At 70.5% G+C, this 55,366-nt stretch carries 54 protein-coding genes (1 of these 54 cut by a window edge); 22 read left to right on the forward strand and 32 right to left on the reverse strand.

Annotation, left to right across the window (positions count from 1 at the left end):
* From ACWDYJ_RS22530 to ACWDYJ_RS22570, 9 genes are all read right to left on the reverse strand, one after another.
* The coding region (locus ACWDYJ_RS22530) for an amino acid ABC transporter ATP-binding protein (RefSeq protein WP_451567377.1) at positions 1-527 on the reverse strand (527 nt) is incomplete at its 3' end.
* A gap of 124 nt (positions 528-651) precedes the next feature.
* Positions 652-1,092, reverse strand: coding sequence for a DUF6278 family protein (locus tag ACWDYJ_RS22535; protein ID WP_451567378.1), 441 nt, complete (start codon positions 1,090-1,092; stop codon positions 652-654).
* Between the two features lie 82 nt (positions 1,093-1,174).
* The gene (locus ACWDYJ_RS22540) at positions 1,175-1,954 is read right to left on the reverse strand and encodes an exodeoxyribonuclease III (protein ID WP_451567379.1); all 780 of its coding nucleotides are present in this window, start codon (positions 1,952-1,954) and stop codon (positions 1,175-1,177) included.
* Between the two features lie 30 nt (positions 1,955-1,984).
* Positions 1,985-2,617, reverse strand: coding sequence for an MBL fold metallo-hydrolase (locus tag ACWDYJ_RS22545; RefSeq protein WP_451567380.1), 633 nt, complete (start codon positions 2,615-2,617; stop codon positions 1,985-1,987).
* 23 nt (positions 2,618-2,640) lie between these two features.
* Complete coding sequence (locus ACWDYJ_RS22550; protein WP_451567381.1) at positions 2,641-3,228, reverse strand: hypothetical protein; 588 nt, start codon at positions 3,226-3,228, stop codon at positions 2,641-2,643.
* A complete protein-coding gene (locus ACWDYJ_RS22555) occupies positions 3,225-4,394 on the reverse strand; it encodes an ROK family glucokinase (RefSeq protein ID WP_451567382.1) in 1,170 nt (389 codons plus the stop codon). The genes ACWDYJ_RS22550 and ACWDYJ_RS22555 overlap by 4 nt, the downstream gene beginning before the upstream one ends.
* Before the next feature lie 16 nt (positions 4,395-4,410).
* On the reverse strand, positions 4,411-5,301 hold the full coding sequence (locus tag ACWDYJ_RS22560; RefSeq protein WP_451567383.1) for an ATP-binding cassette domain-containing protein: 891 nt from the start codon (positions 5,299-5,301) through the stop codon (positions 4,411-4,413).
* Positions 5,271-6,302: an ABC transporter permease gene (locus ACWDYJ_RS22565; protein ID WP_451567384.1), complete on the reverse strand. Its 1,032-nt coding sequence runs from the start codon at positions 6,300-6,302 to the stop codon at positions 5,271-5,273. Before ACWDYJ_RS22565 ends, ACWDYJ_RS22560 begins: the two co-directional genes overlap by 31 nt.
* Positions 6,299-7,318: a sugar ABC transporter substrate-binding protein gene (locus ACWDYJ_RS22570; RefSeq protein ID WP_451567385.1), complete on the reverse strand. Its 1,020-nt coding sequence runs from the start codon at positions 7,316-7,318 to the stop codon at positions 6,299-6,301. Before ACWDYJ_RS22570 ends, ACWDYJ_RS22565 begins: the two co-directional genes overlap by 4 nt.
* A 144-nt stretch (positions 7,319-7,462) precedes the next feature.
* Here ACWDYJ_RS22570 and ACWDYJ_RS22575 point away from each other — a divergent pair, with 144 nt between their 5' ends.
* Positions 7,463-8,467 carry a Gfo/Idh/MocA family protein gene (locus ACWDYJ_RS22575; RefSeq protein ID WP_451567386.1) on the forward strand — a complete coding sequence of 335 codons (1,005 nt, stop codon included), beginning with the start codon at positions 7,463-7,465 and terminating at the stop codon, positions 8,465-8,467.
* A 195-nt stretch (positions 8,468-8,662) separates the two neighbouring features.
* Here ACWDYJ_RS22575 and ACWDYJ_RS22580 read toward each other — a convergent pair whose 3' ends face one another.
* The gene (locus ACWDYJ_RS22580) at positions 8,663-9,580 is read right to left on the reverse strand and encodes a DMT family transporter (protein ID WP_451567387.1); all 918 of its coding nucleotides are present in this window, start codon (positions 9,578-9,580) and stop codon (positions 8,663-8,665) included.
* A gap of 151 nt (positions 9,581-9,731) precedes the next feature.
* Complete coding sequence (locus tag ACWDYJ_RS22585) at positions 9,732-10,349, reverse strand: dihydrofolate reductase family protein (RefSeq protein ID WP_451567388.1); 618 nt, start codon at positions 10,347-10,349, stop codon at positions 9,732-9,734.
* A gap of 172 nt (positions 10,350-10,521) precedes the next feature.
* Here ACWDYJ_RS22585 and ACWDYJ_RS22590 point away from each other — a divergent pair, with 172 nt between their 5' ends.
* Positions 10,522-11,259: an SDR family oxidoreductase gene (locus ACWDYJ_RS22590; RefSeq protein ID WP_451567389.1), complete on the forward strand. Its 738-nt coding sequence runs from the start codon at positions 10,522-10,524 to the stop codon at positions 11,257-11,259.
* A 152-nt stretch (positions 11,260-11,411) separates the two neighbouring features.
* Here ACWDYJ_RS22590 and alc read toward each other — a convergent pair whose 3' ends face one another.
* Complete coding sequence (gene alc / locus ACWDYJ_RS22595) at positions 11,412-12,524, reverse strand: allantoicase (protein WP_451567390.1); 1,113 nt, start codon at positions 12,522-12,524, stop codon at positions 11,412-11,414.
* A gap of 2 nt (positions 12,525-12,526) precedes the next feature.
* Positions 12,527-13,861, reverse strand: coding sequence for an allantoinase AllB (allB, locus tag ACWDYJ_RS22600; protein WP_451567428.1), 1,335 nt, complete (start codon positions 13,859-13,861; stop codon positions 12,527-12,529).
* A 336-nt stretch (positions 13,862-14,197) separates the two neighbouring features.
* Here allB and ACWDYJ_RS22605 point away from each other — a divergent pair, with 336 nt between their 5' ends.
* A complete protein-coding gene (locus tag ACWDYJ_RS22605; RefSeq protein ID WP_451567391.1) occupies positions 14,198-15,001 on the forward strand; it encodes an IclR family transcriptional regulator in 804 nt (267 codons plus the stop codon).
* A gap of 83 nt (positions 15,002-15,084) precedes the next feature.
* Here ACWDYJ_RS22605 and ACWDYJ_RS22610 read toward each other — a convergent pair whose 3' ends face one another.
* Both ACWDYJ_RS22610 and ACWDYJ_RS22615 read right to left on the reverse strand, forming a co-directional pair.
* Entirely contained in the window at positions 15,085-15,777 is a 693-nt protein-coding gene (locus ACWDYJ_RS22610) for an ABC transporter ATP-binding protein (protein ID WP_451567392.1), read from the reverse strand.
* A complete protein-coding gene (locus tag ACWDYJ_RS22615; RefSeq protein WP_451567393.1) occupies positions 15,774-16,862 on the reverse strand; it encodes an ABC transporter permease in 1,089 nt (362 codons plus the stop codon). Before ACWDYJ_RS22615 ends, ACWDYJ_RS22610 begins: the two co-directional genes overlap by 4 nt.
* Positions 16,863-16,995: 133 nt before the next feature.
* Here ACWDYJ_RS22615 and ACWDYJ_RS22620 point away from each other — a divergent pair, with 133 nt between their 5' ends.
* Entirely contained in the window at positions 16,996-18,177 is a 1,182-nt protein-coding gene (locus tag ACWDYJ_RS22620; protein WP_451567394.1) for a sensor histidine kinase, read from the forward strand.
* 2 nt (positions 18,178-18,179) lie between these two features.
* On the forward strand, positions 18,180-18,815 hold the full coding sequence (locus ACWDYJ_RS22625) for a response regulator (protein ID WP_451567395.1): 636 nt from the start codon (positions 18,180-18,182) through the stop codon (positions 18,813-18,815).
* Positions 18,816-18,834: 19 nt separating this feature from the next.
* Here the strand turns inward: ACWDYJ_RS22625 and yczR are convergent, their stop codons facing one another.
* Positions 18,835-20,319, reverse strand: coding sequence for a MocR-like transcription factor YczR (gene yczR, locus ACWDYJ_RS22630; protein WP_451567396.1), 1,485 nt, complete (start codon positions 20,317-20,319; stop codon positions 18,835-18,837).
* A gap of 238 nt (positions 20,320-20,557) precedes the next feature.
* Between yczR and ACWDYJ_RS22635 the strand changes: the two genes are divergently transcribed.
* The 3 genes from ACWDYJ_RS22635 (at position 20,558) to ACWDYJ_RS22645 (ending at position 24,561) form a co-directional block, all read left to right on the forward strand.
* On the forward strand, positions 20,558-21,178 hold the full coding sequence (locus tag ACWDYJ_RS22635; protein ID WP_451567397.1) for a nucleotidyltransferase family protein: 621 nt from the start codon (positions 20,558-20,560) through the stop codon (positions 21,176-21,178).
* A gap of 277 nt (positions 21,179-21,455) precedes the next feature.
* Entirely contained in the window at positions 21,456-23,075 is a 1,620-nt protein-coding gene (gene aceB / locus ACWDYJ_RS22640; RefSeq protein ID WP_451567398.1) for a malate synthase A, read from the forward strand.
* A gap of 295 nt (positions 23,076-23,370) precedes the next feature.
* A complete protein-coding gene (locus ACWDYJ_RS22645) occupies positions 23,371-24,561 on the forward strand; it encodes a GDSL-type esterase/lipase family protein (protein ID WP_451567399.1) in 1,191 nt (396 codons plus the stop codon).
* 41 nt (positions 24,562-24,602) lie between these two features.
* Here the strand turns inward: ACWDYJ_RS22645 and ACWDYJ_RS22650 are convergent, their stop codons facing one another.
* From ACWDYJ_RS22650 to ACWDYJ_RS22685, 8 genes are all read right to left on the reverse strand, one after another.
* On the reverse strand, positions 24,603-25,691 hold the full coding sequence (locus ACWDYJ_RS22650; protein WP_451567400.1) for a saccharopine dehydrogenase: 1,089 nt from the start codon (positions 25,689-25,691) through the stop codon (positions 24,603-24,605).
* Positions 25,692-25,989: 298 nt separating this feature from the next.
* On the reverse strand, positions 25,990-27,381 hold the full coding sequence (locus ACWDYJ_RS22655; RefSeq protein ID WP_451567401.1) for a nucleobase:cation symporter-2 family protein: 1,392 nt from the start codon (positions 27,379-27,381) through the stop codon (positions 25,990-25,992).
* Between the two features lie 332 nt (positions 27,382-27,713).
* Positions 27,714-29,117 (reverse strand): 8-oxoguanine deaminase, encoded by a 1,404-nt coding sequence (locus tag ACWDYJ_RS22660; protein ID WP_451567402.1) that lies wholly within the window; start codon positions 29,115-29,117, stop codon positions 27,714-27,716.
* A gap of 191 nt (positions 29,118-29,308) precedes the next feature.
* A complete protein-coding gene (gene pucL, locus ACWDYJ_RS22665; protein ID WP_451567403.1) occupies positions 29,309-30,232 on the reverse strand; it encodes a factor-independent urate hydroxylase in 924 nt (307 codons plus the stop codon).
* Position 30,233: 1 nt separating this feature from the next.
* Positions 30,234-30,623 carry a hydroxyisourate hydrolase gene (gene uraH / locus ACWDYJ_RS22670; protein ID WP_451567404.1) on the reverse strand — a complete coding sequence of 130 codons (390 nt, stop codon included), beginning with the start codon at positions 30,621-30,623 and terminating at the stop codon, positions 30,234-30,236.
* 9 nt (positions 30,624-30,632) lie between these two features.
* The gene (uraD, locus tag ACWDYJ_RS22675) at positions 30,633-31,139 is read right to left on the reverse strand and encodes a 2-oxo-4-hydroxy-4-carboxy-5-ureidoimidazoline decarboxylase (RefSeq protein WP_451567405.1); all 507 of its coding nucleotides are present in this window, start codon (positions 31,137-31,139) and stop codon (positions 30,633-30,635) included.
* Positions 31,140-31,293: 154 nt separating this feature from the next.
* Positions 31,294-31,692, reverse strand: a complete 399-nt coding sequence (locus tag ACWDYJ_RS22680) for a helix-turn-helix domain-containing protein (protein WP_451567406.1) — start codon at positions 31,690-31,692, stop codon at positions 31,294-31,296.
* On the reverse strand, positions 31,689-31,940 hold the full coding sequence (locus tag ACWDYJ_RS22685; RefSeq protein WP_280916739.1) for a thiamine-binding protein: 252 nt from the start codon (positions 31,938-31,940) through the stop codon (positions 31,689-31,691). Before ACWDYJ_RS22685 ends, ACWDYJ_RS22680 begins: the two co-directional genes overlap by 4 nt.
* A gap of 125 nt (positions 31,941-32,065) precedes the next feature.
* On the opposite strand from ACWDYJ_RS22685, the gene ACWDYJ_RS22690 reads away from it, so the two are divergent.
* The 4 genes from ACWDYJ_RS22690 (at position 32,066) to ACWDYJ_RS22705 (ending at position 36,719) form a co-directional block, all read left to right on the forward strand.
* Entirely contained in the window at positions 32,066-32,899 is an 834-nt protein-coding gene (locus ACWDYJ_RS22690) for a TIM barrel protein (RefSeq protein ID WP_451567407.1), read from the forward strand.
* A 75-nt stretch (positions 32,900-32,974) separates the two neighbouring features.
* Positions 32,975-33,874, forward strand: a complete 900-nt coding sequence (locus ACWDYJ_RS22695; protein ID WP_451567408.1) for a 2-hydroxy-3-oxopropionate reductase — start codon at positions 32,975-32,977, stop codon at positions 33,872-33,874.
* A gap of 207 nt (positions 33,875-34,081) precedes the next feature.
* A complete protein-coding gene (locus tag ACWDYJ_RS22700) occupies positions 34,082-35,539 on the forward strand; it encodes a catalase (RefSeq protein ID WP_451567429.1) in 1,458 nt (485 codons plus the stop codon).
* 598 nt (positions 35,540-36,137) lie between these two features.
* On the forward strand, positions 36,138-36,719 hold the full coding sequence (locus ACWDYJ_RS22705; protein ID WP_451567409.1) for a TetR/AcrR family transcriptional regulator: 582 nt from the start codon (positions 36,138-36,140) through the stop codon (positions 36,717-36,719).
* Between the two features lie 205 nt (positions 36,720-36,924).
* Here the strand turns inward: ACWDYJ_RS22705 and gcl are convergent, their stop codons facing one another.
* On the reverse strand, positions 36,925-38,712 hold the full coding sequence (gene gcl, locus ACWDYJ_RS22710; protein WP_451567410.1) for a glyoxylate carboligase: 1,788 nt from the start codon (positions 38,710-38,712) through the stop codon (positions 36,925-36,927).
* A gap of 235 nt (positions 38,713-38,947) precedes the next feature.
* Between gcl and ACWDYJ_RS22715 the strand changes: the two genes are divergently transcribed.
* Positions 38,948-39,775: a hypothetical protein gene (locus tag ACWDYJ_RS22715; protein WP_451567411.1), complete on the forward strand. Its 828-nt coding sequence runs from the start codon at positions 38,948-38,950 to the stop codon at positions 39,773-39,775.
* 41 nt (positions 39,776-39,816) lie between these two features.
* The gene (locus ACWDYJ_RS22720) at positions 39,817-40,305 is read left to right on the forward strand and encodes a glutathione peroxidase (RefSeq protein WP_451567412.1); all 489 of its coding nucleotides are present in this window, start codon (positions 39,817-39,819) and stop codon (positions 40,303-40,305) included.
* A gap of 39 nt (positions 40,306-40,344) precedes the next feature.
* Here ACWDYJ_RS22720 and ACWDYJ_RS22725 read toward each other — a convergent pair whose 3' ends face one another.
* Both ACWDYJ_RS22725 and ACWDYJ_RS22730 read right to left on the reverse strand, forming a co-directional pair.
* Positions 40,345-42,093: an AMP-binding protein gene (locus ACWDYJ_RS22725; RefSeq protein ID WP_451567413.1), complete on the reverse strand. Its 1,749-nt coding sequence runs from the start codon at positions 42,091-42,093 to the stop codon at positions 40,345-40,347.
* Between the two features lie 45 nt (positions 42,094-42,138).
* A complete protein-coding gene (locus ACWDYJ_RS22730; protein WP_451567414.1) occupies positions 42,139-43,284 on the reverse strand; it encodes a winged helix DNA-binding domain-containing protein in 1,146 nt (381 codons plus the stop codon).
* A 141-nt stretch (positions 43,285-43,425) separates the two neighbouring features.
* On the opposite strand from ACWDYJ_RS22730, the gene ACWDYJ_RS22735 reads away from it, so the two are divergent.
* The 3 genes from ACWDYJ_RS22735 to ACWDYJ_RS22745 all read left to right on the forward strand — a co-directional run bounded on the left by ACWDYJ_RS22735 (position 43,426) and on the right by ACWDYJ_RS22745 (position 46,032).
* The gene (locus ACWDYJ_RS22735; RefSeq protein WP_451567415.1) at positions 43,426-44,529 is read left to right on the forward strand and encodes a magnesium and cobalt transport protein CorA; all 1,104 of its coding nucleotides are present in this window, start codon (positions 43,426-43,428) and stop codon (positions 44,527-44,529) included.
* 286 nt (positions 44,530-44,815) lie between these two features.
* Positions 44,816-45,346 (forward strand): SMI1/KNR4 family protein, encoded by a 531-nt coding sequence (locus ACWDYJ_RS22740; protein ID WP_451567416.1) that lies wholly within the window; start codon positions 44,816-44,818, stop codon positions 45,344-45,346.
* Between the two features lie 101 nt (positions 45,347-45,447).
* On the forward strand, positions 45,448-46,032 hold the full coding sequence (locus ACWDYJ_RS22745; RefSeq protein WP_362731359.1) for a hypothetical protein: 585 nt from the start codon (positions 45,448-45,450) through the stop codon (positions 46,030-46,032).
* On the opposite strand, the gene ACWDYJ_RS22750 is transcribed toward ACWDYJ_RS22745, so the two are convergent.
* From ACWDYJ_RS22750 to ACWDYJ_RS22760, 3 genes are read right to left on the reverse strand one after another with little or no spacing between them, the layout of a single operon-like run.
* Positions 46,017-47,276 (reverse strand): tyrosine-type recombinase/integrase, encoded by a 1,260-nt coding sequence (locus tag ACWDYJ_RS22750; RefSeq protein WP_451567417.1) that lies wholly within the window; start codon positions 47,274-47,276, stop codon positions 46,017-46,019. The genes ACWDYJ_RS22745 and ACWDYJ_RS22750 overlap by 16 nt on opposite strands.
* Positions 47,277-47,333: 57 nt before the next feature.
* Entirely contained in the window at positions 47,334-47,915 is a 582-nt protein-coding gene (locus tag ACWDYJ_RS22755; protein WP_451567418.1) for a helix-turn-helix transcriptional regulator, read from the reverse strand.
* Positions 47,848-48,099 carry a helix-turn-helix domain-containing protein gene (locus ACWDYJ_RS22760; protein ID WP_267040274.1) on the reverse strand — a complete coding sequence of 84 codons (252 nt, stop codon included), beginning with the start codon at positions 48,097-48,099 and terminating at the stop codon, positions 47,848-47,850. The genes ACWDYJ_RS22755 and ACWDYJ_RS22760 overlap by 68 nt, the downstream gene beginning before the upstream one ends.
* Before the next feature lie 568 nt (positions 48,100-48,667).
* Here ACWDYJ_RS22760 and ACWDYJ_RS22765 point away from each other — a divergent pair.
* The 5 genes from ACWDYJ_RS22765 (at position 48,668) to ACWDYJ_RS22785 (ending at position 53,757) form a co-directional block, all read left to right on the forward strand.
* Entirely contained in the window at positions 48,668-49,588 is a 921-nt protein-coding gene (locus ACWDYJ_RS22765; RefSeq protein ID WP_451567419.1) for a hypothetical protein, read from the forward strand.
* A complete protein-coding gene (locus ACWDYJ_RS22770) occupies positions 49,585-50,283 on the forward strand; it encodes an ATP-binding protein (protein WP_451567420.1) in 699 nt (232 codons plus the stop codon). The genes ACWDYJ_RS22765 and ACWDYJ_RS22770 overlap by 4 nt, the downstream gene beginning before the upstream one ends.
* 884 nt (positions 50,284-51,167) lie before the next feature.
* The gene (locus tag ACWDYJ_RS22775) at positions 51,168-51,563 is read left to right on the forward strand and encodes a plasmid mobilization protein (RefSeq protein ID WP_451567421.1); all 396 of its coding nucleotides are present in this window, start codon (positions 51,168-51,170) and stop codon (positions 51,561-51,563) included.
* Positions 51,560-53,260 (forward strand): relaxase/mobilization nuclease domain-containing protein, encoded by a 1,701-nt coding sequence (locus ACWDYJ_RS22780; protein WP_451567422.1) that lies wholly within the window; start codon positions 51,560-51,562, stop codon positions 53,258-53,260. Before ACWDYJ_RS22775 ends, ACWDYJ_RS22780 begins: the two co-directional genes overlap by 4 nt.
* Before the next feature lie 329 nt (positions 53,261-53,589).
* Complete coding sequence (locus ACWDYJ_RS22785) at positions 53,590-53,757, forward strand: hypothetical protein (RefSeq protein WP_451567423.1); 168 nt, start codon at positions 53,590-53,592, stop codon at positions 53,755-53,757.
* Between the two features lie 110 nt (positions 53,758-53,867).
* Here ACWDYJ_RS22785 and ACWDYJ_RS22790 read toward each other — a convergent pair whose 3' ends face one another.
* Positions 53,868-54,422, reverse strand: coding sequence for a flavoprotein (locus tag ACWDYJ_RS22790; protein WP_451567424.1), 555 nt, complete (start codon positions 54,420-54,422; stop codon positions 53,868-53,870).
* On the reverse strand, positions 54,419-55,366 hold the 3' portion of the coding sequence (locus tag ACWDYJ_RS22795) for a helix-turn-helix domain-containing protein (RefSeq protein WP_451567425.1). The gene runs 330 nt beyond the window's last position; 948 of the gene's 1,278 nt are visible here — the last part of the coding sequence; its start codon lies off the right edge, out of view; the stop codon is at positions 54,419-54,421. The genes ACWDYJ_RS22790 and ACWDYJ_RS22795 overlap by 4 nt, the downstream gene beginning before the upstream one ends.

The following is a 55,366-nucleotide window of genomic DNA, read 5'->3' on the forward strand; positions in this document are numbered from 1 at the left end:
ATCTCCGGGTCGAGCGCCGAGGTCGGCTCGTCGAACAGCATGACCTTCGGGTCCATCGCCAGCGCGCGGGCGATCGCCACGCGCTGCTGCTGGCCGCCGGAGAGCTGCGCGGGGTACTTCTCGGCCTGGTCGGCGAGGCCGACCCGGTCCAGCAGTTCCCGCGAGCGCTGGTCGGCCTCGTCCCTCTTGCGCTTCCTGACCTTGATCTGCGCGAGCGAGACGTTGGCCAGGACGGTCTTGTGCGCGAAGAGGTTGAAGGACTGGAAGACCATTCCGACCTCGGCACGCAGGGCCGCGAGTTCCTTGCCCTCGGCGGGCAGCGGTCTGCCGTCGAGCAGGATCGTGCCCGACTCGATGGTCTCCAGCCGGTTGACGGCCCGGCACAGGGTCGATTTGCCGGAGCCGGACGGGCCGATGACCACCACCACCTCCCCGCGGCCGACGGTGAGGTTGATGTCCTTGAGGACGTGCAACTTCCCGTAGTGCTTGTTGACGTCCCGCAGCTCGATCAACGGATCGACGGCCATACGCTGCCCTGCCCACTTGTCGGAGTGTCGAGGTCAGCGCAAACTATCCAGCCGCCGAAGGCGACTTCGCCCCGACACGCCTAAAAGGCGCATAAAGCCCACCGGTTCTTCGGTGCGGCGCGCCTCAGCCCTCCGAGGCCTCGGCGTAGGCCTGGCTGAGTTCGGGGGAACCGGTCATCGCCCAGGACACCCCCGACTCGATCACGTTCAGCTCGCGTCCCGAGCCGAGGCGGATCACCGGCTGGCCGTTCGGCCAGACCTGCCACGCGGCCCCCGGAACGGTCCGGATGATCACGGTCCCGAGGTAGAAACCGGCGTCGTTGCCCAGCCACGGCACGGCCTCGGGATCACGGCGCCAGCGAGGCATCAGCTGGTCGAGCGCGGACAACGAGGCCGGAGTCTGGTCGAGTTCGAGGCCGGCCGCCCGCGCCTGGGCGCGCAGCATCTCGCACTCCGAGAACAACTCGGCGACGCCCTCGGGATCATCCGCGAGGGCGCCGCCCAGTCCCGCACCCTGTGCCGCTTCGTGCCGGTTCAGCCAGTTGGCCAGGAAAGGGATGTTCATACCGCCCAGCCTGGCACCAGGATCCCCCGCTGGCCACAGGGCGCGCGCGGTCCCCTGCCGTCCGCGGGGGCCGGCGGGGGTCTCAGACGTCCAGGTCGACGACGACCGGCGCGTGGTCGGAGGCACCCTTGCCCTTGCGTTCCTCACGGTCGACGTACGCGTCCTTGACCGCCTTCGTGAAGGGCTGGTTCCCGTAGACCAGGTCGATGCGCATGCCCCTGTTCTTGGGGAAGGCGAGCATCCGGTAGTCCCAGAACGTGTACGGGCGGTCGTACTTGAGCGCCCGCGGAAAGACGTCGGAGAGCCCTGCCTCGCGCAGCGCCTCCAGGGCCGCCCGCTCGGCGGGGGTGACGTGGGTGGCCCCCGCGAAGACCGCCGGGTCGTAGACGTCCTCGTCGGTCGGCGCCACGTTGAAGTCTCCGAGCACCGCGAACGGGCGCGGGCCGGCCGCGTCCTCGGCGATGGCGGTGGTCAGGGCGCGGAACCAGTTCAGCTTGTACCCGTAGTGGCCGTGCTCGACATCGCGGCCGTTGGGCACGTACACCGACCAGACCCGCACCCCGTCGCAGGTGGCGGAGATGGCGCGGGGCTCCTGCACGCCCTCGTAGTCCGGGCCGCCGGGCAGCCCGTGCACCACGTCCTCCAGGCCGACGCGGGAGAGGAGGGCCACGCCGTTCCACCGGCCGTCGGCGTTCACCGCCGACTCGTAGCCCAGCTCGCGCAGCGCGGCGGCGGGGAACTGCTCCGCCGAGCACTTGGTCTCCTGGACGCAGAGCACGTCCGTGCCGGAGCTCTCCAGCCAGGCGAGCAGACGTGGCAGCCGGGCGGTGATCGAGTTGACGTTGTACGTGGCGATACGCATACGGCCCAACCTACATCCGGCCACCGACAGTCACAGCTCGGCGCTCTCCCCGGCGGTGAGCCGACCGTGGTCGGTGCCGCCCAGGGTGTCCAGGGCCCTGTCGTAGACGGGCCGGGCGATGTCGGCGAGGTAGGCGTCGTGGATGTCGACGGCCCGGCGCGGCTTGACCTCGCGGAGGTAGTCGATCACCTCGGAGACCTTGTTCCAGGGCGCGTGGACCGGGAGCATCAGCGTCTCGACCGGGACGCCGGGCACGGTCAGCGCGTCCCCGGGGTGGAAGAGCGAGCCGTCCACGAGGAAGCCGACATTGGTGACCCGGGGCATGTCCGGGTGGATGACCGCGTGCAGCTCGCCGTGCACCTGGACCTCGAAGCCGGCGGCGCTGAAGGTGTCGCCGTGGCCCACGGTGTGCACCCGGCCGGGGTAGGCGGGGGCGAGCCGTTCGGCGACGCTGCGCAGGGTCCACAGCGCGGCCGCCTGATTCGCGTCGAGCGCGGCCCGCAGCCGGCCCTCGTCGAAGTGGTCGGGGTGCTCGTGCGTGACCAGCAGGGCGTCAGCCCCGAGTCCCGCGTCGGATTCGCTGAAGCCGCCCGGGTCGATGACGAGCGTGCGCCCGTCCTTGTCCAACTGGACGCAGGAGTGGAGCCGCTTGGTGAGTTTCATGATCCCAGGCTAGTAGGGCTTGGTCAGGGGGTGGTCGAGGAGACCACGTAGACCTTGGAGACCTTGGGATCCGTGAGGTCGACGGTGATGTCCCGGGTGGGCCGCGGGTCGTCCTGCTCCAGGGTGGTCCCGAGCCACTCGGAGTCGGTCTTCCAGTTCCAGCCGGCGACCGTGGTGTCGTGCGCCGAGATCGACACCCCGGGGGTCAGCTCCCGCCGGCTGGTACCGACGGAGGCCAGGAAGGCGTCCAGCTCGGGCGGGGTGGCCGCGAACTGGGTGTACAGCCGGCTGGTGCGCCAGTTGTTCGTCTCCAGGAAGCCGACCCGCCAGGCGTTGCTCGGGATCGGCACCTCGTAGATGCTGCGCTGCACCCGGGAGGGCCAGCCGGGGCGCACCTTGACGGCGCCGATCCGGGCGGCCTTGTCGCGACCGCTCTGGCGGCTCTGCTCGGCGGAGACGGCGAGGTAGCCCGCCGGCACCCCGATGAGCAGCAGGATGATGACCGCGGTGATCCAGCGGCGCCGGACGACGTGCTTGCGGTTCTCGGCGGTGGTCCGCGTGCCGCCCGCTTCGGGGGCGGGGGCCTGGTGGGGCACGGAAGGTGGTGTCACTGGTTGCCCTGATCCTCGGAGTCCGTGGGTCCGTCGGTACCGCGCCGGCCGAGCTGCGCGTAGCGCTCGTACCGCTCGACGCGCCGGCGCGTGGCGCGGCGGAAGCGCCGGGCGACGAGCCGGGCGAGGTCGGCGGCGCCGACCATGCCGGCCTCGGGGCCGAGCTGCGCTTTGGCGATCCGGGCTTCGGGCCGGTAGCCGCGGCCGGTGAGGTGGCGCCGGAAGGCGTCGCGGGCGGGGCCGATCAGCAGGTCGTCGGCGGCGCTGACACCGCCGCCGATGACGAAGCAGGACGGGTCGAGCGCGGCGGCGAGATTGGCGATGCCGACGCCGAGCCACTGGCCGATGTCCTGGAGGAGTTCGACGCACATGGCGTCGCCCTCTCGGGCCAGCTCGGTGATGAGCGGCCCGGTGATCTCGGCGACGTTGCCGCCGACCCTGGCGATGATGTTGTACGCGACAGGGGAGTCGGCGGCGGCCAGCTCGCGGGCCTCGCGGACCAGGGCGTTGCCGGAGCTGTACTGCTCCCAGCAGCCCCGGTTGCCGCAGGGGCAGCGGTGTCCGCCGGGGACGACCTGCATGTGGCCGAATTCGCCGGCCACGCCGTAGCGGCCGCGCTTGACCTGGCCGCCCTCGAGGATGGCCCCGCCGATGCCGGTACCCAGCGTGATCATGACCAGGTGGTCCTCGCCGCGTCCGGCGCCGAAGCGCCATTCGGCCCAGGCGGCGGTGTTGGCATCGTTGTCGACCATGACCGGGACCGCGAGCCTGGACTGGAGCGCGTCGCGCAGCGGCTCGTCGCGCCAGGCGAGGTGGGGCGCGAACAGGACGCGGGAGCGGTCGGCGTCGACCCAGCCCGCCGCGCCGATGCCCACCGCGTGCACGTCGTGCCGGTCGGAGAGGTCCAGCACCAGCTCGACGATGGTGTCCTCGACGACCTTGGCGCTCTTGGACTTGTCGGGCGTCTCGGCGCGGATCTTCTCCAGGATGATGCCGTCGGCGTCCACGACACCGGCCATCACCTTGGTGCCGCCGATGTCGATGCCGACGGTCGGGACGCGCGGGGCGGTCAGCAGCGACCGGCGCTCACGGGTCCCGACGGTCCGAAGGACGGTGCCTCGCGCCGCCCCCCGGTGGGCGAGCGTGAAGTCCCGGTACGTGCTCATCGAGTCGTGTCGTCCCTCAGGGTGCGGTGGAGCCGGAAGCGGTGTCGGCGGTGGTGCCGGAAGCGGTGCCGGAGGCGGTGCCGGAGGCGGTGTCCGGTCCTGATTCTGCCACTCGCTCCAGCTCGTGGCTCAGCTCGTCCAGTTCGGAGCCGCCCGCCATCTGCCGGGTCAGCTCGTCCAGCGTGATCGAGTCCCGGGTGTGGCTGCCCGCCATGGTGCCGCGCTTGAGGAGGACGAAACGGTCCCCGACCAGGTGCGCGTGGTGCGGGTTGTGGGTGATCAGGACCACCCCGAGGCCCGCGTCGCGGGCGGCTGCGACGTATTTGAGGACGACGCCGGACTGCTTGACGCCGAGGGCGGCGGTGGGCTCGTCCAGTACGAGGACCTTCGCGCCGAAGTGGACGGCGCGGGCGATGGCCACGCACTGGCGCTCACCGCCGGACAGGGTGCCGATGGGCTGGTCCACGTCGCGCAGGTCGATGCCCATGCGCAGCAGCTCGGCGCGGGTGGTCTCGCGCATCAGTTCCACGTCGAGGCGGCGGAAGGGGCCGCGGCCCTTGGTGGGCTCGGAGCCGAGGAAGAAGTTGCGCCAGACGGGCATCAGGGGGACGACGGCCAGGTCCTGGTAGACGGTGGCGATGCCGTGGTCGAGGGCCGCGCGCGGGTTGGCGAGCACGGTCTCCTCGCCCTCGATCTCGAAGGTGCCGGCGTCGTGCCGGTGCAGCCCCGCGATGATCTTGATGAGGGTGGACTTGCCCGCGCCGTTGTCGCCGAGGACGCAGGTGATCTCGCCGGCCGAGACCTCCAGGGAGACGCCCTGGAGGGCCCGGATGTTGCCGTAGTACTTGCTGACGTCGGTCAGCTTCACCAATGTGGTCACTTCGCCTCCGCCCGCTTGCGCACCCATGCGTTGAGCAGCGTGGCCAGCAGCAGCATCCCGCCGAGGAAGAATTTGAACCAGTCGGGGTTCCACTGGGCGTAGACGATGCCGTTGCTGGTCATGCCGAAGATGAACGCGCCCACGGCCGAGCCGATCGCGGAGCCGTAGCCGCCGGTCATCAGACAGCCCCCGATGACGGCCGCGATGATGTAGAGGAACTCGTTGCCGACGCCCTCGCCCGACTGGACGACGTCGAAGGAGAAGAGGATGTGCTGCCCGGAGAGCCAGGCGCACAGCGCGACGCCCATGTAGAGGCCGATACGGGTCTTCACGACCGGGACGCCGGTGGCGCGGGCCGCGTCGGCTCCGCCGCCCACCGCGAAGATCCAGTTCCCGGCGCGGGTGCGCAGCAGGATCCAGGTGGCGACGGCGACCAGGGCGAGCCACCACAGGATGGTGACCTTGAGGGTGACCGGGCCGATGTTCCACTGCGAGGCGAAGAGCGCGCGGGCGGAGGAGAAGCCCTCCATGTCGGCGATGGTCTTGGTGGAGACGGATCCGCTGATCAGCTTGGTGAAGCCGAGGTTCAGGCCGGTCAGCATCAGGAAGGTGCCGAGGGTGATGATGAAGCTCGGCAGTCTGGTGCGGGTCAGCATGAAGCCGTTGAAGAAGCCGATGGCCAGGGTGACCAGCAGCGAGACGAGGACGCCGACCCAGACATTGGCGGTCATCTGGTAGCTGAACATCGAGCTGAACAGCGCCGCGGTGGTGACCATGACACCGGCGGACAGGTCGAACTCGCCGCCGATCATGAGCAGGGCGACGGGCACCGCCATGATCCCGATGGTGGAGGCCGAGTAGAGGATCGTGCTCAGGCTGGAGGTGCGCAGGAAGCTGTCGGCCGCGAAGGAGAAGAAGACGAAGACGGCGGCGGCGCCGACGACCGCTCCCAGCTCCGGGCGGCCCAGCAGCCTGCGGACGAAGGAGGCGGGCGCGAGCCGTTCGTCGACGGCGGTGGCAGCGCTCATCGGGTGCCCCGCCTGATGAACTCCTCCAGCGTGGCGGCCTCGGCCGCGGTGACGATCTGCGGCCCGGTCAGCACCGGTCGGCCGCCGCCGAGGACGTCCGCGTTGTAGCGGTAGAGCCACAGCAGGTCCACGGCCTGGTAGCCCTGGAGGTAGGGCTGCTGGTCGACGGCGAAGCCGAGGGCGCCGGACTGGAGGTCGCGGGCGACGGTCTCGTTGAGGTCGAAGGTGTCCACCTCGGCCTTGCTGCCCGCCGCGTCCTTCGCCTTGACGGCGGTCGGGGCGAAGGGGGCGCCGAGGGTGAGGATCGCGTCGACGCCGGGGTCGGCCTGGAGCTTGGCCTGGAGGGCCGCCTGGACGGAGGGCATGTTGGTGCCCTCGACGTAGAGGTTCTCCATGATCCCGCCGGACCCCGCGAAAGTTCTCTTCGCCCCGGCGCAGCGCTGCTCGTGGCCGACGTTGCCCTGCTCGTGCAGGACGCAGACGGCCTTCTTGCGGCCCCGCTTCGTCAGCTCGGCGCCCACCGCCTCGCCCGCGATCTGCTCGTCCTGGCCGATGTGGGTCAGCGCCCCGTACGCGGCGGACTGGGCGGAACCCGAGTTCACCGTGATCACCGGGATGCCGGCCTTGACGGCCTTGCCGATGACGTCCTTGAGGGCCTCGGGCTTGGCGAGGCTGACGATGATCCCGTCGACCTTCTGGTCGATGGCGTTCTGCACGAACTGGGCCTGCTGCTGTGCCTGGTCGTCGTGGGAGTAGACGAAGTTGATGTTGTCCTTCGCCGCCGCTTCCTTGGCGCCCTTCTGCACGATGTCCCAGAAGGTGTCGCCATCGCCCGCGTGGGTGACCATCGCGAAGGTCCAGAGCGGTGTGGACACGGCGGGCCGGCCCGCCTCCGCGGCCTTCGCCCGCTCCTCGGCGCGCTTGCCGCCCGTACTGCTGCAGCCCGCGAGGGAGGCCCCCAGTACCGCCGCGAGCACGGCGCCCACGACGCGTACACCTGTCCGAACCCTAGCCACGTCGCCGTGCCCTTCTTCCCTCGTCCGCCATCAATCGGTCATTCCGGTCCAGCCGCCCAGTATCCGCCACAGTGGACCATGCCGGGCCATCGGGGCACACGTGGGCGGATTGACAGCTTCCCCGTCCGGGGTCAGGTTGAGTGCATGCGCATCGGGCTCATCGGAACGGGCCGGATCGGTTCGTTCCACGCGGCCGCACTGGCCCGCCACCCGGACGCCGGCTCGCTGCTGCTGGCCGACGCCGACGCGGGTCGGGCCGCGCGGCTCGCGGACCGGCTGGGTGCCACCGCCGCGCCCACCGTCGAGCAGATCTTCACCTGGGGCGTGGACGCGGTGGTCGTGGCCTGCGCCACCGAGGCACACGGGGAGCTGGTCGTACGGGCGGTGCGCGCCGGGCTGCCGGTGTTCTGCGAGAAGCCCGTGACGCCGGACCTGACCCGGACCCTGGCGGTGCTGCGCGAGGTGGCGGCCGCGGACGGGGTGCTCCAGGTGGGCTTCATGCGCCGCTTCGACGCGGGCTTCCGCACGGCGCGGGAGCTGGTCCGTTCGGGCGCCCTGGGCCGACTGCACGCCGTACGGACGATGACGGCCGATCCGGCTCCGCCGACCGCCGCCTACCTGGCGACCTCGGGCGGGCTCTACCGGGACTGCCTGGTGCACGACTTCGACATGGTCCGCTGGGTGACCGGGCACGCGGTGGCCGAGGTGTACGCGACCGGGTCGGACGCGGGGCCGGCGCTGTTCCGGGAGGCGGGTGACATCGCCGCCGCGGCGGCCGTGCTGACGCTCGACGACGGGACCCTGGTCACATGTACCGGTACACGGTGCAATGGCGCGGGGTACGACGTACGGATGGAACTGTCCGGGGAGCTGGACCAGGTCTCCGCCGGGCTGGACGACCGGACGCCGATCGCCTCGACCGAGCCGCACGGCCCGCCCCCGGCGAGCAAGCCGTGGACGGGCTTCCTCGAACGGTTCGCCCCCGCGTACGAGGCCGAGCTGGCGGCCTTCGTCCAGCTCGTGCGCGGCGAGGGCCCCAATCCCTGCGACGGCCGGGAGGCGCTCGAAGCGTTCCGCGTCGCCGAGGCGTGCGAACGCTCGCGGCGGGAGCGGCGCCCGGTACGGCTGGACGAGCTCCCGGTCCTCTGAGGCGCGGGGCCGCATCGGACCTCGGTCCCGTCCGTCGCCTTGACCCGGTGGACGGGTCCCCCCGCCCTCATGCGCGCGTCACGCGGGTGCGGGTCTTCGCTGAAGCCTTCGACGATCGGACTGATGTCGAGAACGGGCATGGGGCCACAGTAGGTCCGCCGGTCAAACCCGGCGGAGCGACTTTCGGCCAAACGTTCAGCCGGCCGCGCGGCGGCCCCAGGCCGTGCCCGCCAGCACCAGCGCCGCGCCCGCGAAGCCGAGGGCGCCGAGGTGCTCACCGCCGATCGCGATGCCCGCGGCGGCCGCCCACAGGGGTTCGGTGCCGAGCAGCAGGCTGACCCGGGAGGGCGAGGTGCGGCGTACGGCCCACATCTGCACGAAGAAGGCGAAGAGCGTGCAGAAGACGGAGAGGAAGGCGAGCCCGGCCCACTCGGCGGCCCCGAAGCCGGCGGCGGCCGCCCAGGGCGAGGAGCCGGTCCCGGGGAGGGCGGCGAGCAGGGCGAAGACGAGGACGGCGCTGCCGAGCTGGACGGTGGTCAGCGAGAGCGAGTCGGCGTCCTGGACGGCCTTGATCCGGGCCATCAGCAGCACGTGCACGGTGCGGGCGACGGCAGCGCCGAGGATGAGCAGGTCGCCGAGACCGGGGACGGTGAACCCGGCGCCCTGGGTCAGGAGCACGACGCCCGCGACGGACACGGCGGCGGCGCCGAGGAAGGCGGCCGAGGGGGCCGTGCGCCGTACGGCGGACTCGGCGAGCGGGGTGAAGATCATGGTCAGGCTGATGATCAGTCCGGCGTTGGTGGCGGAGGTGTGCACCACCCCGTAGGTCTCCAGCAGGAAGATCCCGCCGAGTACGAGTCCCAGCGCCCCGGCGCCGCGCAGCTGGACGGCGCTCAGCGCCCGCAGCCGCTGCCATCCGGCGAGGACGAGGACGGGCAGCACGAGCGCGAAGCGCAGCACGAGCACGGCGATCACGGTGTGCGTGGTGGTGATGCCCTTGGCCGCGAGGTAGCTGCCGCCCCAGACGACGGCGACGAGCAGCACGGGCAGATCGGCGAGCCAGGCGCGGCGGGGGGCGAGGGTGGCGGGGGCGGGGGCGGCGAGGGTGGACACCGGGGCGTCTCCAACAGCGGGGAAGGGAGTGGAGACTTCGGCGGCTCGCACGGTTGCGGCCTCACCGTACCGGAGGTGATCTTCCCAGGTCGACGACTTGTCCGGGCGTCCCCGGACCCGCCGTCCCCCGCACCGCCGCCGCGCCGCGCGCTCAGGCCCCGACCGTGCCGAAGGTGGCGCGGCCCGTCGGGCGGTAGGTGTGGATGGCCGTGCCGCTCTCGGTGGTGCGGGAGCCCGTCAGCTCGTAGGCCGTGGGCAGCCCGCCGGTCGGGAAGAGGCGGCGGCCGGCGCCCAGGAAGACGGGGAAGAACAGCAGGTTCAGCTCCTCGACGAGGTCCCGCGCGAGCAGCCACTGCGCGAGCCGTCCGCTGCCGTGCACCTGGAGTTCGCCCTCCATCGCGTCCTTGACCCGGACGATCTCGGACTGGAGGTGCTCGCCGTCCAGGACCGTGGTCCCCTCCCAGCCAGGGTCCTTGAGGGTGGTCGAGGCCACGTACTTGGGCAGGCTGTTGAGCCGGCTCGCGATCGGGTCGGCGGGGTCGGTCTGCAGCGGCCAGTACCCGGCGAAGATCTCGTACGTCCGGCGCCCGAGCAGGAACGCCCCGGCCCGGTCGAACACCTCGTTCACGAACTCGCCCATGCCCTCGTCGGCGAACGGCGCCACCCAGCCGCCGTACGTGAAGCCGCCGCTGGTGTCCTCCTCCGGCCCGCCGGGGGCCTGCATCACTCCGTCGAGGGTCAGGAAGGTCGTGAGGGTCAGCTTGCCCATGACTCAGCGCTCCTTGGTCGGTCGTCCTTGCACCGGTTCAGACTCCCGGTCCGCCCGTGAGTCATCGGTGCGGCACGCAGAACGCCCTGTCCGATTCCTGCCAGCGCCCGATCACCGATTCCCATTTCATTGAACCCGCAACGACCTATCGGGCCGAAGAGGGAGAAGAACGATGGAGAGCAACAGCACGGTGGCTCTGGTGACGGGCGGCAGCCGGGGCATCGGGGCGGCCACCGCCCTGCGGCTGGCGCGGGACGGGATCGACGTCGCGATCACCTACGTCAACGACGCGGAGGCGGCCGCCGCGGTCACCGGCAAGATCCGGGCGCTGGGCCGGCGCGCGGTGACCGTCCGGGCCGACTCGGGCGCCGCCGACGGCGCGCGCACGGCGGTGGCGGAGACGGTACGTACGCTCGGGCGGCTCGACGTACTGGTCAACAACGCCGGCGTGGGCGTCCTCGGCCCCATCGAGGGACTCGGCATCGAGGACGTGGACCGGGTCCTCGCGGTCAACGTGCGCGGCGCCTTCCTGGCCGCGCGGGCGGCGGCCGGGCACATGGGGCGCGGCGGCCGGATCATCACCATCGGCAGCTGCATGGCCCAGCGGGTGCCGGGGCCGGGCGGAACCCTGTACGCGATGAGCAAGTCGGCGCTGACCGGCCTGACCAAGGCACTGGCCCGGGAGCTCGGCGGGCGCGGGATCACCGCCAACCTCGTCCACCCGGGGCCGGTGGACACCGACATGAATCCCGCCGATGGTCCGTACGCGGAGCCGCAGCGCGCGATGACGGCGCTCGGCCGGTACGGGGCCGCCGAGGAGGTGGCGGCGATGGTGGCCTTCCTGGCCGGGGCGGACGCCGCCTATGTCACGGGGGCGGAATTCTCGGTGGACGGGGGCCACGCCGCGTAGGGGGGCCCGGCCCTGATCCCCCGGACACCCCCTAACCCTCGCCGGGCGTGCGGGAGGGGTCCGGGGGCGGTGCCCCCGGACCCCGGGTGCGGGTTCGTTCCTGGGGCTCCGCCCCGGACCCCGCGCCTCAAACGCCGGCGAGGCTGAAAATGTCAGCCGCCCAGTTCCTGGTGGCGGGCGGCGTGGGCGGCGGCGCCGGCCTCCGTCAGGGAGCCGAACAGGCGCAGGCGGGAGAAGCCGCCGTCCGGGAAGATGTCGATCCGGACGTGCGTGCCGACCGCCGGGGCGTCCAGCACGAAGCGGTGGTTGGTGTCCGGCTGGAGGCGGGTGCGCGGCAGGAACTCCGTCCACTCGCCCTCCTCGCCCGTCTTGATCGACAGCGAGGCCCAGCCGGCCGAGTTGCCCTTGAGGTAGGCGGTGTCGATCTCGACGGCGCGGATCTCGGACTCGGCGACGAGCTGGTAGCGGATCCAGTCGTTGCCGTTGTCGCGGCGGCGCGCGGTCTCCCAGCCGTCGTCCATCTTGCGGGAGCGGCCCGGGTTGATGGTGTTGGTCGGCGGGGAGTAGAAGCGGTTGGAGGCGTCCTGGACGGAGCCGCCGTTCTCCAGGGCGACGACGTCGAAGGTGCCGAGCGCGGCGAGCCACTTCGGGTCGGGGCGGACCTCACCGTAGACGCGCAGGCGGGCGACGCCGCCGTCCGGGTGCTGGTTCAGGCGCAGGTGCGTGAAGCGCTGTTCGACGTTCACCTCGAAGCCGTTGGCCGCGTGGCCGCCGACGGGGGTGCGCTCGACGAGGGTCGTCCACTTGACGTCGCCGGAGAGGAGTTCCTCAGCGGTCGGGGAGCCCGCCACCGAGGCGCCCTGCACCGATACGGCCTGCGGCATGTTGCCGCGGAAGTGGGCGGTGTCGACGACGATGCCGCGGATGACGCCGGGCGCGCCGAGGCGGATCAGCGCGTAGTCGTGGTCCTCGGGGGTGGGCCAGGGCTGCTCGGCCGAGATGCCACGGCGGCGGCGGGTCTCCCAGCCGTCCATGACCTTGCCCTTGTGGCCGAAGTGCTCGGGGTCGAAGTGCGCGGCCTCGGCGATGAGCAGGTTCTCGCGCTCGGCGAAGAACTCGTCGTTGGCGGCGATGACACCGGCGCCCAGCTCACGGGCGGCGAGGTTCGCGTACTGGGTGAACGGGAAGTCCGCGGTGCGGTAGTCCGCGTACGGGTCGCCGCCTCCGTACGGGTTCGCGTTGCCGGTGAAAGAAACAATCGCCACTGTCAGTTCTGCCTTTCGAGGAGGAGGCCCGTGGGCTCGGTCGGGGTGCCGTGGTCGGCGATCCGCGTACCGCGCAGCCAGGTGGACTTCACGACGCCGTGCAGGGTCTTGCCCGCGTACGCCGTGACCTGGTTGCGGTGGTGGAGTTCGGCCGGATCCACGGTGAACGTTTCTTCAGGTGCGAGGACGGCGAAGTCGGCGTCGCGGCCCACCTCGATCGCGCCCTTGCGTGCCAGGCCGGCGAGGGCGGCCGGGGCGGCGGACATCCAGCGTGCGACGTCCTCCAGGGAGTGTCCGCGGCGGCGCGCCTCGGTCCAGATCGCCGGGAGGCCCAGCTGGAGGGAGGAGATGCCGCCCCACGCGGTGGCGAAGTCGCCGGTCTTGAGGTCCGCGGTGGAGGGCGAGTGGTCGGAGACGATGCAGTCGATGGTGCCGTCGGCGAGCGCGTCCCACAGGAGGTCCTGGTTGGCGGCCTCGCGGATGGGCGGGCAGCACTTGAACTCGGTGGCGCCGTCCGGGACTTCCTCGGCGGTGAGGGTGAGGAAGTGCGGGCAGGACTCGACGGTGATCCGTACGCCCTCGGCCTTGGCGGCGGCGATCAGCGGCAGCGCGTCGGAGGAGGACAGGTGCAGGACGTGGACGCGGGCGCCCAGCCGCTTGGCCTGGTCGATCAGGTTCTGGATCGCGGTGTTCTCGGCGTCCTTGGGGCGCGAGGCCAGGAAGTCGGCGTACTTGGGGCCCGGGTTCTGCGGCGCGGACTCCAGGTGGTGCGGGTCCTCGGCGTGCACGATCATCAGGCCGCCGAAGCCGGTGATCTCGGCCAGCGAGGTGGCCAGCTGCTCCTGGTCGAGCTCCGGGAACTCCTCCACGCCCGAGGGCGACAGGAAGCACTTGAAGCCGTAGACGCCGGCGTCGTGCAGCCCGCGCAGGTCCTTGACGTTGTCCGGCAGGGCGCCGCCCCAGAAGCCGATGTCCACGTGCGCTTTGGTCCGGGCGACCTCCTGCTTGACGCGGAGGTTGCCGACCGTGGTGGTCGGCGGCAGCGAGTTGAGCGGCATGTCGAGGATGGTGGTGATGCCACCGGCGGCGGCGGCGCGGGTGGCCGTCCAGAACCCTTCCCACTCGGTGCGGCCCGGGTCGTTCACGTGGACGTGGGTGTCGACCAGGCCGGGGAGCAGGACGTCGTCGCCGAAGTCCTCCAGCCGGGCTCCGGCCGGTACCTCGGCCTCGTACGCCAGCACGGCCGTGATCTTCCCGCCGGCGACGGCGACCGAAGCGGCGCGCGTCCCCTCGGGGGTGATGACGCGCGTCGAGCGCAGTACCAGTTCCACAGCCACGTCGGCCACCGGAACCTCCCCATCTACTTCCACAGAGCGAAATTCAACGTTCTGTTGACGGAGTCTTCACGGGGATGCGGGGCCAGTCAAGAGCGCCCGGACGGACGGCCGACCCGCCCCCGCCACAATTGGAGGTTTCCACAGGATGGAATTAAGATTTCACTATCCAGAATGTAGCTACCGCCACCAGGGGCGGTACGGGTAACTTCCCGAGGACGTCCACCACCCGGACAAACCCCCTCTGACCGGCGGGGACGGCAAGGCCCCGGCTCTAGGGCCGGAGCCGACCGACCGGTAGGCTGCTCCCTTGCCTGCCAGCACCGAAAGGACCGCGCCGTGCCGACGTCCAGCGCCAGCACCACCGACGCTTCCGCCAAGCCCACCGCAGCCAGCGGTGGCGTCCAGTCCCTTGAGCGCGCCTTCGATCTGCTCGAACGCATGGCCGACGCCGGGGGCGAGGTCGGCCTCAGCGAGCTCTCCGCCGCCAGCGGTCTGCCGCTCCCGACGATCCACCGTCTCATGCGCACCCTCGTCGCGTGCGGCTACGTCCGCCAGCAGCCCAACCGACGGTACTCCCTCGGCCCCCGCCTGATCCGCCTCGGCGAATCCGCGTCCCGGCTGCTGGGTACGTGGGCCCGCCCCTACCTCGCCCGCCTGGTCGAGGAGACCGGCGAGACGGCGAACATGGCCCTGCTCGACGGGGACGAGATCGTCTACGTCGCCCAGGTTCCGTCCAAGCACTCCATGCGCATGTTCACCGAGGTCGGCCGCCGGGTGCTGCCGCACTCCACCGGCGTGGGCAAGGCGCTGCTCGCCTACACCCCCGCCGACGAGGTACGTGCCCTCCTCGCCCGCACCGGGATGCCGGCCGCGACCGAGAAGACCATCACCACGCCCGAGGGCTTCCTGGAGGCCCTGGAGCAGGTCCGCAAGGTGGGCTACGCGGTCGACGACAACGAGCAGGAGATAGGAGTCCGCTGCCTCGCCGTGTCGGTGCCGAACGCGCCGACCCCCGCCGCGATCTCCATCTCGGGCCCGGCGGGCCGGGTGACCGAGGCGCTCAACGACTCCATCGTGCCGATCCTGCAGGGTGTCGCGGCCGAGCTGGGCGTGGCCCTCTCCAGCCAGACCCCCGCGTAGCGGGCAGTCGTACGAAGGCCCCGGCACCCTCCGTCGCGAGGGGTGCCGGGGCCTTCGCGTACGCCCCGTGCCGGGGCGGCCGGTCACCGCGCGGGAACGGGCTCCGTGTGTCCGGTCAGGCGGCCGTCGGCCATGGTCGCCGTACGGTCCATCCGCTCCAGGTGGGCGTGGTCGTGGGTGACCAGCACCGTGGCGGTGGAGCGCTCGCGGGTGAGGCCCACCAGCAGGTCGAGTATCGCCGCGCCCCGCTCGTGGTCGAGGGCGCTGGTGGGCTCGTCGACCAGCAGGACGGCCGGCTCGTTCATCAGGGCGCGGGCGATGTTGACGCGCTGGCGCTGGCCGCCGGAGAGCTGGTGGGGGCGTTTGTCGGCCTTGTCGGCCAGCCCGACCGCGTCCAGCAGTTCCAGGGCGCGGCGGCGCAGCTGCCGCGGCGGCCTGCCGGAGAGGTGGGCCATGACCTGGAGCTGTTCGACGGCCGTCAGCGAGGCCAGCAGGTTCGGCTGCTGGAAGACGATGCCGATCTTCTCGCGGCGCAGGGCCGCCTTCTCGGCCGCGCCGAGCCCGCCCGTGTCCTGGCCGGCGACCGCCACCCGGCCGGAGTCCGGCGTGACCAGGGTGGCGGCGACGGCCAGCAGACTGGACTTGCCGGAGCCCGAGGGCCCGACGACCGCCGTCAGAGTGCCCGCGGGCACCTCCAGGGTCACGGAGTCGAGGGCGGTGAGCCGGCCGTCCCCGTCGGGGTAAGTCAGCGTGACCTCGTGGACGAGGAGGGTCATCGGGCGCTCCCGAGGGCGGTCAGCGGGTCGACGGCGGTGATCCGCCGGATGGACAGGGCCGCGCCCAGCGCGCCGAGCGCGATCATGACCGCGGCGGGGACCAGCACGGTGGCGGCGTCGAGGACGAACGGCACCTCGCCGCCGCTGATGAGGGCCCCGAAGCCGGCTGCGAGCGCGGTACCGAGGCCGGTGCCGATCGCCAGCATCACGACGGCCTGGCCGAGGGCGTCCCTGAGCAGGTACGGCGTGGAGGCCCCCAGCGCCTTCAGCACGGCGATGTCGCCGCTGCGCTGGATCGTCCACACGGTGAAGAAGGCCCCTATGACCAGGGCGGAGATGGCGAAGAGGAACCCGCGCATCAGCTGGAGCGAGCCGTTCTCGGCCTGGTACGAGCCGATGGCGCCCAGCGCCTCATCGACGCTCTGGGACCTGGTGGCGGCGGCCCGGTCGCCGGCGGCCCAGTCCACGTCCCCGGAGGCGTCCAGGGCCAGCACGGTGGCGAGGCTTTCGAGGGAGGTGCCCGGGTTGCCGATGCGCTGCCAGTCGGCCAGGTCCATCCAGACGACCGGGGTGTGACTGTAGGCGGCGGTGCCCCGTACGGTCGCGACGGTCAGCTCCAGCGGGCCGATCCTGAGCTTGCCGCCCGCGGTGAGCCCGCCCAGTTCCGCGGCCGCCTTCTCGGTGAGGACGACCTGGCCCTGCGTGAGGCCGGACCCGGCGGGCGCGAGGCGGCCGGCCGACTCGACGCCGAAGACGGAGACGGCGGCGGTGCGCTCACCCGAGACGGCGTTGGTGGTGCGGATCCCGAGCGGCTCCGCGGACTTCACCCCGGGCCGCTCCCGCCAGGCCCGCCAGGCGCTCTCGGGCACCTGGGAGTTGGTGAAGGAGACCTTCTGGTCCCCGGGCGGCGCCGCGAAGGCCAGCCGCGAGGCGGGCAGGGCGGTGATGGCCGAGATGTTCTCCCGGGCCAGTCCGGAGGTGAGCCCGGACAGCAGACCGACCAGCAGCGTGATCAGCAGTACGACCGCCCCCATGAGGGCGAAGCGGCCCTTGGCGAACCGTAGATCTCTCCATGCGACGAACATGTCCCCACCTTGGTCTTCCGCGTGGGCACAGGGCATCGCGCCACAGTAGGGATCCTCGTACCGAAGGAGGCGTCGCCACATCGAACTTTTGGTTGACCGGCTTCCCGCGCCGCCCACTTACGCTGGTCCGGCCATGTCTGCTGCCGCGCGCTCGCGCCCCCCGACCCCCGTCTCCCGCGTCCTGCGGCTCTGCCTGCACGCGCTGCTCCTCGGGCTGCTCGCGCTGGCCGCCGGGCGGGCCCTCGCCGACTCCGCGCCCCGCGCCGGATGGGTCGTCGCGGCCTGCGCGCTGCTGGCCGCCGTGTACGGGGCGGGCGTACTCAGCCCCGCCGCGCACCACTCCCCCCGCGCGGCGGCGGTGTGGCTGGGCGGGGTGGGCGCGGCCTGGGCCGCCCTGCTGGCGGTGTCGCCGGAAGGGCTGTGGATCGCCTTCCCGCTTTACTTCCTGGAGCTGCACCTGCTGCGCCTGCGCTGGGGCGTCACGGCCGTCGCCGCCACCGCCTGCGCGGCGATCGGCGGCTTCCTCGCGCACAGCGCGGCGGTGACGCCCGGCGCCTTCCTGGGGCCGCTGCTGGGCGGGGCCGTGGCGGTGGCGACCGTCCTCGGGTATCAGGCGCTGTACCGCGAGAGCGAACGCCGCCGGGAGCTGATCGAGGAACTCATCGCCACCCGGGCCGAACTGGCGGCGGCCGAGCGGAACGCGGGGATCCTGGCCGAGCGCGAACGCCTCGCCCGGGAGATCCACGACACCCTGGCCCAGGGGCTCTCCTCCATCCAACTGCTGCTGCGGGCGGCGGAGCGGACGCTGCCGGAGCGGGCTCCCGCGCTGGAACACATCGCGCGGGCCCGGGAGGCCGCGCAGGAGAACCTCGCCGAGGCGCGACGCTTCGTACGGGCCCTGACACCGCCCGACCTGGAGCACGGGTCGCTCGCCGGCGCGCTGGAGCGGCTGTGCTCGGGGGCGCCCGGCCCGCGCGTGCGCTTCTCCACGAGCGGCAGCCCCCGGGTCCTGCCCACCCCGTACGAGGTGGCCCTGCTGCGGATCGCGCAGTCGGCGCTGGCCAATGTGGTGCGCCACGCGCGGGCCGGGCGGGCCGAGATCACCCTGACCTTCATGGACGCCTCGGTCACGCTGGACGTCGTCGACGACGGCCGGGGCTTCGACCCCTCCTGCGCGCCCACCGGCGGGGGCGGTTTCGGTCTGCCGGCGATGCGCGCGCGGGCCGAGACGCTGGGCGGACTGTTCACCGTCGAGTCCGACCCCGGCCAGGGCACCGCCGTGGCCGTCACCCTGCCGTTGCCCCTGGAGACCTGACCATGACCATCCGCCTCCTGCTGGCCGACGACCACCCGGTCGTCCGGGCCGGGCTGCGCGCGGTGCTGGACACCGAACCGGACTTCGCGGTGGTCGCCGAGGCGGCCACCGCGGAACGCGCGGTGGAACTGGCAGCCGCCGAGCCGGTGGACGTGGTCCTGATGGACCTCCAGTTCGGGCCCGGGCCCGGCATGCACGGCTCCGCGGCGACGGCGCTGATCACGGCCCGCCCCGGCGGCCCCCGGGTGCTGGTCCTGACCACGTACGACACGGACGCGGACATCCTGGCGGCGGTGGAGGCGGGCGCCTCGGGCTACCTGCTGAAGGACGCCCCGCCGGAGGAACTGGCGGCGGCGGTACGCACCGCCGCGGCCGGCCAGTCCGCCCTGGCCCCGGCGGTGGCGCTGCGGCTGATGGACCGGATGCGCACCCCGGCGGAGGCTCTGACGAAGCGGGAGCTGGAGGTGCTGCAACTGGTCGCGGACGGCCTGTCGAACCAGCAGATCTCGAAGAAGCTCTTCCTCAGCCAGGCCACGGTCAAGTCCCACCTGGTGCACATCTACGCGAAGCTCGGCGTCGACTCCCGCACCTCGGCGGTCGCGGCGGCCGCGACGCGCCGGCTGATCCGCACCCCGTAGGCGGCTGTCCCGGCCGTCCTCACGCCACCCAGTGCGGCCGGTCCACCGCCGGAGGCAGTGGCACGCCGTCGTGGAACGCCGCCGCCAGCAGCCGTACGCCCTCGTCCAGCCGGTCGGCGGGCAGGGTGTACGGGATGCGCAGCCGGTGCTCGAAGGTCCCGGGATCCACCCCGAACCGGGCCCCGCGACCGATGTGCACACCGGCGGCCACGGCCCGCTCCGCCAGCGCGGAGCTCACCGGCTCGCCCAGGTCCACCCAGAGCGAGAGGCCCCCCGGGGGCAGCTGCCAGGACCACTCCGGGGTGTGCCGCTGGAGCGATCGCACCAGGGCCTCGCGCTGGATCCGCAGCTGCGCGAGCCGCGCGGGCAGGGACCGGTCCAGATTGTCCATCAGCGGCAGCGCGACCACCTGGTCCAGCACCGAGCCGGTCATGTCGGCCGAGACCCGTACGGCCGTCAGCTCGGTGATCAGCTTGGCGGTGGCCCGGATCCAGCCGACGCGCAGGCCGCCCCAGTGCGTCTTGCTGAGCGATCCGATGGTGATCACGTGGTCGGCGCCGGCGCGCGGGGCGAGCGAGGCCAGCGGCGGGGGCGCGGGGACGTCCAGCGCGATGTCGGCGATGGTCTCGTCGACCACCAGCCAGGTGCCGGTGGCCCGGGTCGTCGCCAGCAGCCGCAGCCGCTGCTCGGGGGGCATGAGCGCGCCCGTCGGATTGTGGAAGTCGGGGATCACGTAGGCCAGCCTGGGCACGGTCTGGCGCAGCGTGGACTCGGCGATCTCCATGTCCCAGCCCGCGTCGGAGACGGCGATGGACCCGGTGCGCAGCCGTGCGTGGCGCAGGGCGTCCAGGGCGTTGGCGTAGGTGGGGTTCTCGGTGACGACCCGGTCCCCCGCCTGGCACAGGAGGCTGACGACCAGCGCGAAGGCCTGCTGGGCGCCGGCCGTGATCAGGATCTGCTCGGGACGTGTGGGCAGCCCGCGCCCGGTGAAGCGCTCGGCGACGGCCGTACGCAGGTCGGGCAGCCCGAAGGGGTGGTAGCCCGGGGTGCGGGCGAGCTCCGGCAGGCGGGGGGCCGCCCAGGCGAGGGCGTCCGCGAGGCTGTCGTCGGGCGCGCCCATGGCGGCTATGGCGAGGTCGATGCCCGGATCGCCGTCCGCTCGGCCGCCGGCCCCGACGAGGGCGGGGGCGCCGACGGGGCGGTGGCCGTCGGGGAGTTCGGTCCAGGTTCCGGAGCCGCGGCGGCTGCGGATGTAGCCGCTCTCGCGCAGCAGGTCGTAGGCGCCGGTGACGGTGGCCCGGCTGGCTCCGACCGCCTCGGCGAGTTCCCGCTCGGCGGGCAGCCGGACGTGCAGGGCGATGCGGCCGTCGAGGATCAGGGTCCGGACCGCGTCGGCGAGCGCGCGGTAGCCGGGGCGGGCGAGAACCTCGGCCGGCAGCAGGGCGGCGAGCTGCCGGCTGCCGATCGCTCTGTCCGCTGTGTGGACCACTCGCCCGTTTGCCATGCCAACCTCCCCCGATTGGCTCTGCCAGCCAGGCCAATCGGGGTCCAGACTCGCCTTATTGGCCCCCGAATGGCAAGGAGACGTCGAAAAAAATGATCACCGATGTGTTCACCGACCGTGACGAGCGGGTCCTGGTGACGGCCGCCCAGAACCGGATCTCCGAGCCATTGCGGATCGGGGCCGCGTTGGCCGCCGTACGGCGCACGCTGGTGCGGCGCGTGCGGCGAGAATCAGTGACATGTCAACCCACAACGTCACCGGTCACCCTGTAATCGCGGGATTGCTGCTCGCCGCCGGAGGCGGGCGTCGCCTCGGCGGGCGCCCCAAGGCCCTGCTGCCCTACCGCGGCCGGCCGCTCGTCGAGAACGCCGTGCGCGTGCTGCGCGAGGCCGGCTGCGACCCGGTCCACGTGGTGCTCGGCGCCTCGGCGGCCGAGGTCCGCGAGCGGGCCGATCTGACGGGGTGCGTGGTCGTGGACAACCCGGACTGGGCCGAGGGCATGGGCTCGTCCCTGCGCGTCGGACTCACCTCTCTGGCCGGTACGCCGGCCCGCGCGGCCCTGGTCTGCCTGGTGGACCAGCCCGGCATCGGGCCGGCGGCGGTGGCCCGCGTACGGGAGGCCTACCGCTCCCCCGCGAGCCTGGCGGCGGCGGCGTACGACGGCGAGCGCGGCCACCCCGTCCTCTTCGGGTCGGACCGCTGGGCGGACATCGCCGCGACCGCGACCGGGGACCAGGGCGCGCGCGTCCATCTGAGGGAACACGCCGAAGAGGTCATGCTGGTGGAGTGCGGGGACATCGCCGAGCCGTTCGACATCGACACCCCGCCCGACTTGGCACGTCTGACCTGGCACGGCTGACCGGAGCGCGGCCGGACCGTTCCCTGAGCGGGGCGTGACCGGCATGGCACTGAGGGCCACCGGAGAGCGGAATCTGTCGACTCGGAGAATCTCGACATCAACAAACCATTGAACTTCCACCATGAGGAAATTACTATCCACTGGTCAGAAGCCCTGAACCCACAGTCGGGGCCCGCGACCGTATACCGGAACTCTCCACACCCGACGGCACTGCGTGCCGTCTCGCGCGAGCATTCCCCCGCGGCCGCAAGGCACCGCCGCTGAAGGAGTGACAGTTATGTCCGCACCAGCGCCGTCACCGCTGGCCATCGTCGACGCCGAGCCCCTGCCCCGGCAGGACGAGGTCCTTAACGAAGCGGCTCTCGCGTTCGTGGCCGAGCTCCACCGGCGGTTCGCCCCCCGCCGCGCCGAGCTCCTCGCCCGCCGCGGCGAGCGGCGCGCCGAGATCGCCCGCACCTCCACCCTGGACTTCCTCCCGGACACCGCACAGGTCCGCGAGGGAGACTGGAAGGTGGCGCCGGCGCCGGCCGCGCTCAACGACCGCCGCGTGGAGATCACCGGTCCGACGGACCGCAAGATGACCATCAACGCCCTGAACTCGGGCGCCAAGGTCTGGCTCGCCGACTTCGAGGACGCCTCGGCTCCCACCTGGGAGAACGTCGTCCTCGGCCAGCTCAACCTGATCGACGCCTACGAGCGCCGCATCGACTTCACTGACGCGCGCACGGGGAAGGCGTACGCCCTGAAGCCCGCCGACCAGCTGGCCACCGTCGTGATGCGGCCGCGCGGCTGGCACCTCGAAGAGCGCCACCTCCGGTTCGAGGGCGGCCCGGCCTCCGGCGCGCTCGTGGACTTCGGCCTGTACTTCTTCCACAACGCGCAGCGCCTGATCGACCTCGGCAAGGGCCCGTACTTCTACCTGCCGAAGACGGAGTCGCACCTGGAGGCGCGCCTCTGGAACGACATCTTCGTCTTCGCCCAGGACTACGTCGGCATCCCGCAGGGCACGGTCCGCGCGACGGTGCTCATCGAGACCATCACCGCCGCCTACGAGATGGAAGAGATCCTCTTCGAGCTCAAGGACCACGCGGCGGGCCTGAACGCGGGCCGCTGGGACTACCTCTTCTCGATCGTGAAGAACTTCCGCGACGGCGGCGAGAAGTTCGTCCTGCCGGACCGCAACGCGGTGACGATGACGGCGCCCTTCATGCGCGCCTACACCGAACTCCTCGTCCGCACCTGCCACAAGCGCGGCGCGCACGCGATCGGCGGCATGGCGGCCTTCATCCCGTCGCGCAAGGACGCCGAGGTCAACAAGGTCGCGTTCGAGAAGGTCAAGGCCGACAAGGACCGCGAGGCCGGCGACGGCTTCGACGGCTCCTGGGTCGCCCACCCCGACCTCGTCCCGATCGCGATGGCCTCCTTCGACGCGGTGCTCGGCGACAAGCCGAACCAGAAGGACCGGCTGCGCGAGGACGTCTCGGTGGCCCCCGGCGACCTGATCGCGATCGACTCCCTGGACGCGAAGCCCACCTACGACGGGCTGCGCAACGCCGTCCAGGTCGGCATCCGTTACATCGAGGCCTGGCTGCGCGGCCACGGCGCCGTCGGCATCTTCGGCCTGATGGAGGACGCCGCCACCGCCGAGATCTCGCGCTCGCAGATCTGGCAGTGGATCAACGCCGGAGTCGTCTTCGAGAACGGCAAGCCGGCCACCGCCGACCTGACCCGCGAGATCGCCGCCGCCGAACTGGCCGCCATCCGCGCCGAGGTCGGCGAGGAAGCCTTTGCGGCCGGGAAGTGGCAGCAGGCCCACGACCTGCTCCTCCAGGTCTCCCTCGACGCCGACTACGCGGACTTCCTCACCCTCCCCGCGTACGACAGGCTCGTCGGCTGACGACACCCCGCACTCGGCTGAAACGCACAGCAGCCGAACCACAGCTCCGCCCCCGCTGCCAACAGGCACCGGGGGCGGAGTTGTTCGCGCACGGGCTCGAACCGCGATCGCGTCCGGCTGGACGGAACCTCGCGTTCTCCCGGTGAGACCCAATCGCAATCTTTTGATACCTAGCGGTAACAACCTGCGGCGTGGCACCTTTCCGGTTGCCACCGGCCGGCGGTAACCCCCACCTTCCCAGCCATGCACCGGAGTTTTTGCCGACTCCGCCATGGCCGAACGCAGGAGTTCCGCCGTGATCGGATTCCGCAACAACAGCAAGAACCGGACCCGGGGTCGTGTGCGACGACTCGCCGGGGCCGGGCTGGTCCTGCCGCTCGCCGTCGGCGCGCTGGTGGCCGGCGGGACCGGAACCTCGGTGGCCAGTCCCGGGACCGGGCCCACCGTCGTGGTGTCCATGGGCGACAGTTACATCTCCGGCGAGGCCGGGCGCTGGAAGGGCAACAGCCTCACCAACACCGGGAACCGGAACGCCACCGACCGCGCGTGGGTGAGCGGCAGTTCCTACGATCCCTCCAAGGTGTACGGCGCGACCGCCGGCGGCTGCCACCGGTCGGACTCGGCCGAGGTGTTCAGCGCGGGCCCGATCGCCGACGGAGCCGTGAACCTGGCGTGCTCCGGGGCGACGACGGCGAACGTCTTCCGCGCCTCCAACGGCGGCGTGGCCTACAAGGGCGAGGCGCCGCAGGCCGATCAGCTGGCGGCGGTGGCCGCCGCCAGCGACGTGAAGGTCATCACGCTCTCCATCGGCGGGAACGACCTCGGCTTCGCCGACATCATCAAGGACTGCGCGTACGACTTCGTCATCTGGAATTCCTACTGCTACGACAACCAGCAGGCGGGCGTCGACCGGAAGATCGACGGGGTCATGGCCGACGTCGGCAAGTCGGTCGACGAGATACGCGCCGTGATGCGCGGGGCGGGGTACACGGACTCCTCGTACCGTGTCGTATTGCAGTCTTACCCGTCACCGATCCCGCGCGGCGCCGAGAACCGGTACACGCAGAGCGACTGGAGCCGCCTCAACACCGGCGGATGCCCCTTCTGGAACCGGGACTCGGACTGGGCGCGGGACTCGCTCGTGCCGCAGATCGCGAACCGCATCAAGGCGGTCGCCGCCGCCAAGGGCGTGCAGTTCCTGGACCTGCGGGACATGATGCAGGGGCACGAGGTGTGCGCGAAGGCCAGCAAGCAGGTGACCTCGACCGTCCCCGCGTCGGCGACGACGAGCGAGTGGGCGCGCTGGATCGACAACAACGAGTCCCAGGGCCTGGTCCAGGAGTCCATGCACCCGAACTACTTCGGGCAGTTGGCGGCCGGCCGCTGTCTGTCACTGGTCGTGGCACAGCCCGCGTCCTCGGGCTTCAGCTGCAAGAACACCGCCGGGGCCGACCAGAACGGGATGTACCTGACGCCCGCTCCGTAGCCGTGGCTCCCCGGCTTCGAAACACCGATCCGCGGCCGGCCCTAGGCGGCGCGGTGGGGGCTGTCCGGGAGGGTGGCCAGGGCCGTGGTGAAGGCGGTCCGGCAGCGGAGCCAGTCGGGGTCCTCCGGGGCCGTGGCGCTCAGGGCGAGGAGCTTGGGCAGCAGGTCCGCCGAGAAGGCGCGGGCCGCCTCGGCCGGGAGCAGGGACGGCAGATTGTCGATGGCGATCACGTCGAGCGGCGGCGTTGCGTCCCGGAGCCGCCGGGTCGGGGTGGTCCAGTCGGTGAGGCGGTCGTACACGGGCAGCAGGTGGAGCTCGGATCCGGTGTCACAGGTGATGTCCGCGATCACGGAGAGCCTGCGGGCGCCGCCCTCCAGGTCGGCCGGGGACAGGAAGGGCGGCACGGGCCGGGTGGTGAGCACCGCGTTGACCAGGATGTCGTGGCCGAGCAGCGCCGCCCGGTCCAGGCGGCCGGTCGCGGCGCGGCCCCAGCGGGTGAGCCGTATCCCGGCCGTGGTGAGCGCGTCACAGGCGCCGCGCCCGCTGCGGCCGTCGGCGCCGATCACCAGGGCGCGTAAGGGCCCTTCGTGTTCGGCCCGGGAGCGCGAGTCCCGTAAGCGCCCGTCGAGTTCGGCACGGGAGAGCGGGACCAGCGGGGCCGTCAGCCGTTCCCGCGCGTGCAGCGCGGCCAGGGCGGCACCCGCGTACCCCGCCCAGTAGCCGAAGGCGGCGAGCCTGCGGCCCTGTGCGTCGGCGAGGTACTCCAGGTCGAACAGGGTTCCGCCGCCCGCCGCGAAGCGCCGCAGCAGCTCCGGGGCCTGTGCCTGCCCCTTGTAGGCGTGCCCGAAGTAGACGTGCCGGTGGTGCAGGCGCTCGGGCGTCGGCGGGAGTTCCTTCAGCCCGAGGACGTACGCCGATCCGGGCGCGGCCCCCGCCCAGGACCCGGCCGGCGCCGTACCGCAGCCGACGGCCGCGTAGTCGTCGAGCGGGAAGACGCGGTGGGCGGAATCCTCCACGGTGATCCGTACGCCGCGGCGGACGAGCTGACCGGCGTCGTGGGGGGTCAGCGGTGCCCGCCGTTCGGTGGGCCGTGTCTCGCTGCGCACCCAGAGCTGCGGAAGTCCTGCCATCGCTGTACCACCTGTCTGCGGAGGGGGGCCAGGGCGTCTCTTTCGCCGTGCAAGCGATGTCTTTCCGTCCCGCGTACGGCGCACGCGGGATCGGCGCGCCAACTCCCGACCCGCGCGCACCGCGTGTCCCGCCGGTCGCCGTACGCATCAGGGGCGCGGCATACGGATACGGCGGTGCGCACGCCACACCCGCAGTGGGTGGCGTGCGCACCGCCGCACGGTCTTGCAGCACCGATGACACTGCAATGTCACAGGTCCAGGTCTTAACGTCCCAGCCCAGGGTTCGGGGTCACCCCGGTCAGTGCACCACCACCGCCTCCGCACCGGCGGCCGAGGCCTCGCCCTTCTTGACCCCGAGGTGGTTGAAGGCCAGGTTGAGCGCGATCGCCACCACACAGCCGGTGCTGATACCGGAGTCGAGGACGACCAGCAGGTCCTTCGGGAAGGCGTGGTAGAACTCCGGCGCGGCGATCGGGATGAGGCCGATGCCGACCGCGGCGGCGACGATCAGGGCGTTCTCGCCCTTCTCCATGGCCGCGCTCGCCAGGGTCTGGATGCCGCTGGCCGCGACCGAGCCGAAGAGCACGATCCCGGCTCCGCCGAGGACCGGCAGCGGGACCACACCGATGATGGAGGCGGCCACCGGGCACAGGCCCAGCAGGATCAGGATGCCGCCGCCGGCGGCGACCACGAACCGGCTGCGCACCTTCGTCATCGCGACGAGTCCGATGTTCTGCGCGAAGGCGCTGCACATGAAGCCGTTGAACAGGGGGCTGATCGCGCTGCCGAGGGTGTCGGCACGCAGGCCGCCCTCGATGGTCTTCGCGTCCGCCGGACGGCCCACGATCTTGCCGAGGGCGAGGATGTCGGCGGTGGACTCGGTCATGCAGACGAGCATGACGATGCACATCGAGATGATGGCGGCGACCTGGAACTGCGGGGCGCCGAAGTGGAACGGGGTGGGGAAGCCGACGAGGCCCGCGTCGCGGACGGCGTCGAAGCTGGTCATGTTCAGCGGTATCGCGATGAGCGTGCCCACGACCAGGCCGAGCAGGATGGAGATCTGCTGGAGGAAGCCGCGCAGGAATTTGCGCATCAGCAGGACGATCGCCAGGGTGAGGGCGGCCATGCCGATGTTCTTCATCGAGCCGTAGTCGGCGGCGGTGCTGTTCCCGCCCTGCGACCAGTTGAACGCCACGGGCAGCAGCGACACGCCGATCAGCGTGATGACGGTGCCGGTGACGACGGGCGGGAAGAAGCGGACGAGCTTCCCGAAGTAGGGGGCGGCGAGGAAGCCGACCAGTCCGGCGACGATGATCGCGCCGAAGATGATGGGGATGGCGTCGTCGCCTTCGCCCTTGCCGATGGCGATCATCGGGGTCACACCGGCGAAGGACACGCCGTTGACGAAGGGGAGTTTGGCGCCGATCTTCCAGAACCCGAGGGTCTGGAGGAGGGTGGCGAGCCCGGCGGTGAAGAGGGAGGCGCCCATCAGGAAGGCGGTCTCGGTGGCGGACAGGCCGACGGCGGGTCCGACGATCATGGGCGGGGCGACGACGCCGGCGTACATGGCGGCCACGTGCTGCAGCCCGCTCGTGAACATTTTCAGCGGAGGCAGGGTCTCGTCGACCGGGTGCTTCTCCTCCGGTACTGCGACTGCGTCTTTGCGAAACCTGGGCGCTGCGGCCACGGTTTCCTCCGGTCGGTTAGACACGTCGGCGGGGACGTGGGTGTCATGGAGGTGGTGCGAAAGCTGTGCGAGTCGAGCCTGTGTTCAGTTGTGTGTCCCAAAGGGGTGCAGAAACGATTCGCCCGAGTCAGTTCCGCAGTCGTGAAAGGCAGTGCCGTGGCAGTGGGGCAGTGGGGTGCTCCGCGCTGTTCACGTGCTCGCGTGCCATGAATCACCGCCCCGGGAGCGCCTTCGGTTTTCCTCAGGCGCTTCCCGGGAACGGCTGCCGCGGACCCCGCTCGGGTCCGCGGCCGCCGGCCGAGGGCCGTCCCCCTCGGCCGGACTCCGTGCGATCAGCCCTGCGCGGTGATCCGCGCGAGGCGCTGAGCCTCTTCCCGCGTGGACGCGGCGATGGCGTCCTCGTCGGCGAAGAGCAGTCGGTTGTTCTCGACGATCTGCTTGCCGTTGACCAGCGAGAGGGTGACCGGGGCGGCCGCACCGAAGACCAGCGCGGTGACCGGGTCGGCGATGGAGGAGTGAGCCAGGGTGCTCATGTTCCACATCACCAGGTCGGCGCACTTGCCGGCTTCGAGCGAGCCGATGTTGTCGGCGCGGCCGAGGACCTGGGCGCCGCCGTACGTACCGAGGCGCAGGGCCTGGCGCGCGTTGAGGGCGCGCTCGCGGTGCACCGGGTTCAGGCGGTTGATCAGCAGCGCGTTGCGCAGCTCGGTGTGCAGCTCACCGGACTCGTTGGAGGCCGTGCCGTCCACGCCGAGGCCGACCGGGACACCGGCGGCGAGCATGTCCGGGACGCGGGCGATGCCGGCGGCCAGACGGGCGTTGGAGGACGGGCAGTGCGCGACACCGGTCTTGGTGCGGGCGAACGCGGCGATGTCGGAGTCGTTCATGTGGACGCTGTGCGCCATCCACACGTCCTCGCCGAGCCAGCCGGTCGACTCGAAGTAGTCGGTCGGGCCCATGCCGAACAGTTCCTTGCAGAACTGCTCTTCCTCGACGGTCTCGGAGCCGTGGGTGTGCATGCGCACACCCAGGCGGCGGGCCAGCTCGGCGCCCTGCTTCAGCAGCTCGGTGGAGACCGAGAAGGGGGAGCAGGGGGCGACGGCGACCTGGGTCATCGCGTCGAAGGAGTAGTCGTGGTGCTTCTTGACGGTCGCCTCGGTGTCGGCGAGCGCGCCTTCGAGGGTCTCGACGGCGTGGTCCGGCGGCAGACCGCCGTCCTTCTCGCTGCGGTCCATGGAGCCGCGGGCGAGGGTGAAGCGGACGCCCATCTCGGACGCGGCGCGGATGATCGAGCCGGAGAGGTCGCCGGAGCCCTTGGGGAAGACGTAGTGGTGGTCCATGGCGGTGGTGACGCCGCCCTTGGCCATCATCGCCAGGGAGCCCTGCGCGGCCGTGTAGGTCATCTGCTCGTCGATGCGCGCCCAGGTCGGGTACAGCGCGACGAGCCAGTTGAACAGGTTGTGGTCGGTGGCCAGGCCACGCGTGATCCACTGGTAGAAGTGGTGGTGCGTGTTGACCAGACCGGGGGTCACGAGGTGCCCGGTGCCGTCGATCCGGCGGACTACGTTCTCGAGGTTCTCGGGGGCCTTGCCCGCACCGATGGACTCGATCTTGTTGCCTGCGACGACGACGTGACCCGAGGCGTACTCGGTGTCGTTCGCGTCGACGGTCGCAATCGCACAGTTCTCGATGACGATGCGCTCGACGGCGCTGTCAGGGGCTGCCGATGCTGCCATGGGACTTCCTCGTGCTTTCAGTGGCGGTGCGGGCACGGCAAAACCCAGGGGATTTGAGTGCCGGAGCCGGGGGCCTTGGCAGCTGACAGTACTGCCGCCCCGAGTGGTGCGTCCGGGTGCCGATTCAGGAAGTTCTCGAGTGTCGCGCCGTCCCGGGGCCACTGCGGAGCCCCGGGACGCGCGTGCCGCACTCAGAGGTTGGTCATGTCCACGGGGATACGGGCGTCAACGCCGTCGCGGAGAACCGTCGCCTCGATCAGACCGTACGGGCGGTCCGCGGCGAAGTAGACCTCGTTGTCGTTCTTGAGGCCGAAGGGCTCCAGGTCGACGAGGAAGTGGTGCTTGTTCGGGAGCGAGAAGCGGACCTCGTCGATCTCCGAACGGTGGTTGATGATGCGCGAACCCATCTGGTACAGGGTCTGCTGCAGCGAGAGGGAGTAGGTCTCCGCGAAGGCCTGGAGCATGTGCTTGCGGGTCTCCGCGTAGGACTTCTCCCAGTTGGGCATCCGCTGCTCGTCATCCGACCAGTTGAAGCGCCAGCGAGCCGACACCTGGGTCGCCAGGATGCGGTCGTAGGCCTCCTTCAGGGTCGTGTACTTGTCCTTCACGTAACCCCAGAACTCGGAGTTCGTGGAGTTCATGACGACCAGGTCCTTGAGGCCGGAGATGACCTCCCAGTTCTTGCCGTCGTACGTGATCTGGGTGACGCGGGTCTCCATGCCCTGGCGGACGAAGGAGTGGTTCACCTCGTCGGAGCCGATGAACTTGGAGTTCGCGTCCGAGGTGGCGATCCGGTCCCAGGAGTACTCCTCGATCCGGATGCGTGCCCTCTGGATCGGCTCCTGGCTGTTCACGAACCAGCGCGCCAGGTGGATGCCGAACTGCTCGGCGGACTCGATGCCGTGCTCCTTGGCGAACGCGTACACCGTGTTCTTGGTGGTGTCCGTCGGCAGGACGTTGGCGTTCGAGCCGGAGTAGTGGACGTCGTCCATGTCGCCGGAAAGGGCGACCGAGACGTTCAGGTCCTTGATGTGGTGGGTGTCGCCGTCCCGCGTGATCTTGACGACGCGGTTCTCTGCTTTGCCGTACTGGTTCTGGCCGAGAATCGTGGCCATGCTAGCTCCCTCGGTAAACGGAGTAGCCGAACGGGTTGAGCAGCAGCGGTACGTGGTAATGCTCGCCAGGAGTGACTGCGAAGGTGATCGTCACTTCCGGGAAGAACGCACCGCTGTCCCTTACGCGGGGGGCGTCCTGCTGCGCCTCGGCTTGCTTCTTGTCAAAATACGTCTCGGTCTCGAAGTCGAGACGTACGTGGGTGGTGCCTTCCGGCAGCGCCGGCAGGTCCTTGCAGCGCCCGTCCGCATCGGTGGCGGAGCCGCCCAGGGCCGCCCACTCGCCATCGAGGCCCGTACGGGCCGACAGGGAGATGGCGACGCCCTCGGCGGGCTTGCCGATGCTGGTGTCCAGGATGTGCGTGGACACCGAAGCGGTCGTGTCAGTGCTCATGCGCGGGGTTCACTCTCCTTCTACGAGGCGGGTCAGGCGGATCCGGTTGATCTTGACGAGTTCGCCGCGGGCGATTTCGCGCTCCTGCTCGGGCGAATTCCGGATCCGGACCTTGACCGCGTCCCGCATGAACTCGCCGGTCGCACCGGTGGCGCAGATGAGGAAGACGTGGCCGAACTTCTCCTGGTACGCCAGGTTCAGTTCGAGGAGTTCGTTCTTGAGCTCCTCCGAGGCGCCGGCCATGCCACGCTGCTCGCGGGCGGAGGTCGGGTCTCCCGGCTTCGGGCGGCCGATCGGCGCGTGGCCTCCCATCGCCTCGCCCAGGTCCTCCGCGGTGAGCTCGGCCATGGCGGCCTCGTTCGCGGCGAACAGGGAGTCGGCGTCGGTGAAGGGGCGCTGGGCGAGCAGCTTGCTGCCCCATGCCGAGCTGGCGCACACCTCGTGGAGCTCGGCCGTGGCCGCGCTGTCGTCCAAGGTGTTGAACCGGGTGAGACCCGGGGTCGGACTCGAAGTCACGGTAGGCCTCCGTGGCCTGTTGTTGCTTTGACGGGCTGCGCATAGCTAACGCCCTCGACAACACGGCGTCAACACTTTGTTGAAACTTCCCGTACACAAAAGCCGCCGCCCGGATGAATTGGGCGGCGGCTCGTCACGCAAGGTGAAAGCGCCTTCACTCCTGGCTGTTCTTGCCGGCCCGGGTGGGGGTGCCGGCGTCCCTGTTCAAGTAGTTGTAGACGGTGAAGCGGCTCACTCCGAGCGCTCCCGCGACCGTTTCCACGCCGTGCCGTACGGAGAAGGCGCCGCGCGCCTCGAGTATCCGGACCACGTCCTGCTTCGACTTCCGGTCGAGCTGCGCCAACGGTACGCCGTGCCGGCGCTCCAGCGCCGCCAGGATGTGATCCAGCGAGTCGGACAGCTGGGGCAGGCGTACGGCGAGCAGGTCCTGGCCCTCCCAGCTCAGCACGACGTCGTCGGGCTGCGCCTGCGCGGGATCCATGAGCACGCCGCCCATCGCGTCGACCAGCGGTTTGACCGCGGTGACGAAGGGGTGGTCGCGGGGCTCGGTCATGGGGTGTCCTCCCCGATCACGTTGACCTGGAGCGAGACGCGCGTCGCCCCGGCCTCCAGCGAGTCGCGCAGCAGCGCGGCCACCGCGGTCAGCACCCGGTCGGACTCACCCTCGGCGGTGTTGCCGAACGGGCCGACGTCCACCGCGTCCAGCTGGGCCTTCTGGATGACCTCGCGAGCGGCCACGGCATGGGCGGGGGCCTCTTCGAGATCGAAGGGCTCGGTCGTGAACTCCACTCTCAATCGCACGCAGGTCAACCTACGCGCGGTCGGGATTTTTCGGGAGTCGGCACTTGACATCCGCGCGGAAGCCGATGCAGTCTTCCATCAAGCAGAAACTAACTTCCGCAATACGGAAGGAGCGCATACCCCTCATGGGATACTCGGACCAGCGCTTCGATGTAAACCTTTCGATCCTCTTCACGGAACTCCCGCTCCTGGAGCGTCCCGCGGCTGCCGCCGCGGCGGGCTTCACGGCGGTCGAGCTGTGGTGGCCCTGGATCGAGACCCCCACCCCCGCACAGGCGGAGCTCGACGCCCTCAAGACCGCTCTTGAGGACGCCGGCACCCAGCTGGTGGGCCTGAACTTCTACGCCGGCCAACTGCCGGGTCCGGACCGCGGCGCGGTCTCGGTTCCCGGCGAGGAGTCGGAGCGCTTCCGCGCCAACATCGACGTCGCGGCGGACTTCGCCGCGTCGGTCGGCTGCAAGGCGCTGAACGCCCTCTACGGCAACCGCGTCGAAGGCGTGGACCCGGCCGTCCAGGACGAGCTCGCCCTGGAGAACCTGGTCATCGCGGCCCGCGCCGCGGACCGTGTCGGCGCGATCCTCCTGATCGAGACGCTGAACAAGCCCGAGTCGCCGCTCTACCCGCTGGTGAGCGCCCCGTCCGCGATCGAGGTCGTGGACAAGGTCAACGCGGCCACCGGCCTGGGGAACGCCAAGTTCCTGCTCGACCTGTACCACCTGGCGATGAACGATGAGGACCTCTCCGAGGTCATCGAAAAGTACGCCGCCAAAACCGGCCACGTCCAGATCGCGGACAAGCCGGGACGCGGTGCCCCCGGCACCGGCGAGCTGCCTCTCGAAGCGCTCCTCGACCAGCTGAAGAAGGCCGGATACGAGGGCTACGTAGGCCTCGAGTACAAGGCGGCCGACGCCGCCGCGTCCTTCGCGTGGCTGCCGGCCGAGGCCCGCGCCGCCCAGTAGGCGGACAAAGTCCGGGCGAACAGCCAGGCACCCCCCGCACTTTTCGTACAAAGCATTAAGAGAAGGACCCTCATCATGAGCAACCCCACTGCGCTCCCGTCGATTGCGTGGATCGGTCTCGGCATCATGGGCTCGCCCATGGCCGAGAACCTCCTGAAGGCCGGCTACTCGGTCACCGGCTTCACGCTGGAGCAGGACAAGCTCGAGCGCCTGGCCGCCGCCGGTGGCAGCGCGGCCGGTTCGATCGCCGAAGCGGTCAAGGACGCCGACGTCATCATCACGATGGTGCCCGCGTCCCCCCAGGTCGAGGCCATCTCCTACGGTGAGAACGGCATCCTGGAGAACGCGAAGTCCGGCGCGCTGATCATCGACATGTCGTCGATCACCCCGCAGACCTCGATCGACCTCGCGAAGAACGCCGCCGCGAAGGGCATCCGCGTCATCGACGCCCCGGTGTCCGGCGGCGAGGCCGGCGCCATCGAGGCCGTCCTGTCGATCATGGTGGGTGGCGAGCAGGCCGACTTCGACGAGGCCCTGCCCGTGCTCCAGGCGCTCGGCAAGACCATCGTCCTGTGCGGTCCGCACGGCTCCGGCCAGACGGTGAAGGCTGCCAACCAGCTCATCGTCGCGGTGAACATCCAGGCGTGCGCCGAGGCCGTCGTCTTCCTCGAGAAGTCGGGCGTGAACCTCCAGGCGGCCCTGGACGTCCTCAACGGCGGTCTGGCCGGCTCCACGGTCCTGACCCGCAAGAAGGACAACTTCCTGAACCGCGACTTCAAGCCCGGTTTCCGGATCGACCTGCACCACAAGGACATGGGCATCGTCACCGACGCCGCCCGCAACGTCGGTGCGGCCCTCCCGGTCGGCGCGGTCGTCGCCCAGCTGGTCGCCTCGCTGCGCGCCCAGGGTGACGGCGGCCTGGACCACTCGGCTCTGCTCCGTGCGGTGGAGCGCCTCTCCGGCGCTCAGGTCTGATCTTTCTCCTCCCCTGACGGGGACCTGAGTTTCCGGATGGCGCCGGTGCTGACACCTGTCCTGTCGCGCCCAAGCGTCGGCGCCGTCCGGATTTCCTCTCTCCAACTTTGTTCAACAAACTGTTGACGTTACGTTCAAGCCGAATTTAGGCTGTTCCGCATGACGGAAGACGCTTTCCGTCGCAGTTATCCCGTACGGAAGGTCACCATGTCGAAGCGCACGCTGACGACCGAGTCCGGCGCCCCGGTCGCCGACAACCAGAACTCCGCCACCGCCGGCGTCGGTGGCCCGCTCCTGGTCCAGGACCAGCAGCTCCTTGAGAAGCTTGCCCGCTTCAACCGTGAGCGCATCCCGGAGCGCGTGGTGCACGCCCGCGGCTCGGCCGCGTACGGCTACTTCGAGGTGACCGACGACGTCACCGCGTACACCAGCGCCGCGTTCCTGAACACGGTCGGCAAGAAGACCGAGACCTTCCTGCGGTTCTCCACCGTGGCCGACTCGCTGGGTGGCGCGGACGCGGTCCGCGACCCGCGCGGCTTCGCGCTGAAGTTCTACACCGAAGAGGGCAACTACGACCTCGTCGGCAACAACACCCCGGTGTTCTTCATCAAGGACCCGATCAAGTTCCCCGACTTCATCCACTCCCAGAAGCGCGACCCCTTCACGGGCAAGCAGGAGCCGGACAACGTCTGGGACTTCTGGGCGCACGCCCCCGAGGCGACGCACCAGATCACCTGGCTGATGGGTGACCGCGGCATCCCGGCGTCGTACCGTCACATGAACGGCTACGGCTCCCACACGTACCAGTGGACCAACGAGTCGGGCGAGGCCTTCTTCGTCAAGTACCACTTCAAGACGAACCAGGGCATCCGCTGCCTGTCGGGTGAGCAGGCGGCCGAGCTCGTCGGCAAGGACGCGAACTCGCACCAGACCGACCTGCTCCAGGCGATCGAGCGCGGCGTGAACCCGAGCTGGACCCTCTACGTCCAGATCATGCCCGCCGCCGAGGCCGCGGACTACCGCTTCAACCCGTTCGACCTCACCAAGGTGTGGCCGCACAGCGACTACCCGCTGCAGCGCGTGGGCCGCCTGGTCCTCGACCGCAACCCGGACAACGTCTTCGCCGAGGTCGAGCAGTCCGCCTTCTCCCCGAACAACTTCGTCCCGGGCATCACCGCCTCGCCGGACAAGATGCTCCAGGGCCGTCTCTTCGCGTACGCCGACGCCCAGCGCTACCGCCTCGGTGTGAACCACACCCTGCTGCCGGTCAACGCCCCGAAGGCGACCAAGGCCGAGAACTACGGCCGCGACGGTGTCATGGCGCTGCGCAACGGCTCGCGCCACGACAAGAACTACGAGCCCAACTCGTACCAGGGTCCGGCCGAGACCGGTCTGGCCCTCGGCGCCCCGAAGGCCGTCTCCGGCTACACGGGCACCCACGAGGCCCCGGCCCACACCAAGGACGACAACTTCTTCCAGGCCGGTGAGCTCTACCGCCTGATGTCGGAGGCCGAGAAGCAGCGTCTGGTGGCGAACATCGCCGGCGGCCTGTCGCAGGTCACCCTGGAAGACGTCATCGAGAAGAACCTGGCTCACTTCCACGCCGCCGACGCCGACTACGGCAAGCGCGTCGAGGAGGCCGTTCGCGCCCTGCGCGACGCCTGAGCCGCACAGCTGTACCGGGGGCCTGACGGGAGGTCAGGCCCCGGGTGCTGAACCCGCACCGCGGACCCGGATGAGGGGTGGTACGCGGTAAGGGAGGACGAGGACCGTGGCGGGCGTGCGAGCCAGTGCGGTGGTAATGGGTTCCGAGGCCCGTCTCTTGACCTGAGGGAGACGAAGCCGGAGTTCTCGTCGCCGCCCGCCACGGTCCCAGCCATCTCCTTCTGTACAGGGGCCACGCACAGAGTCCCCTGTACGACGAGGAACACGAACTCCGCCCGGCGGCGCGAACGTCCCCTTCTGGACGCCGTCCTCGCACCGCTTCGCGGGCATCGGGCCGGCTGCGCCGGCCTCCGGCCGCCGGGTCTGTCCCGGGCGGCCACAAGCTCCGCCCGGCGGCGCGAACGTCCTGTCGCGCCAGCCTCGCTCCGTCGGGCGGTATCAAACCAGAGCGCCGAGTCACGGACGGTCCCGTGACTCGGCGCTTTGCCGTGCCCGCCATGCCCGCCATGCCCGCCGTGCGCGAGCGGTACAGGCCGTAACGTGTGCCCTTGACTGAAAGGTCAGTCAAGGGTGTTCCGAGCGGAAGGCGCGAGTGAGCGTGGCCGAGCGTCAAGCGTTGATCCTGGAAGCAGCCGTACGCGTCATCGCGCGCAGCGGCGTCAGAGGGTTGCGGGTCGAGGAGCTGGCGGCCGAGGCCGGGGTTTCCACCGCGCTCATCTATTACCACTTCAAAGACCGCGCCGGCCTGATCCGGCGCACCCTCGCCTTCGTCAGCGACCGCGCCGTCGGCTACACGGACGAGGCCCTCAAGGACGCCGAGGACGCCCGCGAGGTACTTCTGCGGCTGCTGGGCGGCGAACTCCAGGACACCCCGGGCGTACGCGAGAACAGCATCGCCTGGGGCGAGCTGCGGGCCAGCGCCGTCTTCGACAGCGGTCTGCGCGAGGCCCTGGCCGAGTCCACCCGCGGTTGGATCCAGGACACCGCCGACGCGGTCGCGGACGCCCAGGCGGCCGGCCTCGCCGCGCTCGGCGCGGCCCCGCTCGACGCCGCCGAGCGGCTGACGGCTCTCGTGGAAGGGCTCAGCGAGCGCTGGCTGAGCGGTTCGCTTGGCCTGGAGCGCGCCCGCGAGCTGCTCGAAGGCGCGGTGGACGCCGAGCTGGGCCCGCACCCCGGCTAGCGGTGCTGTTCGGGCGGGACGGGGCGGGGCGGTTGGCGGGGCGGTTGGCGGACGTGTACGCGTCCGCGACGGTGAACACCCGCGCCCGCCCGCTCCTCGACGCGAGACGGACGCAGCAGGCGCGTAAGGCGCGAAACGGCCCCCGTACTCCTGGAGGAGTACGGGGGCCGTTCGTCACCGCTCAAGCGGAGCTACCGGGCTGCCGTCAGACGGACAGCGGGAGGATCGCGGTCGGGGCGTGGCCCGGCTCGGTCGCGAGCTCCTCGAACTCGGTCACGTCGCTCATGTCGACCGTCTTGCTCATCGAGATGTTGGTGACGCGCTCCAGGATGGCCTCGACGACGACCGGGACCTGGAACTCCTGGGCCAGCTTCTTGGCCTGCTCGAAAGCGGCACCCAGCTCGTTCGGGTCGGTGACGCGGATGGCCTTGACGCCCAGGCCCTCGGCGACCTTGACGTGGTCGACGCCGTAGACGCCCAGCTCCGGGGTGTTGATGTTCTCGAACTCGAGGTTGACCTCGAAGTTGATGCCCAGGCCGCCCTGCGCCTGACGGATCAGGCCCAGGTAGGCGTTGTTCACCAGGACGTGGACGTAGGGGACCTTGTGCTGCGCGGCGACCGCGAGCTCCTCGATCATGAACTGGAAGTCGTAGTCGCCCGAGAGCGCGACGATCGGGGTCTCCGGGTCCGCGGTGGCGGCACCGATCGCGGCCGGGATGGTCCAGCCGAGCGGGCCGGCCTGGCCGCAGTTGATCCAGTTGCGCGGCCGGTAGACGTGCAGCATCTGCGCGCCGGCGATCTGGGAGAGGCCGATGGTGGTGACGTAGCGCGTCTCCGGGCCGAAGGCCTTGTTCATCTCCTCGTACACGCGCTGCGGCTTCATCGGGATGTTGTCGAAGTGCGTACGGCGCTGCAGGGTGGCCTTGCGCTCCTGGCCGGAAGCGGCCCAGGCGCTGAAGTCGGGCAGCTTGCCCTCGGCCTTCAGCTCCTTGGCGACCTCGATGAAGAGCTCCAGGGCGGCCTTGGCGTCGGAGGCGATGCCGAAGTCCGGGGCGAAGATCTTGCCGATCTGGGTGGGCTCGATGTCGACGTGGACGAACTTGCGGCCCTTGGTGTACGCGTCCAGGTTGTAACCGGTGTGACGGTTGGCCCAGCGGTTGCCGATGCCGAGGACGAAGTCCGACTCCAGGAACGTCGCGTTGCCGTAGCGGTGCGAGGTCTGGACGCCGACCATGCCGGCGCTCAGCTCGTGGTCGTCCGGGATGGTGCCCCAGCCCATGAGGGTGGAGATGACCGGGACGCCCGTCAGCTCGGCGAACTCGACCAGCAGGTCGCAGGCGTCGGCGTTGATGATGCCGCCACCGGCGACGATCAGCGGGCGCTCGGACTCCAGCAGGAACCGGATGGCCTTCTCGGCCTGGGCGCGGGTCGCCTGCGGCTTGTAGACCGGCAGCGGCGCGTAGGTCTCCGGGTCGAACTCGATCTCGGTCAGCTGGACGTCGATCGGCAGGTCGATCAGGACCGGGCCGGGACGGCCGGAGCGCATCAGGTGGAACGCCTGCTGGAAGACGCCCGGGACCTGCGCGGCCTCCAGGACGGTGGTCGCGGCCTTGGTGACCGGCTTGGCGATCGAGGCGATGTCGACGGCCTGGAAGTCTTCCTTGTGGAGCTTCGCGACCGGAGCCTGACCGGTGATGCACAGGATCGGGATCGAGTCCGCGATGGCCGAGTACAGGCCGGTGATCATGTCGGTGCCGGCCGGCCCCGAGGTGCCGATGCAGACGCCGATGTTGCCCGCCTTGGCACGCGTGTAGCCCTCGGCCATGTGCGAAGCGCCCTCGACGTGGCGGGCGAGCGTGTGCTTGATACCGCCCACGTTCTTGAGCTCGCGGTAGAACGGGTTGATCGCAGCGCCGGGCACGCCGAACGCTTGCGAAACGCCCTCGAGCTTGAGGATCTCCACTGCAGCGGCGGCGGCTGTCATACGGGGCATCGAGTTCTCCTGCGGGTCTGGCGGTCAGGCTTTTCCGTAATCCGGAAGTATTGTTCTGCTATACGGAACAAGCTAAGCGGCGACTCCCTGCTCGTCAAGGCGGTGGGACACCTCGGAACCCACCAAAAGCCGCTTCTCGTTCAGCGAGTTGCACAAATGGCCGGGATCCGCGCCACGGTGGTGGCGCGTGGTGGAGCATGTACCTACGCACAGCGACGGAGGGGGTCCAGAACTCATGGCGGAAGCGGTACCGGTGCGCTGTCCGGCGTGCATGCGCGAGAACGGCTACACCGCCCCGGTCTTCCCGTGCGCCTGCGGGAGCCCGGTCACACCGCCGCTCGATCTGGCGGCGGCGCCCCTGCCTCTCACCCATCGCACCTGGTCACAGAGCTGGGTGACCGTGCGGTGCGGGTCGTGTGGGCGGGAGAGCGAGTGGCCGCACCCGGAGGTGGGGTGCGGCTCGTGCGGAACGGTGGTCCTCGTTCCGGTCCATTCGCCGGAGTCGGAGGAATCGGCGGCATCGACATCGACTCCGGCTTCGGCCGAATCCGGTCCGGAGGTCCCGGGCGCGCGGGGCGGCGTACGGGCGGACGCGTCCGGGGCGGATCGGACCTCCGCCGCTCCGGCGGAACCCGACCCGGGCACGAGCCCGGCCGCCGGGCGGACGCCGGTGCCGCGGCCGCCGTTTCGGCCCGTGACCATCCGTACGGCGCGGGACGCGGTGGCGACGGCCGCGTTGTACCTGCGCTGGCTCGGCTTCCAGGACGTCCGCCAGCCCGACGGGCTGCCGATCCCCTCGGCGGCCGTCGACCTGCGCGCCCCGGGCGTGGTCGCGCAGGTGGACCCGACGACGGCGCCGGCCGGGCTGCGGGCGGTGGAGTGCGTCTGGCTGAACGGCCTGACGGCTTCCGCGACCAGCGTCTACTTCTCCCTCGCGGGCTATACGAAGGACGCCCGCAGCCGCGCGGACGACCTGGGGATACCGCTCTTCGTCCTGGACCTCACCGGCATGCCGCAGCCCTTCAACGACCCGGCGGACCAGCTGATCGGGACGGGGGCCTAGGCTCGGACGCGATATCCGCCCCACCTCGCAGAGGAGAGCCGATGAGCCTGTACGACATCCCGCTGACCACCCTGGACGACGAGCCCACCAGCCTCGCGGCCCACAAGGGCAAGGCGATCCTGCTGGTCAACACCGCCTCGCAGTGCGGGCTCACCCCCCAGTACTCGGGACTGGCCCGCCTGCAGTTCAAGTACGAGGAGAAGGGCTTCACCGTCATCGGCGTGCCCTGCAACCAGTTCGGCGGCCAGGAGCCGGGCAGCGCGCAGGACATCCAGACCTTCTGCGCGGCGGGCTTCGGGGTGACCTTCCCGATGCTGGAGAAGTCCGAGGTGAACGGCGAGAACCGGCACCCGCTGTACCAGGAGCTGGTGAAGGTTCCGGACGCCGAGGGTGAGGCGGGGGACATCCAGTGGAACTTCGAGAAGTTCCTGATCTCCCCCGCCGGCGAGGTCGTGGCGCGCTTCCGCCCGCGTACCGAGCCCGAGGCCGACGAGGTCGTCGCCGCGATCGAGGCGCTCCTGTCGGCGTAGGGCTCGCTCCGGGCGGCGGCGTCCTCCCAGGGCTTCGGCTCAGCCCACGAGGTCGGACTCGTCGTACTCCCCCGCGGAGCCGGCCGCGGTGAGCTCCCGCAGCTCGACCCGGCGGATCTTCCCGGACACCGTCTTGGGCAGCTCGGCGAACTCGATGCGGCGGATCCTCTTATAAGGGGACAGGACCGCCCGGGAGTGCTCGAAGAGCGCCCGGGCGGTCTCCTTGTCCGGCTCCCAGCCGGCCGCGAGCGTGATGTACGCCTTCGGCACCGCGAGCCGCAGCTCGTCCGGGGCCGGTACGACGGCCGCCTCGGCGACGGCGTCGTGTTCCAGCAGGGCGCTCTCCAGCTCGAACGGGCTGATCTTGTAGTCGGAGGCCTTGAACACGTCGTCCGCGCGGCCGACATACGTGAGGTAGCCGTCCTCGTCGCGCGAGGCGATGTCCCCGGTGCGGTAGAACCCGTCCGCCATGGCCTCGGCGGTGCGGGCGGGGTCGTCGCGGTAGCCGGTCATCACTCCGGCGGGGCGGGGGCGCAGGTCCACGCACAGCTCGCCCTCGTCCGGGGACTCCTGGCCGGTGACGGGGTCCAGGAGCACGATCTCGTAACCGGGTGCCGGACGGCCCATGGAGCCCGGCTTGACGGGGACACCTGGAAAGTTGCCCACCTGGAGGGTGGTCTCGGTCTGGCCGAAGCCGTCGCGGATGGTGACGCCCCAGGCCCGGCGGACCTTCTCGATGACCTCCGGGTTGAGCGGTTCACCGGCGGCGACGGCCTCGCGCGGCGGGCGCTGGAGCTTGGTGAGGTCGGACTGGATGAGCATCCGCCACACGGTGGGCGGGGCGCAGAAGGTGGTCACGCCGCCGCGGTCCATCTCGGCCATCAGGCGTTCGGCGTCGAAGCGGGTGTAGTTGTACACGAAGACGGTCGCGCCGGCGTTCCAGGGGGCGAAGAGGTTGGACCAGGCGTGCTTGGCCCAGCCGGGCGAGGCGATGTTGAGGTGGACGTCGCCGGGGCGCAGCCCGAGCCAGTACATGGTGGAGAGGTGCCCGATCGGGTACGACGCGTGGGTGTGCTCGACCAGCTTGGGGCGGGCGGTGGTGCCCGAGGTGAAGTAGAGCATCAGGGGGTCGGTGGCGAGGGTGGCGTGGGCGTCGTCCGCCTGACTGAAATCTCCGTCAGCCCTTTCCGTAGCCCCTGCCCCTTCCGTAGCCCCTGCCCCTGCCCCTTCCGCGTCCTCGTCCATGTCCGCCAGTCGGCGCCATCCGCGGGGGACGTCGGGTCCGGCGGCGATGCGGGTGTAGGCGCCGGGCACCTGGTCGAACTTCCCCGCGTCCTCCGTCCGGGCGATCACGTGGCGTACGTGACCGCGGTCGACGCGGTCGCGCAGGTCGGCCGGGCCGAGCAGCGGGGTGGCCGGGATGACGACGGCGCGCAGCTTCATCGCGCCGAGCATCACCTCCCACAGCTCGCGCTGGTTGCCGAGCATGACGAGGATCCGGTCGCCCGCCCCGACGCCCTGGGCGCGCAGCCAGTTCGCGGCCGATCCCGACCGCCGGCTCATCTCCTCGTAGGAGACGCTCTGGCCGGAGCCGTCCTCCTCCACGATCCGCAGGGCCGGGGTGGCGGGCGTACGGGTGGCGATGTGGTCGAACCAGTCGAGGGCCCAGTTGAAGCGCTCGGGGCGGGGCCAGGTGAATCCGGCGTGGGCGGCGTCGTACTCCCCGCGGTGTGCGAGCAGGAAGTCCCGCGCGGCCAGGAAGCTGTCGGTGGCGCTGTTCTGCGTCATGACACGCATCGTGCCGCGCCCGGTGGGCACTCCACCAGGGCGGCGTCAGCCGTGGATTGACCCGAAGCGCACCGTTCCCGGCGCGCCGGCCATGGCGGCGAGGAGCGCCTCGCCTTCGGTCGCGATCTCGTCCTTGCGCGCACGGGACTGCGTACCGAACAGCTCCACGGTGAGCGCCGGGCGTACGTCACGACCGTCACGCTCGCCGCCGTCGTCGCCGTCGATGCGCCACAGTCCGGCGAGGAAGCCGTCGACGAGCAGGGCGCGGTGGGCCTGGTTCCCGGTCCACGTACGGCCCTTGACCTCGGGGCTGACGACGCGGGACCGGTCGGCGTGCGAGAGCAGCAGGTTGTCGTACTCGGGCAGGAAGCGGGGCGGGGCGGGGGTGTCGGCATCGGGCCGGGGCGCGTGGGGCAGGTCGAACAGCTCTACGCCGTTCTCGTCGCGGAAGGTGACCAGGTCCGGCCGTAGCCGCTCGAAGGCCTGGCGCAGCCGGGTGACGCCCGCCCAGGTCTGCATGTCCTTGACGGAGGCGGGGCCGAAGGCGCCGAGGTAGCGCAGCACCACGTCGTCCACCTGCCGCGGCGCCTGCGATCCGGCGCTCTCCCCGACCCAGGCCTCCACCGTGGTCAGCCGTACCTGCCCGCTGCGCCCCCACACCCCGCGCGGCGTGACCTGGACGAGCGGGAGCAGGCAGCGCGCGGCGACCGACAGGGACTGCGGGTCGGCGGCGGGCCATTCCCGCAGCAGCTCGTCGCGGATCTCGCCCATGGTGCGCGGCGCGGTCTCGACGAAGGCGCGGGCGCGCTCGCGGAGCCGGTCGAGGTCCACACCGGTCAGGCCCTTGCGGAAGTAGGTGACCTCCCGGTCCCGGGCGGGTTGCACGAGCGGCCTGAGGGTGAGGGCGTCGTGGGCGGTGTGCAGGTGGATGGTGGACCGCATGGTGACCATCCGCACCACCTCCCGGGACTCCATGAGCCCGGCCAGCTCGGCGGGGCGGAATCCGGCGAGGCGGGCGTGGAGCTGGAAGTAGGGGGGTTTGACGTTCTGCGCCTGGAGCCCGAGGAGGTGCGTGACGGCGTCCCGCGCGGACATCTCGGCACGGCTGAGGAGCAGCTGGCGGGCGAGCGTGGCACGGTTCAGCGCACGGGTGTCGAGTACGGCGGCTGCGGGTTTCGTCCTGGAGGCCATGACAGCAAACTAACCTCCGTCGCGGACGAGTTCTGTCCGCAATCGCAGGAGGAGCCGAGCGGCCGACGCCGTAACCGATTCACCCGATATCCTACCTCTTGCCCGTAACCACCTTCCTGCTCGAACGGGAGCTGACCTGCGATGTCGGACCGCCGCCCGGACCGCCACCCCTCCCCGTCCCCGCGCGCGAAGCCCGCACCGCCGGCCCCCACACCCCCGAACCACCGCAGCCTGATCGACTCCGCCGTATACCGCGACGGCCGCCGCGTCGCCTCCCCCGCCACCCTCGCCGACACCTTCCGCAGGCTGCGCGAACAGCCCGACGGCATGGCCTGGATCGGCCTGCACCGCCCCACGGAACCCGAACTCCACTCGCTGGCCGCCGAGTTCAACCTCCACGAACTCGCCGTCGAGGACGCCCTGGAGGCCCACCAGCGCCCCAAGCTGGAGCGCTACGGGGACACCCTCTTCGTCGTCCTGCGCGCCGCCCGCTACCTGGACGCGCTGGAGGAGGTCGAGTTCGGCGAACTCCACATCTTCGTCGGCCCGGACTTCCTGATCACCGTCCGCCACGGCGGCGCCCCGGACCTCTCCTCCGTCCGCCGCCGCATGGAGGAGAGCCCTGAACTCCTCTCCCTGGGCCCCGAGGCCGCCCTGTACGCCATCCTCGACGCGGTGGTCGACGGCTACGCCCCGGTCGTCGAAGGCGTCCAGACCGACATCGACGAGATCGAGACGGAGGTCTTCCGCGGCGACCCGGAGGTCTCCCGCCGCATCTACGAACTCTCCCGAGAAATGGTCGAGTTCCAGCGCGCCACCCGCCCCCTGGTCGGCATGCTCCACGGCCTGATGGCCGGCTTCGCCAAGTACGGCACGGACGAGGAACTCCAGCGCTACCTCCGCGACGTCGCGGACCACGTCACCCACACCAGCGAACGCGTCGACGGCTTCCGCCAGGCCCTGACAGAAATCCTGACGGTCAACGCCACCCTGGTCTCCCAACAACAGAACGCCGAAATGCGCGCCCTGGCCGAAGCGGGCTTCGAACAGAACGAGGAGATCAAGAAGATCTCCTCCTGGGCCGCCATCCTCTTCGCACCCACACTCGTGGGAACCATCTACGGCATGAACTTCGAGACCATGCCCGAGCTGAAGTGGGCCGCCGGCTACCCCTTCGCGATCCTGCTGATGGCGGTGGTCTGCGTGAGCCTGTACGTCATCTTCAAGAAGCGCGACTGGCTGTAGACCGCACACCAGCGCCGTTGATCAACTTAGCTCTTGCGAACGCATGAAAGCGGCCCCCACGACCCCCTGGGGAGAATCTGGGGAGAATCCGCAGCCGACCCATGCCGGGTACTCCCCCGCGCCTTGGGGCTGGCCCTCCCGCACCGCCGATCACCTTCGACGGCACGCAGTTGCGGAGGGTAACGACAAGGTCTGTCCTGTCTCCCCCGACGACTACAAACCGGCAGTCGTCCAACAACCGCGCCCGTAGAGCGCCACTGTCCGACCCCCTGTCTAGCCTGTCTCCGTGAAGCCCACCGATGACCGCCACTTCCCCGCCGCGCTCGCCACTGCGATGGCCGTTCGATTCGACTACGCCGACGGGAAGACCGGGGTCGACTTCGAGCCCTTCCCGGCCTTCCTGTCCGCTGCCGAGACCACCGACTGGCTCCAGGCGTGGACCGGGAACAGCGAACTGGACGGCAACGACTTCCGCGTGTTCGGACAGGACGGCACGGGCGGGTACGCGGCGATCTGGCTCATCCGCCCGAGCCGGCCGCTGGCCGAGCAGCCCGTCGTCTTTCTCGGGTCCGAGGGAGAGACCGGTGTCGTCGCCCGCGACCTGGGCGACTTCCTGTGGCTACTGGCCGACGGCTTCGGCCCCTGGGAAGCCGCCACCTCGTACGAGCCCGACTGGAAGGCACACCCCAACCCGGAGCTGGCAGCCATCGCCGAAGGATTCGCACCGCACCAGCGCCGGTCAGCCGCTGCCGTGATCGAACTGGCGGCCCAGGAGTTCCCCGACTTCGACGACACCATCATGGAACTCTGCCGCTGAACCCAGCCTCGCCACCTGCACGACCGGGCAGAGGAATGGGGGACGCTCACTCAAGTCACCACGACCCTTGTCGCGTTCGAGCATCGCTGTAGCCTCTGGCCATGAATCACAGGGAAGGCGAGGACGCGCTGGTTCTGGAGGCTCGCGAGATGCTGGCCACCGGACGGGGCAAGGAGGAGGTCTTCGCCGAACTGGCCGCACGCACCGGTGAGTGGGACGCCTGCGCGTTGGCCCTATGTCTGGCCCTGGGAGTCCCCCGGGCAGACGCCGAAGTCCGGATCAGCGAGGTTCGGCCCCTCTTCGCAGAGTTCGAGGTAGGAGAGGAAGACCTCGTCGCCATGCTTCTCGGCTGTGGGCACGTGTTCGTCGTGGACCGAGTACTGGACGGTCGCGGTGAGCGGATCCACGACCTGTTGTGGACCGCGGCCTGCGCCCGCGGAGGCTTTCCTGGCGGCATGATCCCCTGGTTCCGTACTGGGGAGCTCACGAAGATCTTCCTGCTCCTCGCGCAGACTCGGTTCCGGAACGGACGGGGCTCACCTCCCGAGTTCTGGGCGGCCATGGTTACGGCCGGGGAACTCCTGGCGACCGAGGACGGCTCGGACCAGGCAGAGGTGACGGCGGGGCTGGAACATTGCCGGGCGCAGGCGACCGCTGTCGGAACGGGCTCTCAGATGCTGCCGTGAGAGGAAACGAGGCCCTCAGGTACGTACTCGGGCGCCGTGCCGAGTACTGCGTCGATAGCCACGCGGCCCTTGCCGCCAGCCTCCGGCATGAAGTGGGCGTAGTGGTCGAGGGTGATGGTCGGACTTGAGTGACCGAGCCACCGGGCAAGCGTGACGATGGACTCGCCCGCTTCGAGGAGCACCGAGGCGTAGGTGTGCCGCAGCACGTGGAAGCCGTCCTTACGGGAGGCCTTCCACCGAGCCCCCTTCTCCCGCACTGGAATGACTCCGGCCGCGGCGAGGGCCGGCTTCCAGGCCTCGTCGTTGAAGATGTTGGCGCGGATGGCGTTGCCGTAGGTCGTCGTGAGGACGAGCGGGAAGCTCTGCTTCTCCCGGTCGGTCTCCGGCCCGCCCCAGGGGAGCTCGACGTCGACCGCCGGATGGTCGAGGAAGTACGCGGCCAGTTCCGTGGCCACCGACCGGGGCATGTCGACGATGCGCGTCTTGCCGCCCTTGGGCAGAGCGAAGTAGAGGCGCCCGGAGAGAAGTTGCACCTGCCTGCGCACTCGGATGACGCCGCGTTCGAAGTCGATGTCCTTCGGCGACAGCCCGAACACCTCGCCCTGGCGCAGCCCACACCCCAGCGCGACGACGACCGCGATCCGGTAGCGAGGATTGATCACGTCCCGCACCCGCTGCGCCGTTGCCAGCGGCCACGCGTCACGATCGTCGTCGGGGGCCTTCGGCCAACGCACCGTCTTGGCCCGCATCGGGTTGCGGACGAGGCGCTTGTCGTCGATCGCGGTCTCGAAGATGTTCGACAGCGAGGTGAGGATCTGCCGGGCGTACCGCGGAGAGCACTCGCCTTCGAGCGTGGCTATGTAGCCGCGCAGGACGGTCGCCGACACGTCTCGCAGCGCCACCGCACCGAGGTGCGGAAGGATGTGGAGTCGTACACGCTCGTCAACTCGTTTGACCGTGCCGGGCGCGCCGCGAACGCCGGCGCGCCAGTGGCGCGTGACGAAGTCCGTCAAGGTGATGGAGCCGTCGCGCGGGTCGACGAACTCGCCCCGTTCGCTGTCGGTGCCAGACCGCCGAAGCCACCCCTTGGCGTCCTCCAGCACGTCGAACGACATGTCCCGGACGCCCGGGATTCCAGCGACACGATACCGAGACCCCTTGCCGTAACGGGTCGTACGCTCACGCTTCCCTGTGACGGGATCCTTCTTCTTTTTGATCCAACGGTCTTCGATATAGCCGGCCAAAGAATTCCTCGGGGTAAGGGTTAGGCGTAGGGCGGATGGTAAGGCCGGGTAGATCGGTCAGGCCGTGGCCGAGTACCCGGCGCGGCGCTGCGGGGCGGCATTCACCGGATTTAGGGAAGTATTACTGCGGGAGTCCGCCTGCTCCTGTTCCCGGATCCACTCGTCAAGCGTTTCGATCCGGTACATCACACGTCCGCTCCGCCCCATCCGAAAACTCGGCGGACCTTGGCGACGGTGTCGCCACACGTAAAGGGTGGCGGGCGACAGCCCCAGGTATTCGGCGGCTTCATGCACGTTCAGAAAACCCCTCCCCAGCGGCGACACACGGGGAGACATACGGACATTCGCCAGCAATTCACTGTCACAAGCAACACTTCGCACGTATCGAAACCTTCGGGGTCTTCCGTCGGCAACCTGCGGCGACGGACATCGGGCATGACGAGCCCGCCCCCGCTTGCTGTCAGGCAGGTGGAGCGGACTACTTCTATGGTCTGGAGAATCCCCGGTTTGGCTGACCGGGGATCGTCGGGTATAAGCCGGGGCGGCGTCACAGCGCACCCACGCGGGACCCCTACGTCGCGGGCTGGAGCAAGGCGAGTGGGGAGACACCGAGGGCGGCCGCAATGGCGACGAGGTCATCCACGTCGCAGCGCCGGCGGGTGCGTTCGATGCGGGACAGCATGGTGTTGGTCATGGGGTGGCCGAGCTCGGTGACACGGGCAGCGAGCTCGCGCTGGGCGAACCCGCGCGAGGTGCGCAGGCGCTCGATGGCACCGGCGGTCCGTTCTCCGGCGGGACCGATTTCCGTAGCTCTTCGGGGCATGCGTCTGTTGTAGCTCGGGTTCCCGGGTTCTCGTAATCGCGGAAGCCCAGACATGGGACTTTGGGGCCCGTTTCACGGAGAAGGAACTGGCGATTCCCGCATAGACAGCCATTGCGGAACTACGACCCATCTCGGACCACAGAGGTGCGCACACCATCAGTGGCTCCGGGCGGCGGAAACATAGATCGCCTCGCCTACCCCGGTCAATGGCTTTCGGGGTGCGATCTTCGCCGCTCTCCCTGCGCCGTCGACTTTTTGGTCAACCGGGGATTCGCCCTTACTGTGAAGTCGTTCGCGATCAGCGATGCGCTCTGACGCTTTTCGAGTGCGGATTCGCTGGACTTGCGCGGGCTGGGTGTGGCTGTCTTGGCTAAGCACCCCCGACAAAGGAATCGGCTCCCGGCGTTGCAGCGCCGAGAGCCGATGGGAGCCCCTTGTCCAAACCGCCCACTCCTGAACGGATCTGAGGAACGTCTATGCCCCACAGTACGGCCGAAGCAGCCGTCCGCACACCCGCGCCCACCATGGCGTCACCGTCCCAGCAGCAGGCGAAGGCGGGGCGATAGGCGTGGCACGCATCCGCACCATCAAGCCGGAAGCCTTCAGCTCCGAATCGCTGGCCGCCGTCAGCATCACCGCAGAGCGGACGTTCTTCGGTCTGCTCACCCAGGCCGACGACCACGGCCGGTTCCGTGACCAGTCCGCCGTCATAGCGGGCCTCTTGTGGTCCCTGCGCCCCGAACACGGCCCGATCGAGGTCGAGGACGACCTCACCCAGCTCGCCGGCAATGAACTCATCTGCCGGTACGAGGGCGAGGACGGCAAGCGGTACCTGCACATCGTGACCTTCTCCAAGCACCAGAAGGTCAACCGCCCCAGCGGTGTCCGGCACCCGAACTGCCCCTACCACGACGGCGGCCGGGTACCCCTGACTTCACCGCTGGCGCAGGGAGGGCTCCGTGAGTCGTCCGTGCACCATCAGGCGCCCGTCCCGGAGCTCGCACCCGCACCTCCTGCCACTTCACTGATCCCCGTATCCGCAGGTCAGGGCGGATTCGGTGAGCCCTCCGTGCAGCATCAGGGGGAGGTGCGGGAGCCTGCGCCGAGCCCTCACGGTCCGGATCTAGGACCTAGGATCGTGGATCTAGGATCTCCGTTGGGAGGCGCGAGCGCCCCCGCCACACCCCAGACCGCAACGGCCCAGCAACTGGTCGCCGAGTACGTCGCCGCGTGCGGGAAGCTCCCTCCGGAGAGGGTCCTGGGCCATGTAGGCCGGGAGATCAACAAGTTGCTGTACGAAGGCATCGACCCGGACCACATCCGAGCCGGGGTCGACCGCATGCGCCTCAAGAGCCTCTACCCGAGTCTGCTGCCCAGTCTGGTCAACGAGGCCATGAACCCACCCCAGGCCACTGCTGGCGCCCGCAGGACCCCTCAGCCGTACACCAACCCCGTTGACGCCGAAGCCGCTTACGGAGGCCAGCTGTGACCACCGCGACCCGCGAACCCCAGCGTGCTGGCACCCTGGCAGCCCGTCTCCAGGCCATTCTCGCTGCCAAGGGCATCGACCCCGACACCGCACCCGCCGGGCCCACGGTGGAGCCGGTGACCACCCTGGAACTCGCCGACCGCCGCATCCCGCCCCGCTACCGCGAAGCACTCGCCACCCAACCCGAAGTCCTGGGCTGGGTGGAGGCGGTCACCGGCGCCGGGCGGAACGGGCCGGCCGGTACCCGGGGCATCGCCTACGGCCCCTCGCTGCTGATCGCCGGAACCACCGGCATCGGCAAGACACATCAGGCCTACGGAGCCGTCCGCTCGCTGCTGGCCGCCGGAGTACGCCTGCGCTGGCAGGCGGTCACCTCCGCCGACCTCTACGCCCAGCTCCGGCCCCGGCCCAACCACGACCCCGAGCGGGAGATCCAAGAGCTCGGCCGGTGCCCGCTGCTGATCCTGGACGACCTCGGCGCGGCCAAGCAGTCCGAGTGGACCGAGGAGCTGACGTACCGGCTGATCAATCGCCGCTACACCGAGATGCTCCCGACCCTGATCACCACCAACCTGCCCATCGCGGAACTCCGCAACGCAGTCGGGGACCGCGTCGCCTCCCGTCTTGCAGAGATGACCACCCGCGTCATCCTCACCGGCCCAGACCGCCGACGCGCCCAGCCGTCAGGCTCCTGACCACCACGGTCCCCACCCAGGTCGGTCCCCATCATCGTGGGGGACCGAACCACTGGCCCGAGCCGTTCGGGGACCGTCCCCATCCAGGTCCCGTCCCCGCCCCAATCACGGTCCCCCAACCCGGTCCCGTCGCGGTCGCGGTCCCCGTCCCAGTCGCGGTCCCCGTCCCGGTCCCGTCCCCGGCTGGCAGCGGCCTCCCCCAAGAGGGGACCGACAGCAGTCGAGCGGGGACCGTCCCCTTGATTGCGCTGCGCGCGTCGGGCACCACGGGGACCGGTCCCCAACTCTGTTTCCGCAGGTCAACCCCCTGATATCCCCCGACTCAGTGGCGACCGTCCCCACGGTCCCCGCCATCCGGGACCGACCTTCGACGGTTCGGGGACCGTCAAGTCACGACGTCGGGGACCGTCCCCACCCACGACTACGGGGACCGAGACGGGACCGGTCCCCCACACCCATGCCACTGGGGACCGAGAGCCTCCCGAATCCGGGACCGTCTCGCCCGGTCCCCGGACAGCGCCGACAGCATCTCGCGTCACCAGCGAGCGGTCCCCAACCGGTCGACCCCGCCCAACAGCCCCTTCACACGACCAGCCTTTACCTCTTCAAGGACACGCATGCACAACCCACCGCACGACCGTCCCACCCACGACGATCACATGCCCTCGCTTCCAGCCTCAGGAGGAGCAAGTTGTACCCAGAGCATTGCTCCCGTCGGGAGCAATGCTCTGGGCTCCCCCGCCCCAGGGGTGGCGGGCGCGGAGCGGCACCAGGGGGTGCCGGCCCTTCGGGATGCTGCCGAGGCCGGACCGCACCACGAATCGGAGGGACAGCACGCCTGCCACACCCCCCGCTGCACGCACACCGCCCCAACGACATCGCACGTGCGCCAGCGTGAGCGCCTGCTCGCCGAGAAGAAGCGCATCCACCAGCCCAGTTGCCGCATGAACGACGATGAATTCCAGCTCCTCACCCACGCCGCGGCTGCCTGCCGCATGAGCACCGCCGGGTTCCTCGCCCACTCTGCCCTGAAGGCCGCACGCGACCTCGAACACACCGAAGCCGAGATCGCCACCCACCGGGAGATGGTCAGAGAGCTGTTCGCGCTGCGCCGGGCCCTCGGCCAGATCGGCAACAACCTGAACCAGGTCGCCACCGTCTTGAACTCCGGCGCCGATGCCCCGCACGCCAAGGCGGTCCTCGACGCCGTCCAGCGGACCGCCGAGCGCGTGGACGACTTCACCCAGCGATACGTAGAGACGGAGGCTCCCACCGGATGATCCCCCGCGTCCACAAGATGGGCACCCGCACCATCGGCCTGATCCGCTACCTCTACGGCCCCGGCACCCACGAGGAACACACCGACCCACACCTCGTGGCGGCCTGGGACAGTCTCGTCCCCGACCCCGGACGCAACTCGAAAGCCACTTACGGGGACCTGCAAAGGCTCCTCGACCAGCCCGTCGAAGCCCTGCCCAAGTCGCGACGCCCCACCGAGCACGTATGGCACCTGTCCGTACGTGCCGCGCCCGAGGACCCGATCCTCAGCGACGAGCAGTGGGGCGACATCGCCCGCCGCATGGTCGCCGCCACTGGCATCGCCCCCGACGGCGACACCGCCGCCTGCCGCTGGGCAGCCGTCCGCCACGCCGACGACCACATCCACATCATCGCCACCACCGTCCGCGAGGACGGCCGCCGGCCCCGCCGCCACAACGAAGTCAAACGCTCCCAGGCCGAAGCCCGTCTCATCGAAGCCGACTACGGCCTGCGCCGCCTCAAGGCCGGCGACGGAACCGCAGCCCAGCGCCCCACCAGCGCCGAACGCCACAAAGCCGACCGCCACCGGCAGGAACGCACCCCGAGGGAGGAACTGCGCGAGAGCGTCCGCCGCGCGGCGGCCGGCGCCCAGAGCGAGGAGGAGTTCTTCGACCGTCTCACCCATGCCGGTCTCCTCGTAAAGCGGCGCGTCGCACCGTCCGGGGACCTTCTCGGCTACACCGTGGCCCTGCCCGACGACCGCAACAAGAACGGCGAACCCGTCTTCTACTCGGGATCCAAGCTCGCCCCCGACCTCTCCCTGCCCCGTATCCGCGAACGCTGGACCCAACCGGCAGAATCCTCCTCGGACGAGGACGTCTCACCGGAGCGCCCCGCTCTCCCGCCGGTCACCGGCCCTGCGTACGCCCGCCGCCGCGCCACCACCGCGACCTGGCAGGCACTGCTGCTCATCGTGCACGCCGACGAAGGCACGGCAGCAGCCCAGATCGCCGCTGCCGGGGAGGTCCTCGACGCCCTCGCCAAGACCTCCGCCGCCTACACCCGCAGAGAACTCCGCGATGCAGCCTTCGCGTTCGAGCGGGCCTCCCGCTCCCACGTCCGCGCCGTACGCGGGCACGACCACACCCTGCGCCAGGCCGCGCACGACCTCGTCCACAGCGGGCCCGCCCTCGGCCGCGGGGAAGACGGCGCCACCACCGCCATGCTCATCGACACCGCGTTCTTCCTCGTCACCGCGGCGGCGAACTGGCACGCCAAGAAGCACCACGCCCAGCAAGCCGAAACCGCCCGCCAGGCCGCCGAACACCTCCGTGCCGCCTACGAGATCGCGGCCGCCCAGCCGATGGCCGTGCTCCACCAGCGAGGCCGCTCCCTGCCACTGCAGCGACGACAGGCAGCCGTCCTACGCCAGGCGCTGCCCGAGATTGCCGAACAAGTTCTGGCCGAGCCGGGCTGGCCCGCCCTGGCGGCCACACTCGCCGATACCCAGGCCGCAGGCCACAACCCGGCCCACCTCCTCGCCGAAGCCACGCGACACCGGGAGCTGGACAGCGCCACGTCCGTCAGCGACGTCCTCGTCTGGCGCCTGCGCCGCCTCGCCCACCTGCCTGCCGATCCCGCGGCATCGCTCCCCCGGCACACGCCGACCACACAACCGGCTCTGAAGGGCGCGAACAGCGCCTCCCGCCGGCGCTGACGGCATAACGCGTCCGTCCCTACATAGCCGACGATCCCCGGTCAGCCAAACCGGGGATTTTCCGGAGCATTGAAAACATCACCACCAACCCCGTCCCGTAAAGGAACCTCCGCATGCCCGAAACCGAACTGCGCATCGAAGTCATCGCCCTGCTGATGGACTCGGACTTCAAGATCCGGCCCGACACCAACACCTAGTCCCACCGTGACGGGCGCCCGTTCACCCGAGCCGAACAGGCGACCGCCCTCCAGGCCACGCACGCCGAACTCGAAGCCACAGCCGCCCTGAGTGCCCGCAACGCGGCGGCTGCTTTCGAACAGGGCACCGCCGTGGAGGCCCTCACCGAGCTCCTGTTCTCGTACTTCGCCCGGCACCCCGAAGCCCGCATGGTCATGGACGTACTCCCGCACATGACCGAGGAAGACCGCGCCGAGTACGAGCGCCTGTGCGCCATAGCCGCTCCGGACGGCGGCATCTACCTCCCCTACGAGGACTGACGGGCCCGGAACAGCAGCCTGCGGCCGGTGACCAGGTACCTCCCGGTCACCGGTCGCAGGCATTCGCGATGTGCAAGGCCGACAGGCCATACCCACTGGCAGTCGCAGGATCAGTGGTGGGCGGCCGCTGCCGCCAGCAACGGAGCCAGGAGGTCAACGGCTTCCTCCCAGCGGAAGCGGTCGGCGCCACCGCCGGACTTCGGACGGTGTGGCTCGTAGCTCCCGACCAGGACGCCCATCTCACGCAGCTCGGCGAGGCTGCGTTGGTACGCGCGGTGGGCTGCGAGGGCGGTGTTCACGTAGGGCAGGACGGCGGTGGGGATGCCCATGCCCGGGGCCTCGCAGAGGATGCCGAGGGCGAGGTTGTCCGCGAAGCCGGCCGCCCACTTGTTGACCGTGTTGAAGGTGGCCGGGGCTACGGCGATCGCATCGGCGGGTGGGAAGGACCGTGCGTCCCCGGGCGCGCTCCAGGCGGAGCGGACGGGGTAACCGGTCCGCTCCTCGATCGCGGCGACATCGAGGAAGGGAAGCCCCTGTGGGGTGGCGACGACGCCGACGTCCCAGCTCCGCTCGTGCGCGGTGGCGATCAGCTTGCCGACGTCGCCCGCGATCCCGGCCGCGCAGACGACGACGTACAGGAAGGGCTTGCGCTGCGGATCGGTCACGCGGGTACTCCCAGTCGGCGGCTGAAGTGGTGGAGCTCTGGCAGCGTACGCCGACGGTCGCGCGCCGCCATGTCGGCGACCAGGTCCCGGACGGCTGGGCGTCGTACGTCCTGGGCCGCGCAGGTCTCCGCGATCCGCAGGGCCTGGTAGCCGTCGGCGAGGCGGCCCTGCTGCGCGTAGGCACGGGCGGCTTCCACCCATAGGGCGGCCCGGCGCTCGGGAACCGGGATGTGGCGGCGCATGAGCGGACGGGCGATGTCGATGGCGACGCCCGCGTCGCCGAAGGACACGGCCGCGCTGACCTCATGGAGGGCCACGTTGGTGGGGCTGAAGTTGGCCCAGGCGTCGGGGTGGTCCAGGGCGACGTACTTCGCCACCTCCTTGGCCTCGGCCAGGAACTCTGCGGTGGCAGCGCGGTCCCCGGCCCTGCTGGCAGCCGTGACTCCGCGCAGTAGCAGCAACCCGAGCACGGAGAGGTGGTGGTGGGGCTGCCGGTCGTACGCGCCGGCGAGTTGTGAGGCCGTGTGCTTGATCAGCGTGACGGCCTGGCCGGCGTGCTGTTCGCGTACCAGGACGTGCGCGTGGAGGCGGACGCTGGCGGCGAGGACGAGCGGATCACCCGAGCGTTCGGCCTCGGCCATCGCGCGCCCGACGGCGAGCCACGCCGTGCCGGGGTCTCCCTGCTTCAGCAGGAGGCTGGCCGAGGTCTGGTAGGCAGTGGCCAGGAAGCGAGGAAGCTCCTCGGCCTGCGGGGAGTCGGCGATGCAGTGGCGGAGATCGGTGATCAGGCCGGGAAGGGTCCGCTCCAGCTCCGCGTAGTCGCACGTGCTCCAGAGGCGCCGGATGGCCGTTGCCCGGTTTCGTAGTTCCCCGGACTCCGGCGCTTCCGTCGTCGGCGCCGTCGGCATCCCGGGCAGGAGTGCCTGGACGAGCGCGGGGTGCGC

It is taken from the genome of Streptomyces sp. NPDC003042, assembly GCF_053591315.1.

Excerpts from the sequence above, each read along its gene's own strand:
- ACWDYJ_RS22535 (WP_451567378.1), bottom strand. The coding sequence starts at position 1,092 with ATGAACATCCCTTTCCTGGCCAACTGGCTGAACCGGCACGAAGCGGCA.
- ACWDYJ_RS22540 (WP_451567379.1), bottom strand. The coding sequence starts at position 1,954 with ATGCGTATCGCCACGTACAACGTCAACTCGATCACCGCCCGGCTGCCA.
- ACWDYJ_RS22545 (WP_451567380.1), bottom strand. The coding sequence starts at position 2,617 with ATGAAACTCACCAAGCGGCTCCACTCCTGCGTCCAGTTGGACAAGGAC.
- ACWDYJ_RS22555 (WP_451567382.1), bottom strand. The coding sequence starts at position 4,394 with ATGAGCACGTACCGGGACTTCACGCTCGCCCACCGGGGGGCGGCGCGA.
- ACWDYJ_RS22560 (WP_451567383.1), bottom strand. The coding sequence starts at position 5,301 with ATGGGTGCGCAAGCGGGCGGAGGCGAAGTGACCACATTGGTGAAGCTG.
- ACWDYJ_RS22565 (WP_451567384.1), bottom strand. The coding sequence starts at position 6,302 with ATGAGCGCTGCCACCGCCGTCGACGAACGGCTCGCGCCCGCCTCCTTC.
- ACWDYJ_RS22575 (WP_451567386.1), top strand. The coding sequence starts at position 7,463 with ATGCGCATCGGGCTCATCGGAACGGGCCGGATCGGTTCGTTCCACGCG.
- ACWDYJ_RS22585 (WP_451567388.1), bottom strand. The coding sequence starts at position 10,349 with ATGGGCAAGCTGACCCTCACGACCTTCCTGACCCTCGACGGAGTGATG.
- ACWDYJ_RS22590 (WP_451567389.1), top strand. The coding sequence starts at position 10,522 with ATGGAGAGCAACAGCACGGTGGCTCTGGTGACGGGCGGCAGCCGGGGC.
- ACWDYJ_RS22610 (WP_451567392.1), bottom strand. The coding sequence starts at position 15,777 with ATGACCCTCCTCGTCCACGAGGTCACGCTGACTTACCCCGACGGGGAC.
- ACWDYJ_RS22615 (WP_451567393.1), bottom strand. The coding sequence starts at position 16,862 with ATGTTCGTCGCATGGAGAGATCTACGGTTCGCCAAGGGCCGCTTCGCC.
- ACWDYJ_RS22620 (WP_451567394.1), top strand. The coding sequence starts at position 16,996 with ATGTCTGCTGCCGCGCGCTCGCGCCCCCCGACCCCCGTCTCCCGCGTC.
- ACWDYJ_RS22625 (WP_451567395.1), top strand. The coding sequence starts at position 18,180 with ATGACCATCCGCCTCCTGCTGGCCGACGACCACCCGGTCGTCCGGGCC.
- yczR (WP_451567396.1), bottom strand. The coding sequence starts at position 20,319 with ATGGCAAACGGGCGAGTGGTCCACACAGCGGACAGAGCGATCGGCAGC.
- ACWDYJ_RS22635 (WP_451567397.1), top strand. The coding sequence starts at position 20,558 with ATGTCAACCCACAACGTCACCGGTCACCCTGTAATCGCGGGATTGCTG.
- aceB (WP_451567398.1), top strand. The coding sequence starts at position 21,456 with ATGTCCGCACCAGCGCCGTCACCGCTGGCCATCGTCGACGCCGAGCCC.
- ACWDYJ_RS22650 (WP_451567400.1), bottom strand. The coding sequence starts at position 25,691 with ATGGCAGGACTTCCGCAGCTCTGGGTGCGCAGCGAGACACGGCCCACC.
- ACWDYJ_RS22660 (WP_451567402.1), bottom strand. The coding sequence starts at position 29,117 with ATGGCAGCATCGGCAGCCCCTGACAGCGCCGTCGAGCGCATCGTCATC.
- pucL (WP_451567403.1), bottom strand. The coding sequence starts at position 30,232 with ATGGCCACGATTCTCGGCCAGAACCAGTACGGCAAAGCAGAGAACCGC.
- uraH (WP_451567404.1), bottom strand. The coding sequence starts at position 30,623 with ATGAGCACTGACACGACCGCTTCGGTGTCCACGCACATCCTGGACACC.
- ACWDYJ_RS22680 (WP_451567406.1), bottom strand. The coding sequence starts at position 31,692 with ATGACCGAGCCCCGCGACCACCCCTTCGTCACCGCGGTCAAACCGCTG.
- ACWDYJ_RS22690 (WP_451567407.1), top strand. The coding sequence starts at position 32,066 with ATGGGATACTCGGACCAGCGCTTCGATGTAAACCTTTCGATCCTCTTC.
- ACWDYJ_RS22695 (WP_451567408.1), top strand. The coding sequence starts at position 32,975 with ATGAGCAACCCCACTGCGCTCCCGTCGATTGCGTGGATCGGTCTCGGC.
- ACWDYJ_RS22700 (WP_451567429.1), top strand. The coding sequence starts at position 34,082 with ATGTCGAAGCGCACGCTGACGACCGAGTCCGGCGCCCCGGTCGCCGAC.
- gcl (WP_451567410.1), bottom strand. The coding sequence starts at position 38,712 with ATGCCCCGTATGACAGCCGCCGCCGCTGCAGTGGAGATCCTCAAGCTC.
- ACWDYJ_RS22715 (WP_451567411.1), top strand. The coding sequence starts at position 38,948 with ATGGCGGAAGCGGTACCGGTGCGCTGTCCGGCGTGCATGCGCGAGAAC.
- ACWDYJ_RS22720 (WP_451567412.1), top strand. The coding sequence starts at position 39,817 with ATGAGCCTGTACGACATCCCGCTGACCACCCTGGACGACGAGCCCACC.
- ACWDYJ_RS22725 (WP_451567413.1), bottom strand. The coding sequence starts at position 42,093 with ATGACGCAGAACAGCGCCACCGACAGCTTCCTGGCCGCGCGGGACTTC.
- ACWDYJ_RS22730 (WP_451567414.1), bottom strand. The coding sequence starts at position 43,284 with ATGGCCTCCAGGACGAAACCCGCAGCCGCCGTACTCGACACCCGTGCG.
- ACWDYJ_RS22735 (WP_451567415.1), top strand. The coding sequence starts at position 43,426 with ATGTCGGACCGCCGCCCGGACCGCCACCCCTCCCCGTCCCCGCGCGCG.
- ACWDYJ_RS22745 (WP_362731359.1), top strand. The coding sequence starts at position 45,448 with ATGAATCACAGGGAAGGCGAGGACGCGCTGGTTCTGGAGGCTCGCGAG.
- ACWDYJ_RS22755 (WP_451567418.1), bottom strand. The coding sequence starts at position 47,915 with ATGACCTCGTCGCCATTGCGGCCGCCCTCGGTGTCTCCCCACTCGCCT.
- ACWDYJ_RS22760 (WP_267040274.1), bottom strand. The coding sequence starts at position 48,099 with ATGCCCCGAAGAGCTACGGAAATCGGTCCCGCCGGAGAACGGACCGCC.
- ACWDYJ_RS22780 (WP_451567422.1), top strand. The coding sequence starts at position 51,560 with ATGATCCCCCGCGTCCACAAGATGGGCACCCGCACCATCGGCCTGATC.